The sequence below is a fragment of the [Borrelia] finlandensis genome, assembly GCF_000181875.2.
Taxonomy (GTDB): domain Bacteria; phylum Spirochaetota; class Spirochaetia; order Borreliales; family Borreliaceae; genus Borreliella; species Borreliella finlandensis.
Genome location: NC_012247.1, coordinates 1 through 52543 on the forward strand (window position 1 = coordinate 1; position 52543 = coordinate 52543).

49 protein-coding genes and 13 pseudogenes are annotated in these 52543 nt (G+C 27.2%); 38 read left to right on the forward strand and 24 right to left on the reverse strand.

Annotated features, from left to right (window positions below; translation table 11 throughout):
- Nucleotides 1-1147: 1147 nt before the first annotated feature.
- On the forward strand, nt 1148-1519 hold the full coding sequence (locus tag BSV1_RS04555) for a BlyB family putative holin accessory protein (RefSeq protein ID WP_039949649.1): 372 nt from the start codon (nt 1148-1150) through the stop codon (nt 1517-1519).
- 108 nt (nt 1520-1627) lie between these two features.
- On the opposite strand, the gene BSV1_RS07265 is transcribed toward BSV1_RS04555, so the two are convergent.
- From BSV1_RS07265 to BSV1_RS07665, 3 genes are all read right to left on the reverse strand, one after another.
- Entirely contained in the window at nt 1628-1786 is a 159-nt protein-coding gene (locus BSV1_RS07265) for a P52 family lipoprotein (protein ID WP_245532222.1), read from the reverse strand.
- Nucleotides 1773-1949, reverse strand: a complete 177-nt coding sequence (locus tag BSV1_RS07270; RefSeq protein WP_012672576.1) for a hypothetical protein — start codon at nt 1947-1949, stop codon at nt 1773-1775. The genes BSV1_RS07265 and BSV1_RS07270 overlap by 14 nt, the downstream gene beginning before the upstream one ends.
- Before the next feature lie 210 nt (nt 1950-2159).
- The gene (locus BSV1_RS07665) at nt 2160-2336 is read right to left on the reverse strand and encodes a hypothetical protein (RefSeq protein WP_483756801.1); all 177 of its coding nucleotides are present in this window, start codon (nt 2334-2336) and stop codon (nt 2160-2162) included.
- A gap of 1065 nt (nt 2337-3401) precedes the next feature.
- On the opposite strand from BSV1_RS07665, the gene BSV1_RS04570 reads away from it, so the two are divergent.
- Nucleotides 3402-4292, forward strand: a complete 891-nt coding sequence (locus BSV1_RS04570; protein ID WP_012672577.1) for a P12 family lipoprotein — start codon at nt 3402-3404, stop codon at nt 4290-4292.
- Nucleotides 4293-4871: 579 nt separating this feature from the next.
- Here the strand turns inward: BSV1_RS04570 and BSV1_RS07275 are convergent.
- The 6 genes and pseudogenes from BSV1_RS07275 to BSV1_RS04605 all read right to left on the reverse strand — a co-directional run bounded on the left by BSV1_RS07275 (nt 4872) and on the right by BSV1_RS04605 (nt 10200).
- Nucleotides 4872-5120 carry a hypothetical protein gene (locus BSV1_RS07275; protein WP_012672595.1) on the reverse strand — a complete coding sequence of 83 codons (249 nt, stop codon included), beginning with the start codon at nt 5118-5120 and terminating at the stop codon, nt 4872-4874.
- A 1144-nt stretch (nt 5121-6264) separates the two neighbouring features.
- Nucleotides 6265-6606: a ParA family protein gene (locus BSV1_RS04585; protein WP_012672614.1), complete on the reverse strand. Its 342-nt coding sequence runs from the start codon at nt 6604-6606 to the stop codon at nt 6265-6267.
- Nucleotides 6579-7167 (reverse strand): annotated as a pseudogene (locus tag BSV1_RS04590) (DUF226 domain-containing protein). The gene BSV1_RS04585 and the pseudogene BSV1_RS04590 overlap by 28 nt, the downstream one beginning before the upstream one ends.
- Nucleotides 7115-8075, reverse strand: a pseudogene (locus BSV1_RS04595) (plasmid maintenance protein). The pseudogenes BSV1_RS04590 and BSV1_RS04595 overlap by 53 nt, the downstream one beginning before the upstream one ends.
- A 1454-nt stretch (nt 8076-9529) precedes the next feature.
- Nucleotides 9530-9900: pseudogene (locus BSV1_RS04600) on the reverse strand (P12 family lipoprotein).
- Between the two features lie 3 nt (nt 9901-9903).
- The gene (locus tag BSV1_RS04605) at nt 9904-10200 is read right to left on the reverse strand and encodes a hypothetical protein (RefSeq protein ID WP_039949638.1); all 297 of its coding nucleotides are present in this window, start codon (nt 10198-10200) and stop codon (nt 9904-9906) included.
- A 2377-nt stretch (nt 10201-12577) separates the two neighbouring features.
- Here BSV1_RS04605 and BSV1_RS04610 point away from each other — a divergent pair.
- A pseudogene (locus BSV1_RS04610) lies at nt 12578-13419 on the forward strand (S2/P23 family protein).
- A gap of 594 nt (nt 13420-14013) precedes the next feature.
- On the opposite strand, the pseudogene BSV1_RS06450 reads toward BSV1_RS04610, so the two are convergent.
- The 13 genes and pseudogenes from BSV1_RS06450 to BSV1_RS04690 all read right to left on the reverse strand — a co-directional run.
- Nucleotides 14014-17843, reverse strand: a pseudogene (locus tag BSV1_RS06450) (Eco57I restriction-modification methylase domain-containing protein).
- 1106 nt (nt 17844-18949) lie between these two features.
- On the reverse strand, nt 18950-19549 hold the full coding sequence (locus BSV1_RS04635) for a chromosome replication/partitioning protein (RefSeq protein WP_012672565.1): 600 nt from the start codon (nt 19547-19549) through the stop codon (nt 18950-18952).
- Between the two features lie 589 nt (nt 19550-20138).
- Nucleotides 20139-20720: pseudogene (locus BSV1_RS04640) on the reverse strand (DUF759 family protein); the annotation flags it as partial.
- A gap of 7 nt (nt 20721-20727) precedes the next feature.
- Nucleotides 20728-20964, reverse strand: a complete 237-nt coding sequence (locus tag BSV1_RS04645; protein ID WP_012672568.1) for a DUF1322 family protein — start codon at nt 20962-20964, stop codon at nt 20728-20730.
- The gene (locus BSV1_RS04650) at nt 20961-21416 is read right to left on the reverse strand and encodes a DUF1473 family protein (protein WP_012672593.1); all 456 of its coding nucleotides are present in this window, start codon (nt 21414-21416) and stop codon (nt 20961-20963) included. The genes BSV1_RS04645 and BSV1_RS04650 overlap by 4 nt, the downstream gene beginning before the upstream one ends.
- A 15-nt stretch (nt 21417-21431) precedes the next feature.
- Nucleotides 21432-21860, reverse strand: coding sequence for a DUF1463 family protein (locus tag BSV1_RS04655; RefSeq protein WP_012672596.1), 429 nt, complete (start codon nt 21858-21860; stop codon nt 21432-21434).
- A gap of 13 nt (nt 21861-21873) precedes the next feature.
- Entirely contained in the window at nt 21874-22995 is a 1122-nt protein-coding gene (locus tag BSV1_RS04660) for a DUF787 family protein (RefSeq protein WP_012672599.1), read from the reverse strand.
- Nucleotides 22976-23545: a DUF764 family protein gene (locus BSV1_RS04665; RefSeq protein WP_012672594.1), complete on the reverse strand. Its 570-nt coding sequence runs from the start codon at nt 23543-23545 to the stop codon at nt 22976-22978. Before BSV1_RS04665 ends, BSV1_RS04660 begins: the two co-directional genes overlap by 20 nt.
- Nucleotides 23542-23928 carry a hypothetical protein gene (locus BSV1_RS04670; protein ID WP_012672600.1) on the reverse strand — a complete coding sequence of 129 codons (387 nt, stop codon included), beginning with the start codon at nt 23926-23928 and terminating at the stop codon, nt 23542-23544. The genes BSV1_RS04665 and BSV1_RS04670 overlap by 4 nt, the downstream gene beginning before the upstream one ends.
- A complete protein-coding gene (locus BSV1_RS04675; RefSeq protein WP_012672603.1) occupies nt 23916-24299 on the reverse strand; it encodes a DUF1506 family protein in 384 nt (127 codons plus the stop codon). The genes BSV1_RS04670 and BSV1_RS04675 overlap by 13 nt, the downstream gene beginning before the upstream one ends.
- Nucleotides 24299-24592, reverse strand: a pseudogene (locus BSV1_RS07160) (DUF3890 domain-containing protein); the annotation flags it as partial. The pseudogene BSV1_RS07160 and the gene BSV1_RS04675, both read right to left, overlap by 1 nt.
- Nucleotides 24593-25508: 916 nt before the next feature.
- Entirely contained in the window at nt 25509-26084 is a 576-nt protein-coding gene (locus BSV1_RS04685; RefSeq protein WP_012672574.1) for a DUF228 domain-containing protein, read from the reverse strand.
- A 15-nt stretch (nt 26085-26099) separates the two neighbouring features.
- A pseudogene (locus tag BSV1_RS04690) lies at nt 26100-26405 on the reverse strand (DUF228 domain-containing protein); the annotation flags it as partial.
- A 38-nt stretch (nt 26406-26443) separates the two neighbouring features.
- Here BSV1_RS04690 and BSV1_RS06655 point away from each other — a divergent pair.
- The 7 genes and pseudogenes from BSV1_RS06655 (at nt 26444) to BSV1_RS04725 (ending at nt 29362) form a co-directional block, all read left to right on the forward strand.
- A complete protein-coding gene (locus BSV1_RS06655; RefSeq protein ID WP_012672555.1) occupies nt 26444-26866 on the forward strand; it encodes a DUF685 domain-containing protein in 423 nt (140 codons plus the stop codon).
- Nucleotides 26867-26939: 73 nt separating this feature from the next.
- Nucleotides 26940-27134, forward strand: coding sequence for a BlyA family holin (locus BSV1_RS04700; protein ID WP_012672591.1), 195 nt, complete (start codon nt 26940-26942; stop codon nt 27132-27134).
- Nucleotides 27135-27137: 3 nt separating this feature from the next.
- The gene (locus BSV1_RS04705) at nt 27138-27476 is read left to right on the forward strand and encodes a BlyB family putative holin accessory protein (protein ID WP_012672589.1); all 339 of its coding nucleotides are present in this window, start codon (nt 27138-27140) and stop codon (nt 27474-27476) included.
- A pseudogene (locus tag BSV1_RS04710) lies at nt 27476-27811 on the forward strand (BlyB family putative holin accessory protein). The gene BSV1_RS04705 and the pseudogene BSV1_RS04710 overlap by 1 nt, the downstream one beginning before the upstream one ends.
- A pseudogene (locus tag BSV1_RS04715) lies at nt 27804-28157 on the forward strand (BBA14 family lipoprotein). Before BSV1_RS04710 ends, BSV1_RS04715 begins: the two co-directional pseudogenes overlap by 8 nt.
- Before the next feature lie 99 nt (nt 28158-28256).
- Nucleotides 28257-28790 carry a Bdr family repetitive protein gene (bdr, locus tag BSV1_RS04720; RefSeq protein ID WP_012672553.1) on the forward strand — a complete coding sequence of 178 codons (534 nt, stop codon included), beginning with the start codon at nt 28257-28259 and terminating at the stop codon, nt 28788-28790.
- Nucleotides 28791-28930: 140 nt separating this feature from the next.
- Nucleotides 28931-29362 carry an Mlp family lipoprotein gene (locus BSV1_RS04725; RefSeq protein WP_039949645.1) on the forward strand — a complete coding sequence of 144 codons (432 nt, stop codon included), beginning with the start codon at nt 28931-28933 and terminating at the stop codon, nt 29360-29362.
- Between the two features lie 38 nt (nt 29363-29400).
- Here BSV1_RS04725 and BSV1_RS04730 read toward each other — a convergent pair.
- Nucleotides 29401-30417: pseudogene (locus tag BSV1_RS04730) on the reverse strand (ERF family protein).
- 390 nt (nt 30418-30807) lie between these two features.
- Between BSV1_RS04730 and BSV1_RS04735 the strand changes: the two are divergent.
- The 7 genes and pseudogenes from BSV1_RS04735 (at nt 30808) to BSV1_RS04765 (ending at nt 36514) form a co-directional block, all read left to right on the forward strand.
- Nucleotides 30808-31905 (forward strand): plasmid maintenance protein, encoded by a 1098-nt coding sequence (locus BSV1_RS04735; RefSeq protein ID WP_012672606.1) that lies wholly within the window; start codon nt 30808-30810, stop codon nt 31903-31905.
- Nucleotides 31906-31914: 9 nt separating this feature from the next.
- Nucleotides 31915-32481 (forward strand): DUF226 domain-containing protein, encoded by a 567-nt coding sequence (locus tag BSV1_RS04740; RefSeq protein ID WP_012672617.1) that lies wholly within the window; start codon nt 31915-31917, stop codon nt 32479-32481.
- A complete protein-coding gene (locus BSV1_RS04745; protein ID WP_012672585.1) occupies nt 32457-33239 on the forward strand; it encodes a ParA family protein in 783 nt (260 codons plus the stop codon). The genes BSV1_RS04740 and BSV1_RS04745 overlap by 25 nt, the downstream gene beginning before the upstream one ends.
- A 17-nt stretch (nt 33240-33256) precedes the next feature.
- Complete coding sequence (locus BSV1_RS04750) at nt 33257-33817, forward strand: chromosome replication/partitioning protein (protein ID WP_012672588.1); 561 nt, start codon at nt 33257-33259, stop codon at nt 33815-33817.
- Between the two features lie 12 nt (nt 33818-33829).
- Nucleotides 33830-34192 (forward strand): Bdr family repetitive protein, encoded by a 363-nt coding sequence (gene bdr, locus BSV1_RS04755; protein ID WP_012672579.1) that lies wholly within the window; start codon nt 33830-33832, stop codon nt 34190-34192.
- A gap of 495 nt (nt 34193-34687) precedes the next feature.
- Nucleotides 34688-36031, forward strand: a pseudogene (locus tag BSV1_RS04760) (DUF244 domain-containing protein).
- Nucleotides 36032-36088: 57 nt separating this feature from the next.
- Entirely contained in the window at nt 36089-36514 is a 426-nt protein-coding gene (locus BSV1_RS04765) for a DUF261 domain-containing protein (RefSeq protein ID WP_012672566.1), read from the forward strand.
- Between the two features lie 5 nt (nt 36515-36519).
- Here BSV1_RS04765 and BSV1_RS04770 read toward each other — a convergent pair whose 3' ends face one another.
- Nucleotides 36520-37296, reverse strand: a complete 777-nt coding sequence (locus BSV1_RS04770; protein ID WP_012672590.1) for a tyrosine-type recombinase/integrase — start codon at nt 37294-37296, stop codon at nt 36520-36522.
- 435 nt (nt 37297-37731) lie between these two features.
- Here BSV1_RS04770 and BSV1_RS04775 point away from each other — a divergent pair, with 435 nt between their 5' ends.
- The 21 genes and pseudogenes from BSV1_RS04775 to BSV1_RS04875 form a co-directional block, all read left to right on the forward strand.
- Entirely contained in the window at nt 37732-38256 is a 525-nt protein-coding gene (locus tag BSV1_RS04775) for an Erp family outer-surface lipoprotein (protein WP_012672560.1), read from the forward strand.
- Between the two features lie 27 nt (nt 38257-38283).
- Nucleotides 38284-39060 carry a hypothetical protein gene (locus tag BSV1_RS04780; RefSeq protein WP_012672569.1) on the forward strand — a complete coding sequence of 259 codons (777 nt, stop codon included), beginning with the start codon at nt 38284-38286 and terminating at the stop codon, nt 39058-39060.
- 128 nt (nt 39061-39188) lie between these two features.
- Nucleotides 39189-39671, forward strand: coding sequence for a DUF643 domain-containing protein (locus BSV1_RS04785; protein WP_050553079.1), 483 nt, complete (start codon nt 39189-39191; stop codon nt 39669-39671).
- Between the two features lie 189 nt (nt 39672-39860).
- Nucleotides 39861-40427, forward strand: a complete 567-nt coding sequence (locus tag BSV1_RS04790) for a DUF603 domain-containing protein (RefSeq protein WP_012672616.1) — start codon at nt 39861-39863, stop codon at nt 40425-40427.
- Entirely contained in the window at nt 40424-41776 is a 1353-nt protein-coding gene (locus BSV1_RS04795) for a PBSX family phage terminase large subunit (protein ID WP_012672561.1), read from the forward strand. Before BSV1_RS04790 ends, BSV1_RS04795 begins: the two co-directional genes overlap by 4 nt.
- Before the next feature lie 78 nt (nt 41777-41854).
- Entirely contained in the window at nt 41855-43078 is a 1224-nt protein-coding gene (locus tag BSV1_RS04800; RefSeq protein ID WP_012672610.1) for a phage portal protein, read from the forward strand.
- Nucleotides 43079-43094: 16 nt separating this feature from the next.
- Entirely contained in the window at nt 43095-43790 is a 696-nt protein-coding gene (locus BSV1_RS04805; RefSeq protein WP_012672578.1) for a DUF1357 family protein, read from the forward strand.
- Nucleotides 43791-43802: 12 nt separating this feature from the next.
- Complete coding sequence (locus BSV1_RS04810; RefSeq protein ID WP_012672564.1) at nt 43803-44360, forward strand: DUF228 domain-containing protein; 558 nt, start codon at nt 43803-43805, stop codon at nt 44358-44360.
- Between the two features lie 7 nt (nt 44361-44367).
- Complete coding sequence (locus BSV1_RS04815) at nt 44368-45159, forward strand: DUF228 domain-containing protein (RefSeq protein ID WP_012672607.1); 792 nt, start codon at nt 44368-44370, stop codon at nt 45157-45159.
- 15 nt (nt 45160-45174) lie between these two features.
- Nucleotides 45175-45750, forward strand: a complete 576-nt coding sequence (locus BSV1_RS04820) for a DUF228 domain-containing protein (RefSeq protein ID WP_012672554.1) — start codon at nt 45175-45177, stop codon at nt 45748-45750.
- Between the two features lie 21 nt (nt 45751-45771).
- Nucleotides 45772-46728, forward strand: a complete 957-nt coding sequence (locus BSV1_RS04825) for a hypothetical protein (protein ID WP_012672587.1) — start codon at nt 45772-45774, stop codon at nt 46726-46728.
- Nucleotides 46729-46747: 19 nt separating this feature from the next.
- Nucleotides 46748-47203: a DUF3890 domain-containing protein gene (locus BSV1_RS04830; protein ID WP_012672563.1), complete on the forward strand. Its 456-nt coding sequence runs from the start codon at nt 46748-46750 to the stop codon at nt 47201-47203.
- Nucleotides 47203-47586 (forward strand): DUF1506 family protein, encoded by a 384-nt coding sequence (locus tag BSV1_RS04835; protein ID WP_012672613.1) that lies wholly within the window; start codon nt 47203-47205, stop codon nt 47584-47586. The genes BSV1_RS04830 and BSV1_RS04835 overlap by 1 nt, the downstream gene beginning before the upstream one ends.
- Nucleotides 47574-47960 (forward strand): hypothetical protein, encoded by a 387-nt coding sequence (locus BSV1_RS04840; protein ID WP_012672618.1) that lies wholly within the window; start codon nt 47574-47576, stop codon nt 47958-47960. The genes BSV1_RS04835 and BSV1_RS04840 overlap by 13 nt, the downstream gene beginning before the upstream one ends.
- On the forward strand, nt 47957-48526 hold the full coding sequence (locus BSV1_RS04845; RefSeq protein ID WP_008882855.1) for a DUF764 family protein: 570 nt from the start codon (nt 47957-47959) through the stop codon (nt 48524-48526). Before BSV1_RS04840 ends, BSV1_RS04845 begins: the two co-directional genes overlap by 4 nt.
- Nucleotides 48507-49619 carry a DUF787 family protein gene (locus tag BSV1_RS04850; RefSeq protein ID WP_012672611.1) on the forward strand — a complete coding sequence of 371 codons (1113 nt, stop codon included), beginning with the start codon at nt 48507-48509 and terminating at the stop codon, nt 49617-49619. The genes BSV1_RS04845 and BSV1_RS04850 overlap by 20 nt, the downstream gene beginning before the upstream one ends.
- 13 nt (nt 49620-49632) lie before the next feature.
- The gene (locus tag BSV1_RS04855) at nt 49633-50061 is read left to right on the forward strand and encodes a DUF1463 family protein (protein ID WP_008882888.1); all 429 of its coding nucleotides are present in this window, start codon (nt 49633-49635) and stop codon (nt 50059-50061) included.
- Between the two features lie 15 nt (nt 50062-50076).
- A pseudogene (locus tag BSV1_RS04860) lies at nt 50077-50522 on the forward strand (DUF1473 family protein).
- A complete protein-coding gene (locus BSV1_RS04865) occupies nt 50519-50755 on the forward strand; it encodes a DUF1322 family protein (protein ID WP_008882866.1) in 237 nt (78 codons plus the stop codon). The pseudogene BSV1_RS04860 and the gene BSV1_RS04865 overlap by 4 nt, the downstream one beginning before the upstream one ends.
- A gap of 7 nt (nt 50756-50762) precedes the next feature.
- A complete protein-coding gene (locus BSV1_RS04870) occupies nt 50763-52049 on the forward strand; it encodes a DUF759 family protein (protein ID WP_008882900.1) in 1287 nt (428 codons plus the stop codon).
- Between the two features lie 24 nt (nt 52050-52073).
- Nucleotides 52074-52543 (forward strand): DUF792 family protein (locus BSV1_RS04875; RefSeq protein ID WP_012672586.1); only part of this gene is annotated, 470 nt, incomplete at its 3' end.

Below are 52543 nucleotides of genomic sequence, written 5' to 3' on the forward strand. Positions count from 1 at the left end.
ACAAATAGAACATTAAGTACAATAACCCAATATTTTAAAAAGGATGCACATTTTAATACAGAAACTAAAGCTGTTCAACTGCAATTGTTTGCACTTGAAATTTTTTATGTTTAAATAAAATACAAATAATTATATTAACAAATATTAATTAAATTTATTTTTGCCTCGCCAAATTTTACATAAATCAATTATATAAGATAAGTCACAAGTAAAAATTAAGCGGCAGGCATACCTTTCCTTGTGGACTTGTTAATTTTTTTTAAAAAAAGATATAATTTATATTATATCTTAATAATTACATTATTCATAATGATACTAGCACAACAATTTTAAATTACAAATCAAAATAAAAAAAGCCTACAAATAAAAAAATCCTTTAAAGCTTATATCTATAGACTCAAAAAATTATTAAAGCAATAATAAGTATATTATACTAATACACAGTATGGTACGCTATTATTTAAAATAAATTACAAATTATTTGAACCAGCTTCATAAAGATTTTCTGCATGCTCTTTTAAAGTGTCTTTTGTGATAAGTGCTTTTGTATTTTTTTAAAATATTTTCCTATATTATCCTCACGTTTAAAATCCATTTTTGTTTCTTTTGCATGATTTACTGTATATATGTTTGTTTTATAAAAACTAGCAGTATATTTATATACATAATAATATGAATCTATAAAAATTAGATAAGTTGAAAATATTCTACAAGTAGAGAATATGAAAAAAAATATTTTAGCAATATACTCTTAATGCTGTTAAGTTTATCAATATATGATACAAATGCTATTAATAAATTAACAAATAAAAAAAAGAAAAATTTATAAAAAATTGTAAATTAAGAAATTTGATTGATTTAATTTTGAAAGGCAATAATTATGACTAGAAAAATGTTTGCTGTTTATGCTATTCTTGCACCAACAAGTTCCTGTAAGAATTATGAAAGTAATACAGAGTTAAAAAACCAAGTTGAAGAATTTTTAGATACAAAAGAAATAGTTCAGAACATTGTTGAAGATTCGAGATTAGAAGAGATTGAAAAAAAAATTAGAAAATTAACAAATAAAACAGATGGAAAAGATAAAGAACAATTTAGGCACGAATTAGAAGAAATTAAAGATAGATCGGAAAAGAAACAAGAAACAATTAACGAAAAATCAAAAAACCTATTTAAAGATAACCTTGAACTCGGACTTACATCTATATCAAATCTTATTAACGTATTTTCTGAATTCAAAAATGAATTTGGAGAGGTTGCACATAAAGGATTTTCTTTGGTTTGTAATTTGTATTCCCATTACACATCAATCTACAAATCAAATATGGAAAGACTTGAAAATGTATTAAGTCCAACAATAGATAAAACACTCGCTCCAATAAATAAAAAAATTAATAACTTTATTGATTTGGTTAATTCGAATGAAAAAAATCTAAAAATATCTAAGAATCTAAAATTTGATGAATCAGGAACACCTATTTATAAAAACAAAAAAATATTACATAATAATGTACTTTAGATTATGACTTGCGTGCACTATAATTGCCCAGCCTAAACTTTAAATTTTTCTTTGCCGCACGGAATTTTTGATAAATCAATATTGGCCAATTATCAAAATTATCTCTATCTAATAGAGATAATAGTTTAAAAAACTCATACCATCAATACATAAATAAAATATGAAAACCTCATTTTCAAACACATTATTACCCAGCTTTACTTTAATTTTGCGGAATAGGTTGATTAATTCTTTAGACTTTTTGGGCCCTAAATTAAAAAAACTCATTTAAAATGTTTCGACTTTTGTGTGGTGACAATAAAGATATTGACTCTACAGCATTTTCTAGGTCTGTAATGGACTCATAAAACTTATAAATAACCCTTTTCATGTCTTTAAAAACACAAATTTCAACAGCATTTAATTCTAAGTATTCAAATATGTTTTTCATTATATATGAAAAATATATAACGGTTTTTATTGTTTAAAAAATTGTTAACAGACTTATATGAAATTATTTAAGCTATCCTTTACAATTCTATTATTTATTGAACACAAATATTGTAAATTGCAAACACTATATTAATAGCATTTAATTATAAATAAGAACATTTAAAACAAAGACCAAGCAGAATTTTTATAGCACTCCTTTACTTTTAATTTACTTTCTTTCATTATCATATTTAGTTACAATATCAATCAAAACATCTTTTCTATTCTGAAAAAGTTCCTTAAAAATATAACTTGCTCTTTTCATATCTTGCTTTATAAATTCATATAATTCTTTATCCCCCGTAAAAATTCTAATAAAAATATTTTTATTCTCTAATATGCTTATATTATTAAAATCAAGTGATTTTTTTTAAAAAATATATTTTTTATATTTTCCAATCCTAATTCTTTAATCTTATTAATAGATATACTACCCTCTAAAATTTTTGAGTAAAGCTTTAAGATATGTCAAACGAATTTTTAAGGTCTTTAAATCCAAAACATCTGGTTTATTTTGTTTATTTTTAGGGTGCAAGTGGCAACTTACTGTGTCAAGAACTCCCTCAAAAATGCTAAAGGACTATAATAATCTTCCTCTACTGCTAGGCCAATATAATATTAGAGAATCCCTTTAATTCTCATCAATATTTAGAGCACTTAAAACAGTGTGGGCATGTCTTCTAAATATTACAGATCTTTCGGTATTTTAGGATATCCCTTCAGTCCCCCCTTTTCGTATTTTCTATCTCATCATCCACCCCAACCCAGTAGTCATATCTTAGTAGCCTTAGCGGCAGCTGTTAGCAGCTCCCCCCTCTAATAACTCAATGATTTCTTCTATTACACTCTCAATAGCATTTTCTATATTAAGTTCTGCCATCCTCCTTTACAGCCTAACTTTCTGCATAACACCTATATCTTTAAGCAAATTATATTAAAACTAATTTTAGTTTTCTCTAATTTTTTAGCTATCTAAGAAAAATAGTTTTTCACATAAAATTTTTTTGGACCTGGTTTTAATCTAAAAGCCATCGCAACTAATTCACCAAAATGGGAAAATACTTCTTTCTAAAAATCCATCACTCACTATAACTGATTAGTAAAATACACTTTTTGGATCGTTTTTATCAGCTTTGACGACATTGTTCTTGAAATTAATAAAAACAAAAAAAGCCGCTAAAATATTACACTTGAAATCTTTTATCTTAATATTTTTGATGAGAACATAAGATATTATCTTAACTTAAAATTCATACTTTAACACACACAATCGTTAAAGTAATTTTAGCCAAAATCAATAAAATATCTTTATTTATATTTTATTGTAATTTAAACAAAATGATATATAATCTTAATTAATCATTATTATTTAATATATATATTCTTAATTAGAGGAAAGGAGAATATTTTTATGAGAAAAAATTTGTTTTTATATACATTATTAGTGGTAGAATTGTTATCTTGCAATCTAAATTCTAAATTATCTGGCAATAAAGAACAAAAAAATAACAATGATGTAAAAGAAGTTTTGAATAGTGTTAAAGAAGATACTCTTAATGATTTATATAGCAATCAAGAAGAGAAAAAGTACTTTGCTAAAAATTTTGAAGAACGGAAAAATGGGGATTTAATTGATCCTTTAGAGTCTACAGTATCTTTAAGATCACCAAAGAATAAGGTTGATATACCAAATACTACTTCAATTGAGCTTACTCAAAAAAAAGAGATAAAAAAGGGGGATTTAATTCCTTATACTAACGAAGAAAAGCAAGCAGATAAAGCAATTAAACATTTAAAAAATATTCTTGAAAACTCTAAATTTTCTGAATTAATTGGAGAAGTGTGTGCACTTAAAGATGAATGCACTTTAATAAAAACTGATTCGTATGATGTGAAGGAAAAGATTAAAAATAAAAAAATGTCACTAATGGTAAATCATAGGGAAAATAGAGATAAAATAAATCAACTAACACAATTGCAAAATAATTTAAAGATAGATATTGAACTTGATAAGCTTGTAAATAATATTGATATCGCAGAAAATATAATAAGATCTGCTGCTTTATTTTTTGATAGCGCTCAGGAAAGATTAAATGAAAGCATTATTAAAAGATTAGAGAGTAAAAATAATAAATATTATGCATTAGCATTGTCTAGACAGGCTCTAATTGACACAGAAAATGCTTTAAGCAATTTAGAATCTTTTTCTTTAAAAAAAATTGAGGTAATAGGGAAAAAAGAAGAAATAAAAAAAAATATTAACCATGCAAAAACTGTTTTAGCAAGTCTCAATAAAAAATAATTCTCCATTTATAATTTCTATGGAATTTAGGTGAAGATTAATTTGTAAAGTAAAGTGAACTACTTATTTCTAAATCAAAGATTATAAAAATAGCTTCTTATTTCATTCCATGATAGCTTTTTAGATTCTTTTTTTTGAAAAAAAAGAATGGAAAGATCCAAAAATAAAAACATAATCCACAAAATTTACTCAGGGCAATTCCTGCCTTAGTTTCTATTTCCTTATAAGAAAGATATACTAACAAAAATGATATTAATTAAAATAACATTGGAAAAATAATAACAAAAAAGCTTAGATTGCTAAACATTCCTAAAACTTATTAATGATTATTTTCATATCACTTAAAACACAAATTTCAATAGCATTTAATTCTAAATAATAAAAATAATCATATATTAATATGACATGTAATCGCAATTTTTTTAGATTTTTTTATTTTATTTTAATTAATTTTTCTAATTTACACTTTATATTGCTTGGATTCTTACAATTTTTGATTTTCTTTACATAAAAAACAAGCCTAACAGCTAAGCCTTGTTTTTTTTATAATTATCAATCAATTAAAATACCCTTTTTTTCCTATTTATTATAATATTGAAACTCTTCTTCAATATCTTTTAGCGAATTGGCTATAATTTTATTTGTCAACTTATCAGTATCAAAAACAGTGCTAACACTAGTAATATTTTTTAACCCTAAACTATTAACACAATGAAAAGCTTGTCTGCCAATTTCACCTTTTCTTTTAACCAGATCATCATCGGTCATTCCAATTGCACTTTTAAATTGTTTTTCAAACTCTTCAAATTTTTTCTTAGCCTTTTGCAAATCGCCTTCTCTTTTATCTCTTTTCTTATTTAAACTATCTTCAAGTCCCTTTAATTTATCTTCAAGCTTCTCTTTATCTTTTAGTTTTTCTTGTAATTTTCTCTTATTTCTCTTATTCCATTTTCGTGCTCACAATATGCTCTAAGAGAAGTTTTTTCACGATCCACCTTATCTATTTTATCTTCTAAGTCTTTTATTTCTTTTTCAATATCCTTTAATCTTAGATTTTCAACAACATTTCGAGCTAATTGATCTTTAGCTTAAACTTGCAACTGATCATCAACTTGTATTAATTCCTCTTTTGTATCTAAAACATCTATAAATTCTTTAATTTGCTTTTTTAAATTTTGTTATGAAATTTTTACATCTTTACTAATTTGATAATTTTTACAAGAAATTATCAGTTCAAAAACAAAACAAATAATAACATTCTTCCATTCATAGCTATCACCCCTTAAGCTTTAATTTAAAGGGAAATTAAAGATCTGATTTTACAATATTTTGTAGTTTAATTAAATGAAAAAATATAAATTCCCTAATTTAAATATAAAATAAATAAAATAAACTTCACTAATAGTATTTATTATTATATTTGATTTCGCATCAGATAAAATTTTACACTCATATCTCTTGATACAGCTTTAAATCCTACTTCCTTAATTTTATCAAGGAATATTTTACCCTCTAAAACTTTTTGATAAACTTTTTAATATCTATAGGCTTAACTTTTTACAACTTAAAAAGATTTTATAAAATCTTTAAAATTAACAAAACCAGCTATTTATATAATTCTTTTTACCTTATTTCATACAATATTTTCATTCTTTGAGTTTTATTATTAATATCATCTTTTAGGTTATATTTGAGCTATTCTTTTAAATTTTTATAATTTGCTAGTTCTTTGTTTTGATCGTCTTTTAAATTTGTCTCTTAGTATAATTTCCAAAAAGATTGATAAATACCTCTTCTTTGTCTTTTTTAGCTTTTATTTCCATTTTGAATTCCTCATTTCAAGTCCCCAGGAAGAATGTTGTTATAAAATTTAAGATATTTAATACGCTTTTTAATTCTTTATAATATTTACTATTTAAGTCCGGTTCTAAACGATTATATCAAGCAAAATTATGTCTTAAAATATTTTTATTTAAACAAAGACCCAATAAATTTCCCTTATTATCCATATCTTCATAATTAAATTAATCAAGAGCGAGGTGTGATAAATTATAGAAATATAATCATTAATTTTGTTTACACATTGATCAAAATAAACATTGCCTATTAATAAATTATAAATATTGTTTTTATCAAAATTAAAAACATATTTTTTAAAATATGAAGCTAGCACGTTTTGTGAGCCCATATCGATTGGGTAATACTTTTTTGCCCAACTTTTTAATATATAAGAAAAGAGTATTGACAGCGTACTTTTACCCACACCTCCTTTAAGATTTGCTATTGTTATGATATTTGGTTTTTTTCTATCCATTTATATATTACCCCCTTATCTTTTAATTTTTTATTATAAAATTTATATACTATAGTTTCCATTTTTTTTATATGTTCTAAATTAAAACTATAATATTTAGTATTTTCTTTGTCTTTTTTTCTTAATAATGTTCTAAGGGCCTCAATATAGCATTTAATAGAGCCTTTACTAAAGGCAAATTCTAAATAATAAAGTTTTTCTATCGCATAATATTTATTATCTTTTCTTAAAAAGAAAGGCTTTTTTAATTTATCCCATCCATATTTTATTCCTAGAAATTTATTATTTTCTTTTAAGGGAAAGAGATTAAATAAATAATATTTTTTTTATTATCAAGTTTTTGAAAAGTTAAGCTTAATTTATTGTTTTTATTAGTAATTTTAAATTTTATCAAATGTTTAAAGATTTTTGTATAATATATTTTTTTATTATCTATTTCTTCAATTCTAGAAAAAAAGGTTTTTTCTTTTGATTCTTTATTTATATTTTCATCATACTTTGTTTTTTTTTATTTATTAATTCTTTTTTTCTTTCTTTTAGTTTTTCTAGCAATTTGCTCAATCTTTGGCTCCTTCTTTAAAATTTCATTTAAAATGCTATTGGCTATATATTTTGCATGTCCACTAAAATTGGTTGTTTTATTTACTTTCCATTTAGTAGTATAAATATCTTTAAATTCCCCTGCAAGTAAGTAAAAATCTGTTTTATATGGAGCATATTCCCTCATAAAGTGGATTTTATTTTTATATCCTTTAAGTTTGCTTAAAAAAGAAAGATAAAATATCTTCTTTTTTATAATCAAATGATAAATAATTAAAAAAATCTTTGTAATTAAAAAGTGTATTTTTATAAGTTTTTTCTGGATTTTTAGACTCTTTCACTATTTTTTTTATCTCTTCGGTTATCTCTTTGGATAATTTTAATGTTTTTTCTAGAATGGTTTTTTTAATTTTTCTTTGATGGTTTTTTTTAAAAAAAATTGATTTAATAAAATTCTTTTCGTATATATTATTAGTGATATATACAGTGACATTTTTAGTGACATTTTCAGTGCTAAGATTTTCTTTTTCTTTTTTTATTTTCCTATAGAGGTCTGCCTTGGTGCTACTAAAATAATCATCGATTAACTTATATGCAATAGGGTATACCTTATATATACACAATTTTCCTTTAAACTTTCTTGGGTTATTTGAGAATGTTAGTATTTTCTTTTCAATTGCTTTTATTCTAATTAAAAATCTTAAATCCTCTCTTAAAGTTCTTATTACAGTTGGCTTATATCCTTCTTTATTTATATTTGAGTTTAGAACTCTAAGAATGTCTCCTTGATGATGAGGATGAAGTTCTTTTAGCTTTGCAAAATTAAAATCAATTTTATATATTGAAACATCATATTTTTCTTTAAAACTTTTATTTAAGTAATTAATTACTGAAACAATTTTTTTAAGCCTAGAATCCTTTGGAAGCAGCTTATTGGTATCGGTTTTATGCCTTTAGTTAAGCAAATTCAATGCCATTTTGGTCTCCTATTTATTTGCATTGATAAACACTATTATGTTTAAAATATTTTAAAATGTCAATACCTATTTTAATATTTTTGTGAAATATAGATATATTTTAATGGTTTATGTAATTATTGGTAGCTATTTAAATAATAATCCAAGCTATTCTGTAATTTGGATACATCATTAACATTGAAAGTTTTTATAAAGCTTAAGTTATCTAAGTGGTTTGAGTGATTATATTAAATATTGGGTTTTTAGCTATTTTTTCTAAAAAAACAGTATTTTTCATAATTTTAATTAATGTGAAGAGCAAGGGTATTAATATAGCTTGAGAGCTATATATTATAAAGCCAAATAAGTTGGGTAAAAGTGTATTAAAACAAAAGTTGTTTATTGCACTATACTATTTTCTTAATTATTTATAGATATACTATTTATTAAATTTTATTTTATGGTTTGTATAAGATTTAAATTTTAAATGTATCTATTTTTTTCCTTAATAATTTGTTTTTATTGCTAATTATTGTAAACTCAAATCCGTCACTTGAAAAAAGTAATAAATTTTTGATAAGCTCTTTCTAAGCTTGATCCCTTTTAGAAATTCAAAGAATTAATTACCTTATTTGACAGGATTATAACAGAAATAGGAAAATTTTATTTTAAAGTGAATTTTGGTTGCACTCAAAGTCAAGCTTAATTTAAAATTAGAGATACACACTTAATAATAATGTTATAAGAAATCATTTCGCAAAATTCTACACTCTTACAAAACTAACAATTAATATTCTGCGTTTAAACAGCTACCTAATAGGTTAATATGTTATATTAAATGTATGTCATTTACTTGTATGTAAAGCTCTTCTTTATGTAAAAAATAGCATTGGTAATTTTTGCATAAAATTTATATTGCCGTTGTTATATTTTTATCTTAACATAGTCTATTGGTTAGCATTGACAATATATAGCTATACTTGCTCACCATTTTGGTTTTAATGCATATCACAACTCTCTTAATATTTTAATAGTTTTTCCTACATCTTTAACCCCCTATATTAGGCAAACCAGGGCCAAGATTGCTTTTTTAATCTGATTTTTAAATTGCTTTCTACGTAATACTATTTTTAGGCTTTTAATCAATGTTCTTAATTGCTATTACTTTGTATGCCCCCTCTCCTTTAACAATGTTAAAATTCCTAGTATAAACAAAATTTTGCCTATTCTATGAGCATTTCTATTTCTTTCTTTGCCACCATTGACTCAATTAGCTTTATAGGGTTAGATTTTAATTCACTTGGTGCACTTTATGCTTCTATTCGTGCCCGCCTAGCTATCAAATCACTATCTCCTTTTCTTAATATATAACGATTTCTAGGCAAATTGCTTTTTAATCTCTTGATTATAGCTTCCTTTAAGGTGTCTTAAAATTTCTCAAAAGAATACTTTGAAGAAGTTCTTTCATTCAACCCACTATTAATCTTAATCCTAAATCTATCAACACTAGACCTTTCATTGCTTAATTTATTGCGCAATTGATCCAGTTTTTGTTTTTTTCCTTCTTCTTTATAAAATATCTTTCTGCTTGCATTTCTGCTATTTTATTTTTAAGTTCTGAGAAGATACTATAAAAACTAGATTTTAATTGGGCATAGTCTCTTTTTAATTTGTGTGCTTTCTCGACTAATTGAGCAAATCCAGAATCTCCAAGCAAGCTCTTTATATTTTTAATTACCCTCTCTGCTTCCTTTTCGTCATTGGTAGTTGGCACCAAATCTTCTTCTTTTATTTCCAGTTTTTATTGGGATATTTCTATTTTTTCTTGAGAATAGTATGGAAAATTAAGAATCACCGGACCACTCAATACATTATCCACATTTATAGGAACGGCATAAATTACTTTCCTTACTTCTTCTTTTATATGCTCAACAATATCTTCTTTTTCTTTCTCTTCCCCAGGTTCTTGACTACCATCCCTAAAAATTAAATTTTTTATCCTTTTGCCTTCTTCTAAATATTTTCCTCTTGCTTTGCTTAGCATTTCATTAGGAGGATTTACGCTGTATGATACCAAAAAACTCAACAATATTAACATACATGGCACTAAAAACTCTTATTTATATATTCCTCCCAATATGCCAAATTGCTTATTTTTTAATTCATAACAAAATATTAGAAATTATAGAACATTTACTATAAAATCACAAAATAAAATTTCTTAAATTGCCAAAATCATTTCAATGTATACTTCTAAAAACAACATCAACCCATCTTTCTAAAGAATAATCACATTACATTCAATCCAAACAACAATTACAAATGTATTCTATAAAGCAAAAAACATGTCCTTACACAATAGAAGCTAGCAATACTATGCAATCCTCCTCTTCTAGTAGCTTTCTTTTTGTTAAATTCATTTTGTCCAACTACTTAAATTATAATTAAAAATTGAGGCTTTACTAACAATATCATCAGAAATTATTTCACAAAATTCCACACTCTTAAATAAAATTGACTATTAATATTCTATGCTTAGACACAGCTTAATAAGGACAATAGCAACATATTTCTATTAAATGGGTGCTATATATTTTATTTCTTATATGTAATTCTCCACTTATGCAAAAAATAATATTATCTAATTTTAAAAAGACTGGAAATTATTTTTGTTTTTTAATATTGCTGAAATATTTATTTAAAATATAAACTATGTTTTTTATATAATCTTTGAAAACCATTAAGATCATAATTTATTGATGAGGTTAGTTTGTTAAAATTTTCACTCTTAAGAAATTCAATTTCTATTATTATAGATTTGTGTTTTAATGCTTTCAAAAATAAATCTTCAACATAATTTCTCAATCATAATTTTTAAAGCAATCCTAATAAACTCTGTGCGGCTTTTAAAGGTTGAATCTTTTTTATTCTACGCAGGTCCCTACAAAAATTTTTAATTTAATTCTCTTGTTATTTCTTATAACCTTATCAAAAGATAATTTAACTTTTATTTAGATGATATTTATATCATCTAATATAGAGTATTGATGATTCTTTGTAAAAGCATTGTAAACTGGGATGCCCATAATATTTTTATCATCTTTAATCTGCCTTGGCTTAGCAAACTTAAGACGGTTTGATTTTTTGTTTTCTCCTTTAAAGAAAGTAGACTTGGTTGCTTTTTTAAGGCGCTATGATTTTAATGTATTTTTGAGCTTTTTAATTTTTAACCCCACAAGCAACACAAATTACAGCATCTTTTCTTATTGGCGTATTTAAATTTGATAGATATTTAAATTCAGATTAGTAATTATAGGAATAAAGAAGTTAACAGTTTGCGTTAACAATTTATTAAATTGTTACTATAAATAGTAGCAATTTGCTATTTATTAATTTAGAGAAATGCTCTTAAAAAAATTAATAAAGATTCTTTATTTAAAAAAGCTATCAAAATATAGGAAAGATAGAAAGCTTAATATTAATATGAAAATAAAGATGAAGTTGAACATTTTAGCATATTATAAAAGCACTTAGCTATATAATTGGCATACAAAAAGAACTTGATCTTAATACTTTCAAATCTTAAAGAATTATAATGAATGAAAATATAAGTATTTAAAAATGTCACTCAGTGTTTAGTGGTTTTTAAATTACATTTTCTTTTTTTATATTTTTTCTTTTCTATAAAATTCATATTTAGACTAGAGCTCAAAAAAGACTTCTTTTTTGCTTTTATAAACAGTTTGTTGAAATAATTTTTGCTAGATATGATATATCTACAATATAGATTTAAAGTTTTTCAATAATTTTAAATTATCATCTAATAATCATGTATGTCTTATTAATGTGTTTTATTTAATCTTAATGGAATGAAATACACCAATATTAAAAGTTGAACTGAAAAAGACAATACTGCTATAAATAATTTTCTTCATAATTACACTCCTTAAGTAACGGCTAGATATATACTTATCTAATTTAGAGATTAGCTCGCTTTGACATAGCATTCTTAACATGAGCACCATTTTTACAATACTTGATTTATAAATAGTAGTTCACTTTTGTTTAGAATCTCTATATTAGCATTAAAAAAATATATTTTTTTAATGCTTGACACCCTGAGTGTTATTTATTATTCTATCCTTAATCGAATTCATTAGAAAGTTTCCTTCTGTTGGTAAATAAAAATATGATGCTTTTTTGTCTACAAGTCATTCTTCGGGTATAAATATTTTTAAACTTAAAATAAAAATAATGAATATATGGTCAATTTTTCATTTTAAGACTGGTAAAATTCATTAGGTGAGCTATGATTTGTAAATCAAAGATTATAGAAAAAGCCTTTGGTTTTTTGGGATAACTCTTTTTTAAAAAATTATAATGAAAAGATATTTTATAAATTTCTAACATCAAATTAATATGGAGTAGAACTTTAAAAATTAATTAAAGTAAAAAGAATTTTATGAAAAAAAGATATAAGTGTTATAAATATATTGTTTTTTATATCATTTTTTTATTCTTGCCTACTGGTACTAGAATCCTCAAAAAGCATTAAGAATGGAATTTTAGGCTCTGAGCCAATTATAAAAAACAATAAGAAAAATATTGAAGAATATGGTAAAAAAATATTAAAGAAGATAATAACAATACTTGTTATGTTGATGAAGAATCTAGGTTAAACGAAATAAAAGAAGGAAAAGTTTGGGAATTATTGTAGGAGGCTATGTTACATGGGCAAAATCTGGCAATTTAAGGCCTATAAAAGACAAATATAATAATTTAATTCAAAATCTTAAAGGCTTTAAGTATTCTTATATTTTTTCACCCATTCAATTAAAAACTTTATCATTATGGTTTAATTATGATTATAATATTAATGACAATAATTATACAATACTAGACAATAAAGTGCCAATAGCCAAAATAATAGCATTTGAGTCAACCAAAGGGTTTGAAGAAAAATATGAAGTTAAAAGCCTGAGGTTAATTTCTGAAGGATCGAATATTGATTTTGAGCAATACAGAGCTAGTATTGCTCAAATTGGTTTAAAAGAGGCTTCAAAAGAGTCTAGATACATTAATTCATATAATTTTGGAGTTTTAAATGATAACTTGATAAATTCTTTTAAACTTCTTTATAAAAAAATAAATGTGTCTATATGCTTGCATATCTTACCATAAAAGATGGGAAAACTAATAAAGATGAAAACTGTGAAATTGCATTAAATCAAGGCTATTTACCGATACTATTAAGCTAATATTTAATAAGTATCCAAATTTATCAAATGAGAAATTAAAGCTTTCTATTGATGAATAATGAATACCTTGGTGACATTTTTAATAAATAGATTTTTTCTTTAAAAAAATGCTAAAAACACTTTGAAAAGCAAAAAAAGATAGTAATAAAAAAATAAGTACTGTAAATTGCTAGAGTGCCTATAAAGATTAAAAAATATTTTTAAAAAAATAAAAAATATCTTGGAAATTCCGAAAAGGAAGAGATAATTTCTAGCACTATAAAATGTGGAGTATTTAGTGTATGTTATCCCCAATAATGATTAATTGACTTTTCAATATTAATCCAATAAGATATTATTGAAACATGTTATAAGAACAATACTTTTATAACTTTCTATGTAGAATACAAACGCCTTATTTCTAATTTCTTGGGTTTTTTTAAAAACACTTACTATCGCAAATTACCATATTTTCAAATCTATAAACATTATTTTCTTTAATTTTTAATTTTTAATTTTTAATTTTTTTAGTTTCTTTATTGTTTTCTTTTAAAAAGAATTTCACTAAGAATAATTTTTTCATCATTTTATAATGATGTTTTTGCTAAAATATATATTTCATTTAATGCATATAAATCTCTTTAAAATACTTAGCTAAGTTTGAATTGTTAAACTTAGCTAAGTTTCTTTATTCTTAAATAATTCTCATATCCTTTTATTAAAGATAAAATATGTTCTTCTCCTTTTTTATTTTTTAATGCTTTAAAATCACCAAGTAAAGTGATAAAATCTTCTTTGGTTAGCGAATAAAGACTAGCTACAATAAAGTCATTTTCTTTTTCTTTTTCTTTTTCTTTGAAAAATTCATCTTTGGTGTCTAATTTTAGAATTTTATTAACTTTTTCTTTGCTAAATTTAAAATGCTCTAAGTAAAGCAAATTAGAGAAATTTAAAGGATCATTTTTAGCTATTAACAAGGAAGTGTTTTTTACTAAAGTTAAGTATATCGGATTAGCTAAAATTTCTTCTTCTTCGGGTTGAGGCATAGGGCATTGATATAAACATGATTTTACAATATCAGTGCTTAAAGCAAATCTTCTTATCAAATAGTCAAAAACAAATGAATTAAAAATAGATATAATAAATAATTTTTTATAAATAGATATTGGTGCTTTCTCATAATTTATATATATTGTAGAAACACAATAACAATTTCTAGGAGACAAAGTACTAATCATGGTTCTTATATCTGTATTTCTTGCAATCCTTCTATATAATATTTTTTCTATTTAATACTGATTGTCTTTAGTTGATACTTTTTGAAAGTCATCTTTATCTATCCATAGTAATTTAGTGCTTTCTTTTCCATTTTTATCTTCAAAAAATCTTGAGTTAAACTGATGGATATTGACTCCAGAATAAAGAAATATAAAATTTTCATTATTATATTCTTTCAATAAAGATTTACGATTCTTTATACTTGGGTCTAGCCCTTTTTTAAAATTAATATATTCTTCACTAAGAATACTAAATTTACTAAACATTTTGTTAATTAAGATAAGTTCTTTACTATCTTTAAATTCAATAATTGATTCTTGAATAGGAGATAGTTTCTTGATTTGGTTTATATTTAGTTCAATTCCTTTATAAGCATTATCTTTACTATTTTTTAAATCCCTAGTTATTTCTTTTAAAATATTATCACTACTTTGAATCATGAATTTTGCTTTAAAATTCGATGTAGGAACTTTAGTATTACTAAACTGAAATATTGCAAATTTAAAAAGTGATACCACATCTTTAAATCTTTTTTGATTTTGAAATTGATAAATATAATTAAGTTTATAGTTAGCAAATATATATTTTCTTAGCAACCTAGAACTAAATTCACTCCAAAGAGCTGAAGGAACTAAATAAGTTAAATTTCCGTTTTCTTTTATTAATTTTAAATTAAATGCTATAAAATATCTAAAAAGATTAGGATCACCACCACTGGTAAAATCTTTAAAATCACTTTTATAAATATTATTAATAGTACTCATGCTATTTTTTTCTTCAATGTATTCAATGTTCAAAGGATGATTATCTTTACTAAGCATTTCTTGTTTTATTTTGTTTTGTTCTTTTATGCTTAGCTTTCTGTAATTAGGAATATGTTTTGAGAAAAACTCTGCTTCATTAAACTTGGTTTTCTCCCATGGCGGATTTCCAATTACAATATCAAATCCTTCCTGAATATCCGGAAATTCAATTCCATAATGGAAAAATTTATAGTGGCTACTTAATTTTCTAATTTTCTCCATTTTTTCATTATCTTCATTAGAAGTTTTATTACTCAAAATATTTTCAATTAAACTAATTACAGCTACAATATCACTAAATTATATATTTAAAGATTTGTCAAAAGATAATGAATAAAGTTTAATTAAAGAAAATATTATTCTTAAATTATCTATATATTCACTTTTCTCATATTCTTTGTATATCTTTTTAGATCTTTCGATATCTTCCTTGGTGGTATCGTTAATACCTTTAATTTTTTGATAACTATCTTCTAAAATAGTTGTAATTTCCTTAATTCTTTTTTTAAATAAAGAAAATCCACTTTCAAATTTCTTTTTTGCAATATCAAAAAATTCATCTTTAGTATATCCCAAGAGAGCATTTCCCACTTTTATATGATGCTCAATAAAGCTTGGTGGTGTTCCAAAAACAAAGGTATTTGTCCATAAACCTAGCATGGTAATTTCAACCGAAATAGGATTAATATCGATACCATAAATACACCTCTTTAGCAGCATTCTTTTAAGCACCAATTCTTTACTTATACTATCTTGAACATCATACTCTTCACTTTCTTTAAGAATAATCCCACATTCTTTATAAAGCTCTTTTTTTACATCTTCAAATTTATCTAGCTGATACCATACTTTTTCTGTTAAGTAATCTAGACAAGAAATTAAAAAATACCCTGATCCACAAGAATTATCAATAATTTTTATATCTAAAGGGGATTTGGTTTTAAGCTGCTCTTCAATTGATGATATGACCATAAAATCAGTTAAGCCATCTGGAGTATAATATGCTCCACTTTTCTTTCTATCAAGTGATCTAGATGTAAGATAAATATTTCCTTTAAGATATGTAGCAATTTTGTTTACTTTATTGTTTTCAAGCTCTTCTTCAGTACGAATGAGATAAATCCCGTCTTAAATAATACGATGAACAGTGGTATCTGCAATTCTTAGGTCATATTCAAGTAGAGTTTCGTATAATTCTCCAAAGCTTTTAGGATCTAATCTTGAATATTTTACAAATTTTTTATCTTTAATATTTTTTTCTTCAAAGAAAAGTATTTTAACTAGTATTTCTTCAATCTCACTAATACTGAGTAAACTTTCATTATTTAAATATTTAGTCTTATCTTGTGCAAATAATCCCCCATTAAATATAGGAAACTTTATTGCATCACTTCCTTTATCAAGCAAATTGAAAATTATTATTATTTTTTTATACCCTAATTTCTTTTTTGTATTTTCATCATAAAAAAAATATCTAAAAGATACAGAAGATCTGTATAATTTATTTTCTTCTAATATTTTCTTAAATATGTCGTTATCTTCAATATATGCAATAAAAAATATTCTTAAAATAAAAAGAATTGATTCTTCAAGAATGCTAGCTAAAATATGCTGAGTAATTTTTTTGTCTGATAATTTAAATTCTTTGTCATATATATTTTTTGCAATTTTAAATACTATAGAGTCATCAGGCTTCTCATAGAGTATTTCTCTTAAGGTTTTTTTAATTATCTCTTTTTCTTTGGCTATTTGTTCTTTTCCGACTTCTATTATATTGCTTGTCTTTAGGTATCTTTCTTTTCTTACAAGGTAGCTAAATAAAACAAACCATTCTTGTTCTTGATACTCTTCTTTTCTTTTAATTTTAGAAAAATTAAATTCAATATATCTTTTTTCTCCATAAAGCACTTTCGATTTGTCATATAATCTCCACACTTTTCCATTTGAGAGTATTCCATAATGTTTTTGATATTGATTTAGATATCTATATAGCCGATCTTCTGCTTCTTTCACTTTGTCTTTAGCATCAAAACTAAATGATGGACGCTTGACTTCTGCTATAAGTAAGATATCTTCAGCTGGAATAGGCTCATTATTTTTTTTAGCTTTTTCTAATTTATTATTAAAATCTATTTTGTCTTTATTATTTTCAAAAAGCAGTATATCTACCCTAGAGTTTATTTTCTATTTGCCCACATTTTTGCTGTTCCACTGAATAATTTAGCTCTTCAAATATAGATTTTAGTAAAGACTCTATATTTGCCTCTGTTGAATTATCGTTTATTGAAAAAAAGTTTATTTGTTAAAAAAATGAAAAAATCTTTTAGCTTATTAATATTTTCTTTTTTTATAAAGTCTTTTGACAATTCTTTATAAAGAGGTATATTTGGATCATTTGTTTTTACAATTTCATTAGCTTTCATTATTTATGCCTACAAAAATCATTTGTGTTGTTTTCAAATCTTTTTAGCTTTTCTTAATGTTCTCAAAATGTTCACAATATGCCTAAAGATTGGTTTTTTAATTTTAAAACTAATCTTTAGGCAGGTCAACTAAAACTTGTTTTAATATTTGTTTGATTTTTTTATTTGTTCTATCCCTAGAATAAGATTGTTTAAACCTATTTATAGCTTTTTCTTTATATTTCTCAACTAAATCAATTTTATACGAATCCTATTGTATTGAATACTTAAAAATTCGATTTAAATAACTATCATCTACAAAACAAGTGATTCCCTTAAGATTCATAAATATAATTAGGGGGTATCAATTTATTTTTTATAGGCATAATATAATATTAAGAGCGTCTAAAAAAAACTTTTTTCTGTAATCTCAACTTTTCTTAAATACCTTCTAATTTGCTGAACATAAGCAAAAAAAGCTTTTATGTTTTTCATCTTTAAAATAATAATTGTCTAGTATTTTGTTAATTTATTCCTTAGAAACATCTTGTTCAGAATTATGAAAGTAGTAAAGATGTAAAAAATCCTTGAAAGAACTTATCAGTACAAAAACCATGCAAATAAATATTTTTTTGTTCATAATTATTCTCTACAAAATTAAAAAATAAATCAAAGTTCTTCATTTACAATTTTTTATTAAGCAGCAAAGCTAAAAAAGCCAACAAGCCCAAATATTTATTAAAATGTAAAAATAAACTTAAAAAATACCAGGAAGAGCTATTAAAAAACAAAAAGGGCCTATTAATATAATTAATCTAGATTAAGAACTGCCAAGCCACATAAGAAAATTTCATATCAAAGAAAAGGCCTTTCACATAAATTATCTTATTGCTTTATATCTAAATATAAAAACATAGTAATAGGAAACTTATCAATATAAGATATTTAAAGGGGATTTTAATTTAAAGCCCAATATTTATACTGGGTCTCACAAAATTTACATTTTAAAATGAAAAAACCCTTTTCCGAGCATCTTTTCGACATTAAACTAGGCAAAATAAACTTAAGCCTATTAGAAATAATAGATGACCATTAATCAAGCATTAAAGTCAACAAGCTTTGAAAATTTATTTATTCCTTTTCTTTTTAGAATTATCATATTTAATTATGATCTCTGACAAAATATTTTTTTTATTTTTAAAAATCTCCTCTAAAATAAAATAAACCCTTTTAGTATCTTTTTTACAAAAATCATATAATTCATTATCTTTTATTAAAATTCTAATTGGGGTATTTTTTTTGTTGCTTTTATTCATATTTTTTTGATTTATTTCTAACAACCTTTGTTTTTGTATGGCATGATATATGCTATTAAAACCCACTTCCTTAATTTTATCAATAGAAATAATCCCTTCTAAAACCTTTTCATAAACTTTTAAATATATATAAGCCTGAGTTTTTGCAATTATAAAAGATTTTATAAATTGTTCAAAGCTTTTAAAACCATCGTATTTATAAAGTTCTTTTTGTTTAATTTCATATAGAATTTTCATTCTTTGAATTTTATTGTCAATATCATCTTTTAAATTAAGCTTCAATTGGTCTTTTAAATTATTATAAATTATTAAATTTTCATCTTGATTGTTATTTAAATTTTGACCTTTATCAATAAAATCTTCAAATCTATCATTTAAAATCATCTCTTTTTTATTTTGTTTTTTCCTCATTTTGTCCTCTTGTATTTATTTTTTTAAAGTATGTACTTCTATATATTTAACTATTAATTCAAATCTAAAAATAAATTTAAACTAATAATATAAGATAAAAAAAGATATACGATAAATCTAATATTGCTAATCTGTGAACAAATATTGACACAAAGTTTAATTTATGTCAATATCTAGTTTTGGATAAAAAATAATTGCTACTAATAATAAATAATATCGTTCGGCTCCGAACGATATAAAACAACATTAAAAATACTTTTTGTTTAAAAAAAATCAATGCCTCTTGGCTTAAATATTCTGAAAAATAGTTTTTAACTTTAATTTTAACAGGCATTGAAATTTATTATTTTATATATTATAGTTTTAACTATAAAATTAATAATTAAATACACATTAAACCAGAAGGCAAAAAATGAAAGCTATTGTATCTAATCATAACTGCCAAATTAATACTAACAAACTACTTCCAAAAAACCGCAAACTTAAAAAATAATTTCATTTATTATTTACTTAAATAAAGAGTTTGAAAAAAAATATAATATATTAATACATAGAATTCATTTTAACTTTAAAAAGCTAAAAGAAGCGTTCCCATAATCGTATTCCGTTCATCTTTCTCAAAAAACGCACTGTTGAGAAGTTTCGTTCTATTCGTTTTAGATTTTTCCTCAACCGCTTTTTTAGCAAATCCTAAAAGTCCTCCTGCTGCTTTACTCATAGCGTTGCCAATGATATTTCCTAGAGCACTGCCTATTGCAATTTTGGCAACAAGTCCTTTTCCTTGAGAGGCTGCTAGCATTTTACTTTTTACTTTTGATTCTTTTGCAAGTTCTTTGTATTCAAGACGTCTTTTGTCTTTATCAGACATTAAAGATCTTCTGAAAGCCTCTTTTCTAGCTTTCTCAAACCCCATACCCTGTTTTACAAGTTTTTTAGTTTGTGTAAGTCTATATTTCTCAACACGCTCTCTTAAACTTTCAAATTTAGATTGTCTGCTTAGTTCTTTTTTCTTGTCCGACAAATTATTTTTTACAATATCTTTAGTACTACCTAAACTAGATTTTTTAGGTTTAAGATACTTTTCCATTTTGGTAATATCTTGTTCAATAGCCTTTTTTGTTGCAGCATGATCAAGAATGCCCTTAAATTTAATGGTGAATTTGTCGCTCATTGAGCCCTCATTTGCTTAAAATTAATTCATACAATTCTTTTTCTAATTTAATCTCAGCAACTCTATTGGCCTCTAAAAGCTCGTCATAAGGCAATTTTTTAACAGAGTCGTATGAGCAAATATTCATAATTACTGGAAAAAAGTATTTGTCGTTCTTTATCTCGTCAAGCAAGTTAAAATACTTTTTTCTAGTCTCATTAAGACTTGCAATAGCTTTATCAATATCTTTATTTATTTTGCTCATTTAGCAACCAGTTCATTAGAATTTGATGTAACTAATGAAAGTGAAGTGACTACTTTTTCATAATCAAAATTTTCATTGATATAGTCAAAACTAACAAAATCACCAACATTATTTTCATACTCACTCAAATATACTAAAGCGGGGGTTTTTAGATCATTATCTATGTGAAAAGTATTGAATTGTGCAGTGTAAATTATTGCAACAAGATAGTCTTTATAATAAGAAATAAATTCTCTATTTTGATCCAAAATCACATAGAATTCATCTAGAAATTTTGAACTTATCATTAAGCTTGTAATTTCTCTTAGGTATTTAACCTCATTAAGTTTAAAAACAGCGTCGCTTTGATTAAATCCCAGCACCTTGTCCCATTCATAGACCGACAATACTCTAAGTGGGTATTCATGGGTTTTATTTTTAGTTAAAATTTTCATTTTATATCTCATTATCATGAAGAGACTCTCCTTTTAATTTTTATTTGGGTTGGTTTTTTGGCAATTAATGGCTCTAATTTCAAAAGTAACTTTTTCGGCTTCTGCTGAACAACTTCTTGATGGCTCTTCAGTAAAAATTGCGTAGTTAGTAATAATTTTGGTAGCAATTCTATCATTGAATACTAAATCAAGCATTTTATCATATTTGCTAACATCCATATTATAAAACTGATCGTCTGAAATTTCAGTTAACAAAATATAGTCATAACTACCTAGAGTAACTTCAATATTGAAAATATAAGTTATGGTTTTAGGATCCCTCAAGCTTATTACGGGCATTCCCTTGTCTTCATTGCTAACCACTGCTCTTGTTGTAGGCTCACTTGTAAGCTCTAACTTACCACTATGCAGTTGTCTGTCACCGATTGAAAAGTAAACTTCGCGTAAATCATAAAATTGCATAATTTTTCACTCCTTATACCCTTAAGCTATTTTGATAATCAACTATATCTTGAGAAGTAATTACTAAAGCAACAGTATTAATACTAAAGTTATAAGTAATATTCACACTAAGTTCCAATTTAAGATTTGAAGATGGAGATAAAATCAGTTTTAAATCTTTATACTGAATAATTAATCCCCTATCAACGAACCTTTTTAACATGCACTCAATTGCAGAAGTATATGCATTGTCCCTAGCCCCACTAAGTTGCAGTTCAGATAATTTGCTATTTTGCCTATTGTTTTTGTTCCAAATTCGAATAAGCTCAATAATGGCCTCGTTTTTTATATAATGATACGTAAAAAGCTCGTCTATTGAATTTCCAGCTAGATCAACCCCCTCTTTAAAAGCAGGCATACCATCAAGACCAGCTTCATTAAGAAGTGAGTAAAAGTTGATTTTTGCAGTCCTTAACTTTCCAATTAGAGTGTCATCAACAAGTGGTACAGCAGCCAATAGCATACCATAAGGATTAACAGAATGAGAAATACTTGCTTGATGCAAATATGCACTTATAAATTTAAGATGCAAATTGTCTTTATTGTTAGAATAAACAACAATATTTCTTGTTTTATCAGCATTACTTTTACCATTATTGAAAATTCCTTTTATTTCTTGTTCTTTGGTTGAAAATACAAAAAAAGCTGAGATCATTTTGAACTTATCATAGTCGTCCTTATAAACAGTTAATCCATCATCCAAATCCCCATTGTCACTTTGGGTATTAATAAGCACAACAAAAGAGTGCCTATGTTCCTTAAGGTAATTTTTTAGTTTTTCAGGCTTATCCTTATAGATAAAAAGCACAGCTGATTTTAAGGACTCTTCACTTGAATTGAAAAAATCAGACATTGCGGTTTTTAGTAGCGTTTTTTCTTTTTCAAACTGATTATTACTATCTCCAGTATCTTTTTCTAAAGTTTCAATTTGTTGTTCATAGTTATTAACAGTTAAACTCAATGTTTTATAGTTAGCAGCATCTTTATTAACTTTGATTTTAGCTGTTTTGTAGACCAAAAGTGGATTATAATAATTGGGCCTGCTAGTTTGAATCCTAGAAGTAACTAAACTTACACTAATTGTATCTTGTGGCAATTTGGTATCCCCCTTTTAAAATTTCTGTTGCTTTTACACTAGCATTGAATGCTCCAGATGCGCTGTATGCATGGTTGCTATACTTTGTACCTAAATTAATCAGTCCAACTGTTTGCATATTTGATACTGGGTAAATGTAAAAGCTTATTTTAGTAACATATTCAGATTGATGTGGATTAGACAACGTATAATTGTGTGTTTTTTTATGCATAAACTCGCTAAGCAGTCCATATAGTACCAACATGCGTGAATTTGCATCAAAATCCCTATCATTCAACACTATTGCAATAACATATATTTGAAAATTTAAACTAAACTCCAAAGCATTATCATAGAATGCACCAGTTTTAGAGTTATGATCAAATAGATTTTGTGTACCATCAAATTTGAACGCTATTATATTAGGACTAGCAGTTGTAATCTTTGAAAGATATGGATGGTTGTAAGTATTTATAATATCGCATTCAAAATCATTTAAAGCAGCATATGACTTAAATCCTTGAAATATTTTAAGTAAATAATTCACGATTATATCTAAAGTCACAATCATTCAAGCACCTTATAAGTTAGTTCTGATAACATTTTAGATGTGTCAACAAGTGGGATTGATGCGGTGCTGCTACCTTTTTGAAATTTGCTTTTGATTGTATTATCCTTTAAACTCGGCACAACTTGCCCCGATAGTACATAATTCTCATAGTATCTGATAAAAGCTTCTCCGATGGCATGCATTCCGGATTTAGGATCAATATTAAACTTAGAATTTATATAACTGTTATTGATATATTCTCTAAATTCAGCGCTACCAGCAATTTTGGTTAAATGTTTTCTTATCGGTAATTTAGTGCTCCCTTTTTCATGCATTCTAGCAATATTGGAACGACCCCCAAACCAGCCAATTTCTAAGTGAATACTTATCTTTAAGTCGTCCATATAAATTCCTTTAAGACAAGAGTGAAGTACCTAATTGAAGAGTCAATGCTAAATATTTCACAATAAACTAAATCTGAAATTGATATTCTATCTTTTAGTTCATAGTTGAGATTTGCATATGTGTAAAGTTTAGAATACCCTTGAATATCAGACATATTAGAGTCGTAAAGCATTGCAAGTTCTTGTGGTTTTATATCAATAATAACCCCAAGAAATTCAGTGTACTCATTTTTGTTAAATATTCGTTGATAAGACTCATCTCCTTCAAGTTTTATAATGTTTACTTTATAGAACCTTAAGGGCTCAGGATCCTTAAAAACATTAATCATGCGTAAAGACATATCTGCTAGTCTTTTTCTAATACCACTCATTAGACAACCCCCATACAAGATGGTGTTGAAGTATCTCGCTTAAGCTTTTCTAAAAATGAATCAAGCTGCAAGCAGAGGTTTTTACTTGATGCACAACTTTCACTGCCTTCTTCTACTCCTTTACCACCTGGATAATAGTCAAGCTCAAGCTCATTGAATTTTTCTTTTTTTATTCTTTCAAATTCAAATTCACGAACAATCCCTTGCTTTCTTAATTGACAACCCATGTGGTAGAAGGTAAGCAAAAATATTTGTTCATATGTAAGTGAACTAGCTAACAACCCGCCTAAAACAAAATCAATATATGAATGAGCAATATCGGTTGAATCTCTATCAACTTGTTCATTCGGAGTAGGCAACATGTACTTACTAGGCTTGAACTTAATAAGCTCCGGATTCAACGGATAGACGAGTATTTGGTGTTTTAGTAAATTTGAAGTTTCAATGTAAACATCTTCTCTATTATTAATGGCTTTAATAGTCTGGATCAAAACATCTTCCCATTTCTCACAACTAATCGGAGGAAATTGATCTGAAGAGCATGGTTTTACCAATTTCAATGAAGTTGTAGGGTCAACTATTACCATCATAGGTGTAGAAAATTCATCGCCCAGCTCTAGTTTTGAGAGTCCTGTGTCAACCTTTTCAAATATTTTATCCATCTTATCCTTATTACCATTTTGAACTTCTTCTTTTACTTGATCTGGCATGTTAAGAAGTCCATACATATTAGGGAGTAGACGTTTTTGATTTTTACCATCTTTTTGAATTGAAACAGTGCCTGTGAGAACAAAGTGATTAATAAGTTTGATAATTTCGCTACTTGCAAGTTTATAAGCTTGAGCAAAAGGCAGTAGATTGTTATTAATGTCGCCAATATACGAATCTGAAGTATAAAATTTTTCAGAAGATTGTTTTAAATGTCTAAACTTGTATTGTAATTTTAAGTAGTTAAGCCTCACTACTTCAGAACTAAATCCAATAGTTGAGATAGTATTAACTTCATTGGCAATAGTTGTAGGGTTAGCATTTAGAAATGCATCCCATTTTACAGTCCTTTGATAACCCATTTGTAGATCAACATCTTCAATTTGTTCGGGAAAGAACCATTTATACATTATAGGATCTTTTACTTCTCCTATAATATTTACTACTGCTTTTGCATAATAATTTTCATCAAATAATTCCATTTTTATCTCCTAAAACTAATTATTTTTGTACAGCCTTATTTCCAAATACTGCTACCTTTACCAAATAAACATCATTGCTAATTTTCTTTGCATCAGACAATACTATTGCATTAATAGTTGCCTTATTTGGGGGTTCAGAACCATTAATTTTTTCCAATTCTCTATCCTTATTAAAAAAGAGTTTATCTTTTGCTTTAACACCATTTTCTTTTGCTACTAAGTAGCCCTCAAAGTTATTTGTAATTAGGATAATAGTAGCTGTTTTGCTAAACTCGTCTATATCAACACATATTCCGTATAAGTCTTCACCACCACCGGTCTCAACATAAGGCTCATAGTGAATTTCATTTTCTTTTTCTTCTTGAATAACTCTTTTGACCCCGCGCTTGTACGGATACCCCAAAAATGGATGATTTTCCAGTTTGTCAAACTTGCTGGTTCTAGTACCTCCAGAAGCAAAAAATTGCACGTTTTTGTCTCTAAACTCTAAAGAATTGCTAAGCAAACCAGCATAATGCTGTGGATTTTTCATAAACTTTTCCAGTTTATTACGACTTTCTTGATAATCTTTTACTAATTGTGTTGTATTTGCCATTCAATTACCTCCTTTTTATCCCCCTACACCCGAAACAGCATGAGCAAACACTTCTTTTTCAAGTCCTCTATTCCCAAAAACTGTAACTTTTATCAAATTGATGGAATAATTCTCTTTGGACCCTCTAGCTTGATCTTGCTTTGAACCCTTATCTTCAGATACAAAATTAATTGTAAATGAATCAGATAATGCATACGCATTAATTACAGTTGGACGTCCACCTCCAGCCTTGATAATAACCCCATCAGTATTAATGTCTAATATTTCTCCTGCTTTTATATTTGGGTTTCTTGTCACAAGGTACCCTTCAAAGTTATTGGTGCATATCATCAGCTACTCTATCTAGATATGCCCATCTTTTGATAATACCCAATTCAAGCACTATTCAAAAAACACCTGTTCCCAAACAATTAACCGGGATACCATACGATTATGAGTATAATGGCACACCTTCTGGCATTACGCTTTATCCATACGAATACAAGAATAGGGGGATATATATTGACATGGAATACAGTGGCGATCCAACTCTTATTTTTTGCAAATATAATGATGATGACCCCATTTACCTTGATATTCAGATTCACTCAGAACACCATAGGTCTGATTACATGCCTAAGATAATATATTTAAAGTATTCCGATGAGTCTGAAAAAACTATACTATATGAGCACACGGGATCCAAAGGATCATCTACCATATTTCCTTTGCTCCAAGGATGGTATGTCCAAAAAAGAAGAAACAGATCAGGAGGTCCAATCCCACAGCTTTTAAAGCTGTAAGCTTTTTTAGCAAAAATTAAGATTTTAGTATATAATGTATATACAAATAAAAATTAAAATAAAGGATTGAAAAATGGATACTATTAAAATAACAGAACTTATTAATCTAAATGAAATTAAGCTAATAGCCGTAATGATTTTTGTAACAGTAATAGTTTTAGGGGTGTTAATTCTTCTCAAGCCATTACTAAAAGACATACTATCTATAGTAATAGGCAAAATTTTTAAAAATGGAAGTGGCAACAATCATATTAAAAAACGGGATTAATTTATGAAATTATCTAAAGATAATCTTGGGCTTGGACTTACCTCTTTATCAAACCTTATTGACATATTTTCTAAATTTGAAGATGAATTTGATGAAATTGCGCATAAAGGATTCTTTTTGGTTTATGAGCTGTATTCTCATTATCAATTAATCTATACAACAAATATGGAAAGACTTGAAAATACATTAACCCCAACAATAACCAAAGCACTCGCTCCAATAAATGAGAAAATCAATCACTGTATTGATCTAGTTAATTCTGATGAAAAAAATTTAAAAATATCTAATAAGCTCAAATTCAATCCAGAAGGAAAACCTATATATCAAGAGAGAAACAAATAATGCAAAATAACACTATTGGCTTAGGGCTTAATTTACTATCCAGCTTAACCAACATAGCTAAAACTGATACTAACATAGATCATAATTACATTAACACTTTTAATAGGGTAATAGATTTTTTCTACAAAACATATATTGAAACACTAAAAGCTATAGAAACAGCCGAATCAATGAAAATATTTGAAGAAATACAAGATATCTTAAAATAAAATATTGAGATAATAGAGGCTATTTCTACTAGCAAAAGTAAGAGAATCATATCTTCACTAAAAGCAAAACGCAACAAAATTATGAAAGAATATGTAAGCGCTCTCAAAAGAGGTGAAAATGTTTAAATTATCAAACTACTTATTAATTACTTTACTACTATGTTGTACTACTATTGCTAGTTTACCAGAAGAGCCGGAGCCGCCAATTATTCAAACACTAGAATCTTTGGCTAAATATGGGGTGCAACTATCAGATTATGTTATGTATCTTGTAACATTCTTAAGCAAAACAAAATCTAAAGTTAATGATCCAAATTACCCAACATATACTTATCCCGATTTATCAAAACCAAAAGACTAACACTCCATAACTTCAATAAGACATAATATTAAACTACTTTTAGAGTACATTCACAAAACAAAACCCGTGGCAAAAAAAGTCTATAATCAATATTCTAATTTAAAAATGTAAATTACAAAAAGGTTTTTCTTGCAAGAAAATATACTTCATATGTGTAAATAGACCCTGCAAACTAAACTAGTGTATAATAAGCTATAAAGGAAAAATATTGTGAAAACCGTGCCAACAAATACTACAAGTATAACTGAAGAACAAATATACAATGAGTTTATACGATTGGGGATGGAACAACTAATAGCACAAGATTTATCTAAAAGATATTATCACAATGAACTTACATATAGAGATTTAGAAAATTTAGAAAAACAATTTGGAATAAAGTTTGATAATCTTGTTTCTAAGATTGATAGTATAGAGAAGAATTTAGATACTAAGATAGATAGTGTTAAAAGTGAACTTACTACTAAAATTGATGGTGTAGAAAAAAATTTAAATATCAAAATAGATAGTTTAGACGCCAAGATTGACACTATAAAAAAGAATTTAAAACAAGATATGTCTAATTTAGAAGAAAATCTCAAACAAAACCTTGACGAAAAACTCAAAATTCATGAAAAATTTTTATTAGAAAAACTTAATATAAGCAACAGATTAATAATTATTATTACAATAATAATAGCTCCAATTGCTATATCTAGCATAGCAAATATTATTACATCGATAATTAATGGGTTTCCTAAATAGAAATTACAAATAATCCTCAAAATATATAATTTATCATTTCCAAACAATCCTCTTAAAAAGAGGAATTCAATAATAATTGTTTATTCAATATTTAGTAGCAATAATTAAATTAAACATTACTAATAAAAAAGGAGAGGGGAATAAAGATTATCAATATATTATTTTGTTTATTTTTTATTCTGCTAAACAGCTGTAATTCCGATAATAATGATGCTTTTAAGAATAATAATAAAAATAATACCCAAGAAGTAAAAAGCGGGAAAAAGCGCGATTTAAGCGAACAAGAAAAGCCTAAATCTAAAGAAGAACTTCTTAAAGAAAAGTTAACCGATGAGCAACAAAAACAACTTGATTGGTTAAAAGAAGCATTGGGCAATGCTGGAGAATTTAATAAATTATTAGGAAATGATGAATCTAAAATAAAATCAGCACTTGATCACATAAAAACTGAGCTTGATAAATGTAGCGAAAATAATGAAGGAAAAAACACTTTGAAAGAAATAGTTAAAGAGGCCTTTGGTGGAGGTATAGAAAAAATTACAACTGAAGCAACTACTACATGTAATCAATAATATCAAAGCCCCCTTATTTAGGGGCTTTAAACATATTGCTATGCTGCAAATATATAATCAAATTGTTTATCTTCTTTCAACGTACAAAAGAATAATAGCGGGCTAGGGCCATAAGAAGTCCTCTTAAACGCCACAAACTTTTCAAAATCTTGTAAATCCTTTAATCTATTATTTCTCTTAAAATAGTCTTTTATAATCTCTGCCCAATACTTTATACTCTTAAAATCACTATTTTTCTCAAAATGCGCAATTAAATCAGCTTCAATTTTCTTAATATCATCAACATTATTGGGATCTATTTTCTGAATAAAACTTATTTTTTGAATAATTGAGTTTATATTATCTTTTATTGTAGCGCTATTTACCCAATTTTTTATATTAGACAACGCTTCTTTAAAAACCCCATAATAATAAAGCCTATCTTTTTTTTGTTCTTGATTAATATCTCTTTTCTGGTTTTGAATAGTGTTATTTTTCTGAATTTGATTAATCTCTTGTTTTTGTTCCTTTTTTTGTACTTGTTCTTGATTGATATTAACTTGCTTGTTGGGCATAGAATTTCCGTTTTCATAATTATTGTAAATAAGGGCTGCATCAGTATCCACTTCACTTTCTATGTTAAGACATGCAACTAAAGCGTACCTTTTAAAATAAGTAATGGCTGAACCAACTAGTTGTGGCGTTGTATTTACACTTTTAGACCCATTTTCATTATTCCATTGTAAATTTTCTGTAAGTATTGGTGTATCAAAAGACTCTTCATACCCACTGATTGTGCTGTAAAATGTGGTCCTAACAACATGCACTCTAACATATGGATCATGTGTAAAAGTTGGGAATTGCTCAAAATCAAGCTCCAAATTGTGCTTATTAATAACGTTTTTTATTTCTCTAACTATTTCGTTAAAATTCTAATACTTGTATCCATATCCTTTAAGACTTTTATCAATCCCTGGTAAATTCATTTTTAGGGTTTTCATATCTTTTCTGAAGCTTATTTTTGCTTGAATATTATTTTGTATTTCTTGATTATTATTGTTTGAAAGATTTTCCATCTTTTTACTCCTGTTTTGAATTAATAAATATAAGTACATAGCAAAAACTATTTTTGCCAACTTTTTTACAAAAATTTTTACAAAAAAAATAGGGCTTAGCTAAATTCTCTATTGTCTACTAAAGAAATTAGTTAAGCCCGTGCTAAAAATTTTTTTGCAAATTCAAAACAGGTAGTTAAAACTGAAAAATGTTCAAATAACTACGCTGTTTGTAGTGTAGCCCAATTTTAAATTAAAATCAATTTGTATTTTTACTAAATTATAAAAAGTATATTAATTTAACAAAATTAATAATTAAAATTTAATATTTTTTTAGAAAAGTATTTACTTTTAAATCAAAATTTTGCATTATAATATTAATTATTAATAATTCAAAACAGGAGAAAAAACATGGAAGGTTTTTCAAATACCACAAAAAGTAAAACTTGTCGCAACAAACACCAACATAAATTAATATCTCTTACTTCAACACTAGATTATCTAAACAAAAAAGATAAGAAATACACGCAACAAAACATACTTTATTACTTTAATGAAAATCTAAAAAGAAATGGTCTAGCTCCCACTACGTTAAGAACAATGCAAAACTATCTTTACAAATTAGAAAAAGTATTAAAAGTTACAACTAATTACTACCAACACTTAGGAGTAAATTGTGGAACTGAAATTTACTATAAACTAAAGTATCCTAAAAAAGAGTGTTACCAGAAAATCAACAAGTACTTTAAAGAACGAAAAAACTCTAGATTTAGATCTAGAGTCAATAACCATTTTAAAGACAATGTTTCCAAAAATAGTAGTGTAAATTCAGTGGGGTGTTTAAGTAATAAAAATAATATAAAAGAAGAAAGAAAGATTAAAGAAATAGAAAAATATCAACTAAGAAATTATTTCAATAACTGTAACTTTAAAACAGCAGCTGCTCTTTCTATTTTGTATTTAAATACTGATAAAGATACGAAGATTGAGGCAATAAATATCTTAAAACAAAATGAAATTGCCCTAATAAAAAAATTCAATATAAAAAAATCTTGCATGAAAGAAAAACAAAAAAAATTAAAAGAAATTCTATACAACACTAGGAAAGAATTAGAAGAAAACGGGTACAATCCCAAACAATTAGAAATAAATTTACAAAAAGTATACGAAAATTACAAATATAAGCCCCATTTTATTATTGAAAATTATAAATATAGCGATTTAAACAATATAAAGCGTAAATTAGAAAAGTCGATTGAAATAAAAAAAGAAAATTCTCAACAAAATTATCAAAATTTAAAGGAAAATATTTTCAATATCCTTATTGAACAACTAAAAAAAGAAACAAATATTAAAATTCTAAAGCCTATTATTAAAAAATATTTGAATAACCAAAAGAAAATAGAATACAATAAAGTATTTGGTATATATCATCTTGAATTATCAAAAATAATAAAAAATGAAAAAAATTCTTTAACCACAGAAGAATTTAGTATAAAGGCCGTATGAGGATTTAACATGGAAAATGCACCAGAACCTATTGAAACTGTAAAAAAAGGTAAATGTAAAGTTGAATGCCAAAATAAAGAACGCTTTATTTTGATTGAAAAAGAAAATGGTAAAGCAATGTATCATACAAAAATAATGATGGATATTTATAAATTTGGAGTTTATGAGAAAAAACATGAATTTAGACTAGCATTAAGGGCTCTATTTAATGGAGAAAGAATTGTTGAAGAAACTCACTTGTATCCAATTAAAGAAGGAGATAAGTTTATTGGTATTTTTTATGGCTACAGAAAACCAATTAAAAAGCCATTAATAAAGTATCAAATAAATGGAACTAGAAAAGCATATGCATTAGCAAGGGCATATTATATGGAATTTAGATTTAAAGCCGGGAGTGTTTTTTGCTATTTTAAGGGGCTATATCGTTTATTAGATAAAAAAAGAACAAATAATCACTACAACAAAGTTTTATTTAGTATGTTTACAGATTTAGAACAACAAGTATATAAATTTTATGGGAAAAAATACCCGGAACAAGGACCACTAATAAAATGGATAATAAAAAACCCAAAATAATAACAATTGCGTCAATCAAGGGCGGTGTTGGTAAAAGCACAAGTGCAATTATATTTGCAAATTTGCTGGCCCAAAAATATAAAGTATTATTAATAGATATAGATACGCAAGCCTCTACTACTAGTTATTTTTATAAAGAAATTGCAAGTCAAAAGATTAATATTGTAAGCAAAAATATATACAGAGTATTGAAAGAAAAATTAGATATAAATAATGCAATTATAAATATTAAAGACAATTTAGACTTAATACCAAGTTATTTAAATTTACATAAATTTTCAAGCGAGTTTATTCCCCTTAAAGAATTGAGATTAAAGGACAACTTAATTTTTTTAAAACAGGATTATGATTACATAATAATAGATACTAATCCAAGTCTAGATTTTACTTTATCCAATGCTTTAATGACTAGTAATTGTATAATAGTTCCAATGACAGCAGAAAAATGGGCAGTAGAAAGTTTGGATCTATTAGAATTTTATATAAAAAAATTAAGAATAAAAATTCCAATTTTTATTCTTATCACAAGGTTTAAAAAAAATAATACGCATAAAGAGCTATTAAAACATGTTAGGTCCAAAAAAGGATTTTTAGGGATCGTGCATGAAAGAGAAGATTTAAATAGAAAAATTACCAGGAATGATGAATTTGATATGACTAAAGATTATATCGAAGAATACAAAGAAGCAGTATCAAAATTTTTTAATATGTATGAAAAATATATTATAAAGAATTGTTCAGGAACTGAACAACTCTAAAGTAGAGGAGATTTTTTATGAAAATAGAATTAAACAAAAGAGTTTTATCAGAAGAAATAGATCCTGATATTGAAAAAAAAATTGTTACCAATGAAGATGCAATTATTCATTATAATACCCTAAAGGATAGATTGAGAGCAAATTTTAGAAAAGAAATATTTCATAAAGTGGACAATATTAGAATTTTAAAAGAAATAAAAGATAACGAATACTATAAACTCGATGGATATAAAAGTTTTGATGCTTTTATTAAGAATTACAATATAGCAAAGACACAGGCTTATGCTTATTTAAAATTAGCAGCTGCTTTACAAGAGGGGATTCTTAAAGAAGATTATTTAATAGAAAATGGTATTCAAAATTCTCTTGAGCTAATACAAAATAAAGAAAGTTTAACATTCAAAAAATCAAAACAAAATCCAATAAAACCACTAAGATTTCAACTTAAAACTCAAGAAAGTTATGATTTTTACAAAAACAATGCTAAATTTACAAGTTTTATGATGCAGGATATTTTTGAAAATCAAAAAGATTGGATTAATAAGCTGTTAAAAAAGTATAAACAATTAAAAGGATAATATGGAGATTTTATGAATAGTTTGACTTACAGAACATACAATATAGAAAGTATAAAAAATGAGTTTTTAAAGATAGGATTTAGTGAAGAGGCAATAGATTTTGTTTTTCTGCATAATGATAATTACAACTTTGAATTTTTAAAAGAAAAATTAATTAATGTAGAAAAGAATTTACAAAAGGATATATCTAATTTAGACATTAAGATTGATACTGTAGAAAAGAATTTAAACACCAAAATAGACAATGTAGAAAAGAGTTTAAATCAAAAACTTAGCATGGGTAACAGACTAGTACATTTTATGATAATAATAGCAGCAATTCTAGGGCCAATTTTGAATGCCCTATTTATGAAATATTTACAAGGTGGCAAATAATAATGTATTGTAAAATTTGATTTTTTAAAATGGTACATTATAATATTGATGAAGAGTATTATCAATTAACACTTAATTTTTGCTTTTTCATAAATTAAAACTTATTTGAATTTTTAACAAGAGAATTTAAATAGGTTCTTTTATTTTAACAAATACAAATTGATTTTAATTCTAAATTAGAATATATTCAATGATTGAAAAGCTTATTTAAATTATTTTAATAAGCAAATTTGATTAAACCCCAACTTTATTAAAATAATTTCTGTAAAAAAGTTGTCAAAAATAGTCTTTGTTACATATATATATATGTATGTAAATAGCTAAAAAAGTTTATTGCTATCAAAACAATCCAATCAAGTTGGGTTTAGCTAAGTTCTTAGATAAGAGAATTTAAATAAACCCAACTATTTTTTTGTAAAAATTTTTGTAAAAAAGTTGGCAAAAATAGTTTTTGCTATGTACTTATATTTATTAATTCAAAACAGGAGTAAAAAGATGGAAAATCTTTCAAACAATAATAATCAAGAAATACAAAATAATATTCAAGTAGATCTCAAAATGATAAGTGTTAATCAACAAAGTTTTACTGGATGCGAAATATTTGAGGAAAAATCTTCTCCCATTAAAGAAAAAAGTAAATTAAGTAAAATAGGTAAAAAATTACCAGGAACAAGTAGTAAAGAGTGTTTTAGATTTGACCGCAATCAAGATTTTAGTCTTCAAAGAAACAAGCTAAATAAATACGGAGCTAGTGAAGTAGGCAATATTCTAATTGGTGGTGCGGGGCTGAAAGATTTAATGATAAACAGAGTGCTTAAATATTTTGATATGAATCCACCTTTTGAAGAGAATTTATATATGCTCAAGGGTAAAGAGTTAGAGAATTTAGGATTTAGATAATTTGTTAAAGCATACGGTGATAATATTAATATTTTATATAAAAACAAATATGCCAATGGACTTGATAAGTATAACTATTTTAAAAAAATAGGCAGTTCAGAAACTTTAGTGGGCTCAACAATTGATGGCTGGTTTATCAATAATAATGGCGATTTAGAACTATTAGAGATTAAAAGTAGCGACTTTCATTATATGAGTAGCGCTATTGAAGAGTACAATAAAAATGGCAATTTTTTAAGCAGTAAGTATTTTTTCAAATACTATGTGCAGGCGCAAATGCAACTAGCATGTACTGGACTTGAGTATTGTAATTTGTTCTTTTTAATAGACGCTGCACCAGTTAATTGTAAGATAAAGAGAAATGATTCTTTAATATCAAAAGTTCTTAATTTTGTTCTTAAATGTGAAAGGGAGGTTTTCAATATAAGAGCCGAAATTATTAAAAACAATCAGGTTAAGTTATTAATATCTAACAATATTGATAATGATATGTTTAATAAGCTTGTTGAAGAGATTGAAGAGTTGGTAGTAAAGAGTGATTTTTATCAATCTGGAGTTGAGTTTGATTGGACAAATGAATTTGTAGAATATGTTGAGTGTGTAGATCTTGAGATTAAAACCGAGCAGTCTGCCATAAATCTTGAGGAGGATCTTGTTGAGATTAATAACTTAAAAGTAGAACTAAATAAAATTCAAAATGAAAACAAAAAAAGAGAAAAACCTATAAAAGATTTGCTCAAGATTAAAATTGATAAGATTATGGATGAATATCCACTAATTAATCATAGGAATTACAGATTCAAACAATTTGTATTCACTTATGATCCTAAAAAAAGAGCAATAGCAGATAGATTTAAAGAACTTATACCAATAAATAATAAAGTTTTTGTGCCTAGCAATATGAGTAATATAACATATGCAAATAGTGTCCCCTTTTGAATGGGGCACTAAAAATAAAAAAATTAAAAAAATTATTTAACATAGGAGGTTTAAAAAATGCTTATTAGTAAAATAAAACAAAACAATAGGAGTTTACTCGGAGAAATACAGAGATGGGGATGCTATTTTTTATGCTTACATTATTATACAAGTGTGTTTAAGAATATTGAATTTAATGCTTTTGGCATAAATGTGGCTTATCGCAGATTTTTAGGACTTGGATACATCAAGAGCAATTGTTTTATTAAAAATCCTTGCATGATACTAAATTATTATGGTATTAGAACTAGTGTGAGATATGAATCTTTTGGTTACTTTGCAGCTGCAAATGAATTTGAAATAAGTGAAGTTAAAATCACGGGGGTTAATGGATCTCACTTTATTGCTACAAAAGAGCAAGAAATATTATATGATTCACTTGATTTAAGGGCTCGTGGAAAAATATTTAAAGTAACTTCAAAGCGAATATTTAAGCCTAAGTAGTTATACTACAGCTTTAAGCTATTTTTGGCGTATTTATAAGCTTGAATTTTGTTAGCAGAAGAAAGTCCGTAGATATTATCAATTTCATGGGTTGAAGAGTATTTCATAAGTTCTTTAATTTGAAAAGAATTATAACCATTGGCTTTTAAATTTGAAATAAATAAATTTCTGCATAAATGAAGTGATTTATTTACTTTAAATCCTGATTTTTTAAGAAGATTTTTGAATTTTCTAGAAATATTGATAATGCTAATTTGATTATCTTTAAACCTATGTTTGGTTTTTTGAAAAAGATAAGTACGCCGTGTATCGATATTTTTTTCTTCAAAATGATTCTTATGAGCTATTTGAATAGCGTCGTACTCTTTAGAGCTAATGACAATTTCTCTAATGCACGCGACACTTCTTTTTTTTGCCACATTCACTTTTATATTATAAAGAATTTCTCCAGTTTCGCTGGTTAGAGTAGTAATATTTTGCAATTTTACTTTTTGAATTTCAGTGCCCCTACATCCACTTATTGAGAGTAGCTGTACGAACCAGCCAGATATTGGATCAATTTGTTTTAATTGTTTTATACATTTTTCAATTAGTTTGCTGGTTTTTGGAGTTATATAAAACCTAGGGCTAGGTTTTAGATTTTCTTTTTTTGTTTTAGTTGAATTTTTTAGAGTATTTTTAAGAATTTTATTTTCATCTATAACTTTTAGATAATCTTTAAATATTTTGAGGAAAAAATCCGTATCACCTTTATTTAAATTAAGATAATTATTAATGTCCATAAAATCCTCTCCTTATAAGTGTTACTTTTAAATTAAGTAAAAGTAATAAAAATGTAGAAAAATTGCAATTTACATTTTACCAAAAACTTAAAATTTTAGTCAAATTACAGTGCTTCTCATTGCATGCGGAATTTGGGATGTAGAGTGGCTGTAAGGAGTAGAAGTGGCAATTTCTAAGGGGGTCGGACAATAAAGATAATATACTTTAACTGATATATAGCAAAGACTATGAAATTTAATTTGTATGTGTTTTGTAGTCTCTTGTAATGACCCGACCATTTGCAATGGAGAGATTTTCAAGAGTTGTTTAAAATTACATTCGAGTTTTGTTACTATGTAATCCAAAATTTAACAAAATTAATTATTTAAATCTTTAAAAAATTGTATATAATAGGTATTGCATTATCTTTGAGATTTATGGAGTAGGAGTAAATTATGAATAAAAAAATGTTTATTATTTGTGCAGTTTTTGTACTGATAAGTTCTTGTGGAAATTTTAGAAGTAGTTTAAGTGATCAGGGTGGCTTAAGTGGGCAAGCAAGTAGTGATACAATAAAATTCTCTGAATTTACTGTAAATATTAAAAACAAAAAAGACAATAATGGGGATTGGAGCAACTTAGGAACTTTGGTTATAAGAAAAGAAGAAGATGGCATTGAAACAGGTTTAAATGTTGGGGGACATTCAGCTACATTCTTTTCATTAAAAGAGTCAGAAGTTAATAACTTTGTAAAAGCAATGACTAAAGGTGGATCATTTAAAACTAGTTTGTATTATGGATACAAGGAGGAACAAAGCAGCACAAATGGTATCAAAGGCAAAGAGATAACAATAAAGATAGAAACTATTAATAATTCTGAACATATTACATTTTCAGGAGATAAAACTAATAACGGTTCAGGAGATAAAGTCGCTGAATATGCAATACCACTAGAAGAACTTAAGAAAAATTTAAAATAGAAGTTCAAATTATAGGAGAGGATAATTATGAATAAAAAAATGTTTGTTATTTTTGCTGTTTTTGCACTGATAAGTTCTTGCAAGAATTATGCAAGTAGTAAAGATTTAAAAAATCTAGAACAAAATGTAAAAGGAAAAGTTGAGGGATTTTTAGAGGCAAAAAAAGAAGAGTTGGTTGGCGGTTTAAAAAAGCTTGGATTAGAAGCTTATTCAAAAGTTAAAGAAGAATTGATGCAAGCTGATGGACCACAAGGGCAACTACAAGAGCAAGTAGATCAAAATATTGATGAAGATTCAGAAGATTCAAAATTTAAAAAAGAGATTGAAGAAAAAATAAAAGGATTAAAAGAAAAGATAGATAAATCGGATGATAAAACTTCTCTTAATATGTATTCTGGCTATGAAGAAGAAGTGAAAAATTTAAGAGAAGAAGAAGAATTAGAGAAAAAATTAAAAGATAAAAAAGAAGACAGAGAAAAGCTTGAAAATAAATTAAAAGAACTTGAAAAATCTTTAAAAGAAAAAATAGAAAAAAGAAAAAAAGCTTTAGAAGAGGCTAAGCAAGAATTTGAAGAGTTTAAAAAACAAGTTAATGGTGCAACTGGACAAACTTATGGTAATCAAGTTCAAAGTCAAGGGAAAGTTGGTGGGCAAGCGTGGACAAAAGCTAAAAATTTAGGATTAAATGTAAGTTATTCTAGTGATAATGGGACTGATAGTAATGATTTTGCAAAAAAAGTTATAGAAGATACACTTAAAAAGATTGAAGAAGAGCTTAAAAATAATGGAGAAGAGGCTGTGTAAGAAAAAAAAGAATAAAACAAATGGTTTTTAAAGCATAAATTATGATAAACAAGACTAACAACTAGTCTTGTTTTTTTATCTAAGATATTTTATAAACTAAAAATAACAAAGTTATTGTCCAAGATATCATGTTTTTGATATATTATTATATAGATAATATGCATGCTAATAAAATTTCAGATTTTTATGATAATTTAGATAAGGAAACACACATCGCTTATAAAATAATAAATGACCCTTTAGGACCACCCACAAAAGAATTTATTAAATGGGTTTTAAAAGATGGATATCTAATAGAAAAATATAGAAGTTCTAAAAATGTTGAGATTAATTATAGCTACAAGGAAGGAATATTAGAAAAATGTTTGGAAAAATTAGGAGAAGATAAGTCCATCGATCTTTTATTTTTTGTTAGTTATATTTTTTATAAGATAATACGAAAAGTATCGAAACGAAACCAACTACATGCGATTGAAGATTTTAAAGATATGTTATTTATGAGCATACACTATTATGATAAGGGAATTTTCACAAGTAATAATTTTATGCATGAAGTGAAATATTTTTACAAACTTATAAAGTCAAAGTCAAGGTTTATCAAAATACAATAAATTAGTGAGCTGCTATTTCCATAATCTTTGATTTAGAAATAGCAGCGAGCTAAATCAATAAAAGCCAATAAATATTAAATACTTCCCATAAATATCAACAAGAAGTTGTAAGTTTATGTTAATAACTTATAAATTGCTTTACTATTTAGAGTAATAATTTGTTAATTTTGTTACTTTGGGGCAATGTTTTTGAAAAAAGTTAAACGTTCTTTTGATGATTATGTTGCGTACTTTAGAGAAGGATCATTAAGTGATAAAGAAATAGCAGCTAAACTTGGAGTTTCTAGGGTAAATGTGTGGAGAATGAGACAAAAATGGGAGAGTGGGAAGATTTCTGTTAATGAGGACTCTAGAGTAACAATTAGTGAGGATACTTTTGAACACCTTGTAGCACGAACTTTTAAATCTGAAGTTAAAGCCAAAAAAGTTAAAGGCGAATTGGATTTAGAGCGCGCTAATTTAGAATTAGGGTTTATACGTGCATTCAAACAATATTCTAGTATTGAACTTGCTAGTATGCTTTCAAAAATAGACGATTTAAGATTTAAAATTGACTCTTTAAATAAACAATGTAACAAGAAAAATGCAAAATGTGTTAATGAAAATATTAATTCTTTAAAAGTTGAGCTTAATGATCTTATAAAAGAGTGTTCAATAAGAGAAATGGAGCTTTACTATGAATGTATGAAAAGACTTGCTGCTGCTCATGAAGTTGATAGTAAAAGTAATTATAAAAGTAGTAAAGGACACAAGTGAACTTATATCAAACAAAACTTTTTACAACACTTCAAAAGCAATACAAAAATCAGTTTGGAGTTGATATATCACAATTTGTTAAGCCAACAAACTCTTTAATTTATTTTGATCAGTTTGAAAAAGAACATTTAACCGTAAAGCAAAATAGGGTAATAAAAAGCATTCAAAAGAACAATGAAAAGAAAATTATACTAAGCGGTGGTATAGCTAGTGGCAAAACGTATCTTGCATGTTATCTGTTTATTAAAAGTTTACTTTCCAATAAAAAGCTATACTCTAGTGATACTAATAATTTCATTATTGGAAATTCTCAGCGTTCAGTTGAAGTAAATGTTTTGGGTCAATTTGAAAAGCTATGTAAACTTCTTGATATTTCTTATATCCCCAGACATACAAACAATTCATATATACTGATTGATTCACTTCGTATTAATTTGTATGGAGGGGATAAGGCAAGTGATTTTGAAAGGTTTAGAGGTAGTAATTCGGCACTTATTTTTGTTAATGAGGCTACTACTTTACACAAACAAACTTTAGAGGAAGTATTAAAAAGACTTAGATGTGGGCAAGAAACTATTATTTTTGATACTAATCCGGACCATCCAGAACATTATTTTAAAACTGATTATATTGACAATGTAGCAACTTTTAAGACATATAATTTTACAACTTATGATAATGTACTTTTAAGTAAAGGATTTATTGAAACTCAAGAGAAACTGTATAAAGAGATACCAACATACAAGGCAAGAGTTTTGCTAGGAGAATGGATAGCAAGCACCGACTCAATTTTTACACAAATTAATATTACCCAAGATTATGTGTTTACTAGCCCAATAGCATATTTGGATCCAGCATTTAGCATTGGGGGCGACAATACTGCTTTATGTGTTATGGAGCGGGTTGATGACAAATATTATGCTTTTGTATTTCAAGACCAAAGACCAGCCAATGATCCTTATATTATGAATATGGTAAAAACTGTATTAGAGAATTTCAATGTAAAAACACTTTACTTAGAGGATAGAGATAATACTAAAGGTGCTGGTGCATTGACTCTTGAATATATGACTCTTAGGAACAACATGAATCACAAATTTAGAATTGTGCCGATTAAACCAAAGTCCAATAAATTTAGCAGAATAACATCGTTAATTACATCGTTTACTTACAAGAAACTTTACATTGCAAAATACAGTAGTTCTTCTGTATTTAATGATATTTACGCTTATAAAGGGGATAACAAAACCCATGATGATGCACTTGACGCAATATCTGCGGCATATTTAATTTTGTCTTTAGGATATAAAGAGAGAAGTATCCATTTTGGCAATCAAATATTTTTGTAAATTTTATTGACAAAAATATTAGTTTTTGCTATTATACACGTAATTTAATTAAGAAAATTAAGAATAAGAAATAAAAAAGTGTGTAATTTAAGAAAAGCAAAACTAGTAGATAAAGTAAGTGCATTAGAACTATATCGATATTCGATATTTTTTAGAAATTACATTGAAAATGTAGCAGAAGACTGTCTCAAGAACGGACTTGTTCTTGAGAGTACTGGTCGCAATGTTAGTGAGGCAGAACTTTCTAGATTAAAGGTGCAACTTAAGAATGCGCTTTTAAATTGTATTATAAGCTTCCGTTTTCATGGAATTGGATATGTTTTAGTAAAAACTAAAGATACACTACTAGACCTTGAAGAACCCGTCAATATAGAGCTACCTATTGGATTTGAATACCTTGATCATGAATCTGTAAGAGATTTGGGGGTTGATTTTGATCATATAACTTATAAAGTAAAAGCCAATAATAATGGCAATTCTTTAGATGCAGTTAAAATACACAAAAGCCGACTCATAATATATGAAAATTTCGATTATATCTTAAAAAGATATGTTCCGTGTTATACGGAAAGTTTTTTGTTAGATATTTATTTATTTGAAAAGATATACGTTGAAATAGAAAAACGTATTGAGAATCACAATTTTTTATTTTATAAAGATGAATCTTTAGTACAACTACAAGATGCACTCTCAAGTGCTACAACTTCTTTAAGTGCACTTACTCAAGGCAGTAGTGATAAAGGAAGTGGTATTTTATCTGGATTTTTAAGAAAACAGAATTCAAGCAATCATAGTAAAGATATTTCTAATTTACGCAGCCTTAATGACTCGTTAGCTAACGAACTTGCTAGGCTTAAAAGCAATCTTAACAATGAGGGGATGTTTTATACAGCAACTCCTAGCGCTAGTTTAGAGGTTATTAAGTATGATCTTAGCTATCTAAAAGAAGCCCTAGCATTAATTAAAGCAAAAATTGGTGCTGATACTAAAGAACCGCTAACTAGAAGTTTCAACGAGCAGGCTAAAGGACTCGGGAATGATGGTAAAGGTGATAGGAGTAATTATTATGATTTTCTAAAAGGCGTACAAGAACAAGTTGAGAATTCTTGTAATTTGAAACTTGCTAAATATTTTGGCCTTGATATGAGATTTAATTCACTGATTATGTTGAGCGAAGATCAAAAAGTAGAAAGAGACATAAAGCTAATTGAGCTTTACAGCAAATATAACGAGCTTATACAAAGTAGCTCCTTTAATAACGAGGAGCTAGCTATTTTAAAAGAAAAATTATTCTCATTTTGAGAAAAGGAGTTAAAAAGTGATTGAAAATGAAGAAAAAGAAGACTTGCAGGTACACGTAAAAGAAGAACAGCAAGTTAAATCTGATACTAAGATTATAAGTTTTGGTGAATATGAAGAGTATATGCGCCTTAAAGAACAAGCAAATAATGTAAAACCTAAAGAGATAAACCGTGATTTAAGTATAAATGAGCGAATAACAAAAGAACTTGCAGAAGTTGAAGAGAGAGAACGCGTTGAAAAGCAATTATTACTGGAAGCAGATCGTATAAATGAAATTGATACTCTAGCAAAAGCACATCTTAGCAATCATTTTAATAAAGAAGTGCTTTTAGCAAAAGGATACACTCTAAAAGACATTATGCAAGCACAACGCAGAGAACTTGTTCGCAAATTTGTTCCAATTGAGCAAATTAAAGCTATTTCTAAAGTAGCAGACATAACCCATATTGATGGGGAGATACTAGAACAACTTGTTTCTTTAGCTAAAGTCAACATCAAGTTAAGAAAAAATGCGAATAGCAATTCTTCTTCTGTTGATTCTATTAAAGGCAATATTGTTACTAAATCAGAAGAAAGAGTAAGTTTGCTTGATTCTAATTTTGTTCCAATTAATTTTACAGAATTTGTACAAGCTATTAGTAATACTTACAAGCAAAGACGAATGCAATTTTATGAAAACTTGAAAAGAAATAAAAGAACAAGTATTGCGTAAAAGGAGTTTTCAATGAGTGATATTACTAAAATTAAACAAGAGTTTGATAAAAAAGTTGCCGAAATACGTGCATTAATGAAAAATCCACAACAAGACACCAGTTTATTAGGTAATTCTTTAGAATTTAGAGATAAAAACTTAATTTATTCCAATTCTGGTGGAGTTCTCACTAGTAGTAAAGACAAAATAGAAAATTATCCTGCTAAGGGTTATCCATACAAGCGTGGAGTAAAGCTTAGTTTTAGTGCTGATGGTACAACAGAACTTGAGGTTGAGGCTGGTGGTGGTGAAGACTTATATGGAATATGCACTGATATAGATGAATATACTGGTATGGCAACTGTAATTCCAATTACAAACAATTTTACCGGGTATTTAACTTTTAAGAAAAATGGAAACGGTGTAAACCCGGGGGATAAGCTGCATTTTAATCAACATGGAGAGCTTGAAAAAACTACGGGGGGAGAAAAATCTGTTAATGCCGTAGCCCTTTCAAAAGTACATAAATTAACAGAAGAGTTATTTATAGTTCTTGTTAGTGTTTTTGGAAATAGAGCTTTAAAAGGGTAGTTAAATTATGGATTTAAAAGGTAAAGGGCAAGCTAAAGGTCCTAATTCTAATGATAATTTACAATTAGGTTTAGAAACAGAAGTTCCAGTCGCAGCTCCTAGAGCTAAGCGTCAAGCAAGACAAGTTGAAGAGGATGTAGAAGTGAAAGATCCTTATTTTGATTCTGTTGAGGAACTTGACGATATTCTTTTGAAATTCAAAAGATATTCAAAATCAATGAGCTCGATTGAAAATAAGGTTTTTGGTAATTCTGGCGGTTGTTTTAAATCAAAGAATGAGCGAGTTAATGCTTATTCCTTTGCATGTTCAAGCTTTACAGACAAAATAGAAGAATATTTTTACGATCCAAAAAATAGTTTTCCATACAAGCGTGGGGTCAAACTTGTTCCAAAAGAGAATTCTGTATATGTTGAGATTGGTGCTGATACTGATCTATATGGCATATGTGTTGATGTATGTGAGTTTAGTTGCATAGCATATGTTTTGCCAATTACCAATAACTTTGAAGGGTACCTTGTGACAAGAAACCCAAATATAAAAGCAGGAGAAATATTAGACATTAATGCTGATGGGGTTATTATCAAGGCTGGAGGTGGACGTCCAACTGTAATTAATGCGTATGCATTATCTGATTCATTTACAATCAATTTTGTATCTGAAGATAAGGATTCAAAGCGGGCTCAAGCTAGAGGGCCCAAAGAGAATTATTCCATCAATTTGATAAAAGTTACAGTTTTTGGAAACAGAGGACTTGAAAAAGAAGTGTTTGCTCATGCTGTTTCGGGCGTAGGGGGATAAAAAGGAGGTAATTGAATGGCAAATACAACACAATTAGTAAAAGATTATCAAGAAAATCGTAATAAACTAGAAAAGTTAATGAAAAATCCACAGCATTATGCTGGTTTGCTTAGCAATTCTTTAGAGTTTAGAGACAAAAACGTGCAATTTTTTGCTTTTGGAGGTACTAGAAGCAGTAAGTTTGACAAACTGGAAAATCATCCATTTTTGGGGTATCCGTACAAGCGCGGGGTCAAAAGAGTTATTCAAGAAGAAAAACCAAATGAAATTCATTATGAGCCTCATGTTGAGGCCGGTGGTGAAGAAGACTTATATGGAATATGTATTGATGTAGATGAATTTAGTAAAACAGCTACTATTGTTCCAATTACAAATAATTTTGAGGGATATTTAGTGGCAAAAGATTCTACGGTTAAAGTAAAAGACAAGCTTGTTTTTAATAAAGACGGAGCGCTTGAAAAGGTTAATGGAGCGCCTCCAAATAAGGCAACTATTAATGCAACAGCATTGTCTGATGCAAAGCAAATTAGCAATGATGTTTATTTGGTAAAAGTAGCAGTATTTGGAAATAAGGCCATAAGTAAAAATTAATTATATTTTGGAGGATTGAATATGGAATTATTTGATGAAAATTATTATGCAAAAGCTGTAGCCAATATTATAGGAGAAGTTAAAGATCCTATAATGTATAAATGGTTTTTACCCGATCAAATTGAAGATGTTGATCTTCAAATGGGTTATCAAAGAACTGTAAAGTGGGACGCATTTTTAAATGCTAATCCTACAACTATTGCCAATGAGGTTAATACTATCTCAACTATTGGGTTTAGTTCTGAAGTGGTTAGACTTAATTATCTAAAATTACAGTACAAGTTTAGGCACTTAAAGCAGACATCTGAAAAATTTTACACTTCAGACTCATATATTGGAGATATTAATAATAATCTACTTCCTTTCGCTCAAGCTTATAAACTTGCAAGCAGTGAAATTATTAAACTTATTAATCATTTTGTATTAACGGGGACTGTTTCAATTCAAAAAGATGGAAAAAATCAAAAACGTCTACTTCCTAATATGTATGGACTACTTAATATGCCCGAACAGATAAAAGAAGAAGTTAACAATACTGATAAGGACAAGATGGACAAAATATTTGAAAAAATTGAGGCTGGACTTTCAAAGCTAGAGTTAGGAGATGAATTTTCTACACCTATGATGGTAATAGTTGATCCTGCGACTTCATTGAAATTGGTAAAACCATATTCACCAGCAGCACCAGCAATAAGTTGTGAAAAATGGGAGGATGTTTTGATTCAAACTATTAAGGCTATTAATAATAGAGAAGATGTTTATATTGAAACTTCAAACTTATTAAAACATCAAATACTTATTTACCCATTAAATCCGGAACTCATTAAATTTAAACCTAGTAAGTATATGTTGCCTACACCTAATGAACAAGTTGATAAAGACTCAACTGATATTGCTCATTCATACATTGATTTTGTTTTAGGCGGACTACTTGCTACTAAAAAAACTATTTTACAAGTACACATTAAACAATCTTAAGCAAATAAGGTAAGTTAAAATGAGTGAACAAAAAGACTTGCAAACACAAGTTCAAAATGGAGAAGAACTTTTATTAACAAGACTTCATTCTGAAGTACTGTTACTATTGGGAATAGACAAATTTGCACTAAGTAGGCAAAATTTTCTACTTCATTTATCACTGCTTCAAGCTATTCTAGTAACACGTAGTATTGATGCTAGTTCACTTACATATGAACAAATATTTTTGCTTACCTTCTACCACATGGGTTGTCAATTAAGAAAACAAGGAGTTGTTCGCGAGTTTGAATTTGAAAGGATTAAAAAAGAGAAGTTCAATGAGCTTGAAATTGACTATTATCCTAACAGTAGTGGGGGCGAAGAAACCGATGGGGGAAGTTGTGGATCCAATAAGAACTTTTGCTCACAACTTGATGCGTTTTTAGAAAAGCTAAAAAGAGAGACGTCAACGCCGTCTTGTGTGGGGGTTGTCTAGTGAGTGGTATTAGAAAAAGACTAGCAGATATGTCTGTGCATATGATCAACGTTTTTAAGGACCCCGAACCTTTAAGGTTTTATAAGGGCAATGTTGTAAAACTTGATGATGACGACTCTTATCAACGAATATTTAATAAAAATGAGTACACTGAATTTATAGGGATTATTATTGACATAAAACCACAAGAACTTTCAATGCTTTACGACTCTAATATATCCGATATTCAAGGATATTCTAAACTTTACACATATCAAGACCTTAACTATGAACTAAAAGACCGAATATCAATTGCAGATTCAGCTTACTTTGAAATATTTAGCATTGACTCTTCAATCGGATACTTTACTTTAATTTTAAAGGAATTTATATGGACAAACTAGAATTCACAATTGAATTAGAAATTGGCTGGTTTGGGGGTCGTTCTAATATTGCTAGGATGCATGAAAAAGGGAGTAGTAATTTACCGATAAGAAAACATTTAACCAAAATTGCTGGTAGTACTGAATTTAGAGAATATATCAATAATAGTTATATAAATTCTAAGTTTAATCTTGATCCTAAATTAGGAATGCATGCTATTGGAAAAGCTTTTATTAAATACTATGAGAATTATGTGCTATCGGGTCAAGTTGTGCCGGGCTTAAAGGATAGTACAATTAAAAGCAAATTAAAAAAAGGTAGCGGTACTGCATCAACCCCACTTGTTGATACATCCAAAATGCTATCAGAACTCACTTATAAGGTGCTTAAATGATTGTAACTTTAGATTCAATTTTAAATCATTTAATCCAAATATTTAGGGGGTTTAAGGCCTATGCAATTGCAAATAATTTTAAATGCGATATCATAAATACTTACAATCATCCCTATCTTTCAAAAATTACAACTGCTAGCCCTAATATAATAGCATTGAAGTTTGATGGTACTCAGCATTTATTTGATCATAACTGCAAAACTGGTGCATTTTATGAAAATACTTTGGAATTTAGTGTGAATTTCCAAATATATATTATTTCAATAGTGTTAAATGCTAAAGATTTTGATGCCAATTCTCGGATGCTAATACTTTATGATATGCTTAGCGAGTTTCTACATAATAGAGCCCATAAGTATACTTTAGAAAATCAATCCCAACCCGAATATATCAATAAAATTAACTTTTACATTTACCCAATATCTAATATGCAAACAATTGGACTAATTAATTTAGGTACAAAATATAGCAACCATGCATACAGTGCCTCTATAGCATTCAATGCTAGTGTAAAAGCAATCGAAATTTTAAAGGAGGAATACGAAATTGCCGCAAGATACAATTAGTGTAAGTTTAATTGACTCTAGAATTCAAGCAAGCAAGCCCAATTATTATAATCCACTTTTGGTCTATAAAACGGCCAAAATCAAAGTTAATAAAGATAATACTAACTTTAAAATATTGAATTTAACCGTTAATAACTATGAACAACAAATTGAAAATTTAGAAAAAGATAATGGAAATGGAGACGATCAGTTTGGAAAAGAAAAAACACTGCTAAAAACCGCAATGTCGGATTTTTTCAATTCAAGCGAAGAGTCGTTAAAGGTTGCTGTTCTTTTCATTTATAAGGATAAGCCTGAAGAGTTAAAAAAATATCTTAAAATACATAGACACTCCTTTGTTGTGCTTATTAATACTGAGGGGAATAATTCAGAAGATGGGCTTAAGGTTTATAAAGATGACTATGCTAAGTTTAAAATGCCCTCAACTTTTTTTGTATTCTCAACTAAAGAACAAGAAATAAAAGAACCTTTTAATGATAAGGGGAATACTGAAAAAGCAAGAAATATTGTTGTTTACAGCAACAATAAGGATAATTTACACCTCAAATTTGTAAGTGGATATTTATATCAAGCAAGTATTTTCCATTCTGTAAATCCTTATGGTATGCCACTTTCTGCTTTACCACTTGTTGACGATACTGTAATTGGAAAGTTAAGAACTGTAAATATCAACTTTTATTCACTTCTTAATGAAACTGGTCTTGATGGTATGCCTGCTTTTAAAGAGGGTGTTGATCTTGCTGGAAATCCAATAGACACGCTTTTTACTTATCATTATATAAAAAACGAGGCAATTGTTGAGCTTATTAGAATTTGGAATAAAAACAATAGACAAAACAGTAAATTATCTGAACTTCAACTTAATGGAGCTAGAGATAATGCTTATACTTCAGCGATAGAATGCCTGCTTAAAAGATTCATCGATAGAGGACTGATTATAGAGTATAAAAACTTAAAACTTGTTCTATCAGCGTCTTCGCAGCTTAAATTAGAACTTAGTGTGAATATTACTTATAACTTTAGTATTAATGCTGTTGCTTTAGTAATTACTACTCAAGATATAGTTGATTATCAAAACAGTTTAAGCGTATAAGGAGTTAAAAATTATGCAATTTTATGATTTAAGAGAAGTTTATTTCTCAATAGGCGGTAGACAACTGCACAGTGGTAAGTTAGAGCTTACAAGCGAGCCTACAACACGAGCGGTGGTTAGTGCTGAAGATAGGGGGCTACCCGTAATAAGCTTAAGAGATCCTAAAACTATAACTTATATTTTTAATATTGAAGTCACTCTAGGTAGTCATGACTATATTTTACTAACCGAAATTTCAGATGATCAATTTTATAACATGGATGTTAGCAAATATGAAAAAATGCTTGATTTAGTATTTAATGATAGAATTGCTACTAAAATTATTACTAACTATGCAATTTTTACTGAAGAGCCCTCAAGAAGTTATTCAGCAGAGGCTGAAAAAGTTACTTTTGAAATTAGGGCTATTAATTGCCAAAAAACACACCCAAACAAAAACTAAAAGGAAATTCTTATTATGATAATGCGATATAAAATGAAAATTTTAACTAAAAACAAAACCTATGAATACCCACTAAAAGTATTACCAGTCTATGAATGGGATAGAGTACTAGGATTTAATCAAAGTGACGCTGTTTTTAAACTTAATGAAGTGAAATATCTAAAAGAAATTACAAACTTAATGATAAGTCCAAAATTTTTAGACGAGTTCTATGTAATTCTAGATGCAAATAGAGAATTTATTTCTTACTATAAAGACTATCTTGTTGCTATTATTTACACCGCGCAATTCAATACTTTTCATATAGATAATGATCTAAAAAACCCGCTTTAGTATATTTGAGTGAATATGAAAATAACGTTGGTGATTTTGTTACTTTTGACTATATCGATGATAATTTTGACTATGAAAAAATAACCGTCTCACTTACATCAAATTCTAATGAATTGGTTGCTAAATGAGCAAAAGAAATAAGGAGATTGATAAAACTATTGCAAATCTTAATGAGACTAGAAAAAAGTATTTTAACTTGCTTGACGAGATAAAAAACGATAAATACTATTTTCCAGTAATTATGAATATTTGCTCATACAACACGGTTAAAAAATTGCCTTATGACGAGCTTTTAGAGGTCAATCGAATTGCTGATCTTAAATTAGAAAAAGAATTGTATGAATTAATTTTAAGCAAATGAGGGCTTAATGAGCGACAAATTCACCATTAAATTTAAAGGCATTCTTGATCATGCAGCAACAAAAAAGGCTATCGAACAAGATATTACCAAAATGGAAAAATATCTTAAACCTAAAAAATCTAGTTTAGGTAGTACTAAAGATATTGTAAAAAATAATTTGTCGGATAAGAAAAAAGAATTAAGCAGACAATCTAAGTTTGAAAACTTACGAGAACGTGTTGAGAAATATAGGCTAACACAAACTAAAAAGCTGATGAAACAAGGCATGGGTTTTGAAAAAGCTAGAAAAGAGGCTTTTAAAAGATCCTTAATGTCGGATAGAGATAAAAGGCGCCTTGGGTATAAAGAACTTGTAAAAGAATCAAAAGCAAAAAGTAAAATGCTAGCGGCCTCTCAAGGAAAAAGACTTGTTGCCAAAATTGCTATAGGTAGCGCCCTAGGAAATATCATTAGCAACGCTATAAGTAAAATTGGGGGCGGAATTTTAGGATTTGCCAAAAAAGCGGTTGAAGAAACATCTAAAACTAATAAAAAGAAACTTCTCAATAGTGCATTTTATACAGGAAAAGAACGAGATATGCTGATTAAGGGAACTGAAAAGGAGAAGGGAATTTTTAGCGGATTGAAAGGATTTGAGCGCAACTTAGAAAAAGAAGAGTTTTTAAATCAAGCAAGTGTTTTTAAAGGGACTCTAAGAGACTTGGGGAAGTTAAATTTTCATAATTTGAAAAAATCAATGGAGTTTGCAGCCGTGCTTAAATCCAGCGGTGCTATGAGCAGTGAGGATGCTGTAAAAGCCGTTAATAGTCTTCTTAGTGGAGATGGAAGTGAACTTTATGATATATTAAAAAATACATGGGGCGAGGAAATTGCCAATAAATATACAGAAGATGCTAAAAAAGCTTGGCAAAGTGGAGCTGAAGTAGATCTAGAATCCAGAATTAGTAAGATGCTTGAAATGTTAGGCGATTATAAAAGCTACGGTCTTACAAAAAAAGCGGATACAAAAGAAGAGATTGATAGCAATTTAGCCTCAGCTGAACAAACTCTTTCAAACTTGACAACTAATGTTTTAGAGCCGATACTTGATTTAGTTAAAAAAATCACTGAGTACTTAAAAGGTTTTACTTTTCAAACACATGTTATTGAGCCTTTTTTTAAAGGTCTGAAGAGTCTTTTTGCCAATATTCCTGTGATTAAAAATTTTTTTAAGGATCCCGAAACTATCCCTAATCCACCTAACTCAGGCCCAAAACGTAAAGAAAATGAAGATAATAATAACAATACTCCATAAATTTTGGTGAAAAGGTAATTACTTATGGCTATTAACAGTGAAAAAATTATTAAAAATGAAACTATTAATAATGAAAAGAAAATGTCTCAGGAAGAGATTTTCCAAATAATAAAAGATGTCACAACTCAAATATTTGCTCTTTTTGGAGCAGATAACTTTTTAGTACTATTTCCAAGACCAGATTTTAGAGGTTTTGGCTATGTGCCACAATTATTTTTTATAAAACCCAAAACCCAGCTAATATCGCGGACCTACAATACTACTTGCTCTAAAAGACCGGTTATCAACTATTATGATAGAAAAGCGGAATACGTAAGCTACAACCCCGTAATGACGGGAGAACATATCTCATTAAACGGAGGAGTATTAACATCTCTATATAAAGAAATGCTTTCCCCACTCAAAATGACTGTTTTTGGAAATTCTCTGCTGCGCTTTGACGTGCATCTTGTAAAAGAACAACTAGCTAATAGACTACAAGCCCAAGTTCCTTT

Excerpts from the sequence above, each read along its gene's own strand:
- BSV1_RS07265 (WP_245532222.1), bottom strand. The coding sequence starts at position 1,786 with ATGAGTTTTTTTAATTTAGGGCCCAAAAAGTCTAAAGAATTAATCAAC.
- BSV1_RS07270 (WP_012672576.1), bottom strand. The coding sequence starts at position 1,949 with ATGAAAAACATATTTGAATACTTAGAATTAAATGCTGTTGAAATTTGT.
- BSV1_RS04570 (WP_012672577.1), top strand. The coding sequence starts at position 3,402 with ATGAGAAAAAATTTGTTTTTATATACATTATTAGTGGTAGAATTGTTA.
- BSV1_RS04585 (WP_012672614.1), bottom strand. The coding sequence starts at position 6,606 with ATGGATAGAAAAAAACCAAATATCATAACAATAGCAAATCTTAAAGGA.
- BSV1_RS04605 (WP_039949638.1), bottom strand. The coding sequence starts at position 10,200 with ATGTTAATATTGTTGAGTTTTTTGGTATCATACAGCGTAAATCCTCCT.
- BSV1_RS04635 (WP_012672565.1), bottom strand. The coding sequence starts at position 19,549 with ATGAGGAAAAAACAAAATAAAAAAGAGATGATTTTAAATGATAGATTT.
- BSV1_RS04645 (WP_012672568.1), bottom strand. The coding sequence starts at position 20,964 with ATGAGCAAAATAAATAAAGATATTGATAAAGCTATTGCAAGTCTTAAT.
- BSV1_RS04650 (WP_012672593.1), bottom strand. The coding sequence starts at position 21,416 with ATGATAATGAGATATAAAATGAAAATTTTAACTAAAAATAAAACCCAT.
- BSV1_RS04655 (WP_012672596.1), bottom strand. The coding sequence starts at position 21,860 with ATGCAATTTTATGATTTACGCGAAGTTTACTTTTCAATCGGTGACAGA.
- BSV1_RS04665 (WP_012672594.1), bottom strand. The coding sequence starts at position 23,545 with ATGATTGTGACTTTAGATATAATCGTGAATTATTTACTTAAAATATTT.
- BSV1_RS04670 (WP_012672600.1), bottom strand. The coding sequence starts at position 23,928 with ATGGACGACTTAAAGATAAGTATTCACTTAGAAATTGGCTGGTTTGGG.
- BSV1_RS04675 (WP_012672603.1), bottom strand. The coding sequence starts at position 24,299 with ATGAGTGGTATTAGAAAAAGACTAGCAGATATGTCTTTACGCATGATT.
- BSV1_RS04685 (WP_012672574.1), bottom strand. The coding sequence starts at position 26,084 with ATGGCAAATACAACACAATTAGTAAAAGATTATCAAGAAAGTCGTAAT.
- BSV1_RS04700 (WP_012672591.1), top strand. The coding sequence starts at position 26,940 with ATGGATACTATTAAAATAACAGAACTTATTAATCTAAATGAAATTAAG.
- BSV1_RS04705 (WP_012672589.1), top strand. The coding sequence starts at position 27,138 with ATGAAATTATCTAAAGATAATCTTGGGCTTGGACTTACCTCTTTATCA.
- BSV1_RS04735 (WP_012672606.1), top strand. The coding sequence starts at position 30,808 with ATGGAAGGTTTTTCAAATACCACAAAAAGTAAAACTTGTCGCAACAAA.
- BSV1_RS04740 (WP_012672617.1), top strand. The coding sequence starts at position 31,915 with ATGGAAAATGCACCAGAACCTATTGAAACTGTAAAAAAAGGTAAATGT.
- BSV1_RS04745 (WP_012672585.1), top strand. The coding sequence starts at position 32,457 with ATGGATAATAAAAAACCCAAAATAATAACAATTGCGTCAATCAAGGGC.
- BSV1_RS04750 (WP_012672588.1), top strand. The coding sequence starts at position 33,257 with ATGAAAATAGAATTAAACAAAAGAGTTTTATCAGAAGAAATAGATCCT.
- bdr (WP_012672579.1), top strand. The coding sequence starts at position 33,830 with ATGAATAGTTTGACTTACAGAACATACAATATAGAAAGTATAAAAAAT.
- BSV1_RS04765 (WP_012672566.1), top strand. The coding sequence starts at position 36,089 with ATGCTTATTAGTAAAATAAAACAAAACAATAGGAGTTTACTCGGAGAA.
- BSV1_RS04770 (WP_012672590.1), bottom strand. The coding sequence starts at position 37,296 with ATGGACATTAATAATTATCTTAATTTAAATAAAGGTGATACGGATTTT.
- BSV1_RS04775 (WP_012672560.1), top strand. The coding sequence starts at position 37,732 with ATGAATAAAAAAATGTTTATTATTTGTGCAGTTTTTGTACTGATAAGT.
- BSV1_RS04780 (WP_012672569.1), top strand. The coding sequence starts at position 38,284 with ATGAATAAAAAAATGTTTGTTATTTTTGCTGTTTTTGCACTGATAAGT.
- BSV1_RS04785 (WP_050553079.1), top strand. The coding sequence starts at position 39,189 with ATGTTTTTGATATATTATTATATAGATAATATGCATGCTAATAAAATT.
- BSV1_RS04810 (WP_012672564.1), top strand. The coding sequence starts at position 43,803 with ATGAGTGATATTACTAAAATTAAACAAGAGTTTGATAAAAAAGTTGCC.
- BSV1_RS04815 (WP_012672607.1), top strand. The coding sequence starts at position 44,368 with ATGGATTTAAAAGGTAAAGGGCAAGCTAAAGGTCCTAATTCTAATGAT.
- BSV1_RS04820 (WP_012672554.1), top strand. The coding sequence starts at position 45,175 with ATGGCAAATACAACACAATTAGTAAAAGATTATCAAGAAAATCGTAAT.
- BSV1_RS04825 (WP_012672587.1), top strand. The coding sequence starts at position 45,772 with ATGGAATTATTTGATGAAAATTATTATGCAAAAGCTGTAGCCAATATT.
- BSV1_RS04830 (WP_012672563.1), top strand. The coding sequence starts at position 46,748 with ATGAGTGAACAAAAAGACTTGCAAACACAAGTTCAAAATGGAGAAGAA.
- BSV1_RS04840 (WP_012672618.1), top strand. The coding sequence starts at position 47,574 with ATGGACAAACTAGAATTCACAATTGAATTAGAAATTGGCTGGTTTGGG.
- BSV1_RS04845 (WP_008882855.1), top strand. The coding sequence starts at position 47,957 with ATGATTGTAACTTTAGATTCAATTTTAAATCATTTAATCCAAATATTT.
- BSV1_RS04855 (WP_008882888.1), top strand. The coding sequence starts at position 49,633 with ATGCAATTTTATGATTTAAGAGAAGTTTATTTCTCAATAGGCGGTAGA.
- BSV1_RS04865 (WP_008882866.1), top strand. The coding sequence starts at position 50,519 with ATGAGCAAAAGAAATAAGGAGATTGATAAAACTATTGCAAATCTTAAT.
- BSV1_RS04870 (WP_008882900.1), top strand. The coding sequence starts at position 50,763 with ATGAGCGACAAATTCACCATTAAATTTAAAGGCATTCTTGATCATGCA.